At 68.9% G+C, this 57671-nt stretch carries 50 protein-coding genes (2 of these 50 only partly in view); 25 read left to right on the forward strand and 25 right to left on the reverse strand.

Translation table 11 applies throughout. The annotated features are described in order from the left end of the window. Both ACLARN_RS06165 and ACLARN_RS06170 read left to right on the forward strand, forming a co-directional pair. A protein-coding gene (locus ACLARN_RS06165; protein WP_409490303.1) for a chlorophyllase/cutinase-like alpha/beta fold protein crosses the window boundary here: on the forward strand, positions 1-814 show its 3' portion. Its footprint begins 11 nt before the window's first position; only the last 814 of its 825 coding nucleotides appear in the window; its start codon lies beyond the left edge, outside the window; its stop codon occupies positions 812-814. A gap of 68 nt (positions 815-882) precedes the next feature. Continuing rightward, positions 883-1437 carry an isochorismatase family protein gene (locus tag ACLARN_RS06170; RefSeq protein ID WP_409490304.1) on the forward strand — a complete coding sequence of 185 codons (555 nt, stop codon included), beginning with the start codon at positions 883-885 and terminating at the stop codon, positions 1435-1437. A 6-nt stretch (positions 1438-1443) separates the two neighbouring features. Here the strand turns inward: ACLARN_RS06170 and ACLARN_RS06175 are convergent, their stop codons facing one another. After that, the gene (locus tag ACLARN_RS06175) at positions 1444-2880 is read right to left on the reverse strand and encodes a PP2C family protein-serine/threonine phosphatase (protein WP_409490305.1); all 1437 of its coding nucleotides are present in this window, start codon (positions 2878-2880) and stop codon (positions 1444-1446) included. Between the two features lie 361 nt (positions 2881-3241). On the opposite strand from ACLARN_RS06175, the gene ACLARN_RS06180 reads away from it, so the two are divergent. Together ACLARN_RS06180 and ACLARN_RS06185 are read left to right on the forward strand one after the other, a co-directional pair. Then, positions 3242-4066, forward strand: coding sequence for a GAF and ANTAR domain-containing protein (locus ACLARN_RS06180; protein WP_409490306.1), 825 nt, complete (start codon positions 3242-3244; stop codon positions 4064-4066). Positions 4067-4094: 28 nt separating this feature from the next. Beyond that, positions 4095-4967, forward strand: coding sequence for an alpha/beta fold hydrolase (locus tag ACLARN_RS06185; protein ID WP_409490307.1), 873 nt, complete (start codon positions 4095-4097; stop codon positions 4965-4967). 4 nt (positions 4968-4971) lie between these two features. On the opposite strand, the gene ACLARN_RS06190 is transcribed toward ACLARN_RS06185, so the two are convergent. The 5 genes from ACLARN_RS06190 to ACLARN_RS06210 form a co-directional block, all read right to left on the reverse strand. After that, positions 4972-5313 carry a hypothetical protein gene (locus tag ACLARN_RS06190; RefSeq protein ID WP_409490308.1) on the reverse strand — a complete coding sequence of 114 codons (342 nt, stop codon included), beginning with the start codon at positions 5311-5313 and terminating at the stop codon, positions 4972-4974. A 163-nt stretch (positions 5314-5476) separates the two neighbouring features. Further along, positions 5477-7015 (reverse strand): alkaline phosphatase D family protein, encoded by a 1539-nt coding sequence (locus ACLARN_RS06195; RefSeq protein WP_409490309.1) that lies wholly within the window; start codon positions 7013-7015, stop codon positions 5477-5479. A 99-nt stretch (positions 7016-7114) separates the two neighbouring features. Continuing rightward, positions 7115-8077 carry an NAD(P)-dependent alcohol dehydrogenase gene (locus ACLARN_RS06200; protein WP_409490310.1) on the reverse strand — a complete coding sequence of 321 codons (963 nt, stop codon included), beginning with the start codon at positions 8075-8077 and terminating at the stop codon, positions 7115-7117. A gap of 13 nt (positions 8078-8090) precedes the next feature. Further along, a complete protein-coding gene (locus ACLARN_RS06205) occupies positions 8091-8306 on the reverse strand; it encodes a helix-turn-helix transcriptional regulator (protein WP_101609616.1) in 216 nt (71 codons plus the stop codon). Then, positions 8300-8728 carry a hypothetical protein gene (locus ACLARN_RS06210; RefSeq protein WP_409490311.1) on the reverse strand — a complete coding sequence of 143 codons (429 nt, stop codon included), beginning with the start codon at positions 8726-8728 and terminating at the stop codon, positions 8300-8302. Before ACLARN_RS06210 ends, ACLARN_RS06205 begins: the two co-directional genes overlap by 7 nt. A 467-nt stretch (positions 8729-9195) precedes the next feature. Between ACLARN_RS06210 and ACLARN_RS06215 the strand changes: the two genes are divergently transcribed. Continuing rightward, a complete protein-coding gene (locus ACLARN_RS06215; protein ID WP_409490312.1) occupies positions 9196-9591 on the forward strand; it encodes a PASTA domain-containing protein in 396 nt (131 codons plus the stop codon). A 3-nt stretch (positions 9592-9594) separates the two neighbouring features. Here the strand turns inward: ACLARN_RS06215 and ACLARN_RS06220 are convergent, their stop codons facing one another. Further along, positions 9595-9981, reverse strand: a complete 387-nt coding sequence (locus ACLARN_RS06220; RefSeq protein ID WP_076155277.1) for a MarR family winged helix-turn-helix transcriptional regulator — start codon at positions 9979-9981, stop codon at positions 9595-9597. 86 nt (positions 9982-10067) lie between these two features. On the opposite strand from ACLARN_RS06220, the gene ACLARN_RS06225 reads away from it, so the two are divergent. After that, complete coding sequence (locus tag ACLARN_RS06225) at positions 10068-11525, forward strand: MFS transporter (RefSeq protein WP_409490313.1); 1458 nt, start codon at positions 10068-10070, stop codon at positions 11523-11525. 46 nt (positions 11526-11571) lie between these two features. Here the strand turns inward: ACLARN_RS06225 and ACLARN_RS06230 are convergent, their stop codons facing one another. After that, positions 11572-12831 (reverse strand): cytochrome P450, encoded by a 1260-nt coding sequence (locus ACLARN_RS06230; RefSeq protein WP_409490314.1) that lies wholly within the window; start codon positions 12829-12831, stop codon positions 11572-11574. 49 nt (positions 12832-12880) lie between these two features. Here ACLARN_RS06230 and ACLARN_RS06235 point away from each other — a divergent pair, with 49 nt between their 5' ends. After that, positions 12881-13609, forward strand: coding sequence for an alpha/beta fold hydrolase (locus ACLARN_RS06235; RefSeq protein WP_409490315.1), 729 nt, complete (start codon positions 12881-12883; stop codon positions 13607-13609). Between the two features lie 53 nt (positions 13610-13662). Here ACLARN_RS06235 and ACLARN_RS06240 read toward each other — a convergent pair whose 3' ends face one another. From ACLARN_RS06240 to ACLARN_RS06250, 3 genes are all read right to left on the reverse strand, one after another. Further along, positions 13663-15099, reverse strand: a complete 1437-nt coding sequence (locus tag ACLARN_RS06240; RefSeq protein WP_409490316.1) for a PLP-dependent aminotransferase family protein — start codon at positions 15097-15099, stop codon at positions 13663-13665. 12 nt (positions 15100-15111) lie between these two features. After that, positions 15112-18720, reverse strand: coding sequence for a methionine synthase (metH, locus tag ACLARN_RS06245; protein WP_409490317.1), 3609 nt, complete (start codon positions 18718-18720; stop codon positions 15112-15114). 244 nt (positions 18721-18964) lie between these two features. Beyond that, positions 18965-19639, reverse strand: coding sequence for a peptidylprolyl isomerase (locus tag ACLARN_RS06250; protein ID WP_409490318.1), 675 nt, complete (start codon positions 19637-19639; stop codon positions 18965-18967). A gap of 333 nt (positions 19640-19972) precedes the next feature. Between ACLARN_RS06250 and ACLARN_RS06255 the strand changes: the two genes are divergently transcribed. Then, complete coding sequence (locus tag ACLARN_RS06255) at positions 19973-20575, forward strand: hypothetical protein (RefSeq protein ID WP_409490319.1); 603 nt, start codon at positions 19973-19975, stop codon at positions 20573-20575. Positions 20576-20588: 13 nt separating this feature from the next. On the opposite strand, the gene ACLARN_RS06260 is transcribed toward ACLARN_RS06255, so the two are convergent. After that, positions 20589-20858 (reverse strand): DUF2631 domain-containing protein, encoded by a 270-nt coding sequence (locus ACLARN_RS06260; protein ID WP_409490320.1) that lies wholly within the window; start codon positions 20856-20858, stop codon positions 20589-20591. Positions 20859-20953: 95 nt separating this feature from the next. Here ACLARN_RS06260 and dxr point away from each other — a divergent pair, with 95 nt between their 5' ends. From dxr to map, 6 genes are all read left to right on the forward strand, one after another. Then, positions 20954-22159: a 1-deoxy-D-xylulose-5-phosphate reductoisomerase gene (dxr, locus tag ACLARN_RS06265; RefSeq protein ID WP_409490321.1), complete on the forward strand. Its 1206-nt coding sequence runs from the start codon at positions 20954-20956 to the stop codon at positions 22157-22159. Between the two features lie 3 nt (positions 22160-22162). Next, complete coding sequence (locus ACLARN_RS06270; RefSeq protein ID WP_409490322.1) at positions 22163-23407, forward strand: M50 family metallopeptidase; 1245 nt, start codon at positions 22163-22165, stop codon at positions 23405-23407. 118 nt (positions 23408-23525) lie between these two features. Then, a complete protein-coding gene (ispG, locus tag ACLARN_RS06275; protein WP_409490323.1) occupies positions 23526-24677 on the forward strand; it encodes a flavodoxin-dependent (E)-4-hydroxy-3-methylbut-2-enyl-diphosphate synthase in 1152 nt (383 codons plus the stop codon). A gap of 155 nt (positions 24678-24832) precedes the next feature. Further along, entirely contained in the window at positions 24833-25687 is an 855-nt protein-coding gene (locus tag ACLARN_RS06280) for a GNAT family N-acetyltransferase (protein WP_409490324.1), read from the forward strand. 297 nt (positions 25688-25984) lie between these two features. Continuing rightward, positions 25985-27790, forward strand: a complete 1806-nt coding sequence (locus ACLARN_RS06285; protein WP_409490325.1) for a penicillin-binding transpeptidase domain-containing protein — start codon at positions 25985-25987, stop codon at positions 27788-27790. A 23-nt stretch (positions 27791-27813) separates the two neighbouring features. Next, the gene (map, locus tag ACLARN_RS06290) at positions 27814-28671 is read left to right on the forward strand and encodes a type I methionyl aminopeptidase (RefSeq protein ID WP_409490326.1); all 858 of its coding nucleotides are present in this window, start codon (positions 27814-27816) and stop codon (positions 28669-28671) included. 57 nt (positions 28672-28728) lie between these two features. Here the strand turns inward: map and ACLARN_RS06295 are convergent, their stop codons facing one another. After that, positions 28729-29418, reverse strand: a complete 690-nt coding sequence (locus tag ACLARN_RS06295; RefSeq protein WP_409490327.1) for a FadR/GntR family transcriptional regulator — start codon at positions 29416-29418, stop codon at positions 28729-28731. 48 nt (positions 29419-29466) lie between these two features. On the opposite strand from ACLARN_RS06295, the gene ACLARN_RS06300 reads away from it, so the two are divergent. Together ACLARN_RS06300 and ACLARN_RS06305 are read left to right on the forward strand one after the other, a co-directional pair. After that, positions 29467-30714: a CynX/NimT family MFS transporter gene (locus tag ACLARN_RS06300; RefSeq protein WP_409490328.1), complete on the forward strand. Its 1248-nt coding sequence runs from the start codon at positions 29467-29469 to the stop codon at positions 30712-30714. A 92-nt stretch (positions 30715-30806) separates the two neighbouring features. Further along, positions 30807-31283, forward strand: coding sequence for a hypothetical protein (locus ACLARN_RS06305; protein ID WP_409490329.1), 477 nt, complete (start codon positions 30807-30809; stop codon positions 31281-31283). A gap of 116 nt (positions 31284-31399) precedes the next feature. On the opposite strand, the gene ACLARN_RS06310 is transcribed toward ACLARN_RS06305, so the two are convergent. The 3 genes from ACLARN_RS06310 to ACLARN_RS06320 form a co-directional block, all read right to left on the reverse strand. Next, complete coding sequence (locus tag ACLARN_RS06310) at positions 31400-32794, reverse strand: mycothione reductase (protein WP_409490330.1); 1395 nt, start codon at positions 32792-32794, stop codon at positions 31400-31402. Between the two features lie 73 nt (positions 32795-32867). After that, positions 32868-33593 (reverse strand): M15 family metallopeptidase, encoded by a 726-nt coding sequence (locus ACLARN_RS06315; RefSeq protein WP_409490383.1) that lies wholly within the window; start codon positions 33591-33593, stop codon positions 32868-32870. Further along, positions 33520-33780: a hypothetical protein gene (locus tag ACLARN_RS06320; RefSeq protein WP_409490387.1), complete on the reverse strand. Its 261-nt coding sequence runs from the start codon at positions 33778-33780 to the stop codon at positions 33520-33522. The genes ACLARN_RS06315 and ACLARN_RS06320 overlap by 74 nt, the downstream gene beginning before the upstream one ends. 132 nt (positions 33781-33912) lie before the next feature. On the opposite strand from ACLARN_RS06320, the gene ACLARN_RS06325 reads away from it, so the two are divergent. Next, positions 33913-34746: a S1 family peptidase gene (locus ACLARN_RS06325; protein ID WP_409490331.1), complete on the forward strand. Its 834-nt coding sequence runs from the start codon at positions 33913-33915 to the stop codon at positions 34744-34746. A 33-nt stretch (positions 34747-34779) separates the two neighbouring features. Then, positions 34780-35262, forward strand: coding sequence for a GNAT family N-acetyltransferase (locus tag ACLARN_RS06330; RefSeq protein ID WP_409490332.1), 483 nt, complete (start codon positions 34780-34782; stop codon positions 35260-35262). Here ACLARN_RS06330 and ACLARN_RS06335 read toward each other — a convergent pair. From ACLARN_RS06335 to ACLARN_RS06350, 4 genes are all read right to left on the reverse strand, one after another. Continuing rightward, on the reverse strand, positions 35228-36415 hold the full coding sequence (locus tag ACLARN_RS06335; protein WP_409490384.1) for an 8-amino-7-oxononanoate synthase: 1188 nt from the start codon (positions 36413-36415) through the stop codon (positions 35228-35230). The two genes, ACLARN_RS06330 and ACLARN_RS06335, sit on opposite strands and share 35 nt — an antisense overlap. A 150-nt stretch (positions 36416-36565) precedes the next feature. Continuing rightward, positions 36566-38056: a DEAD/DEAH box helicase gene (locus ACLARN_RS06340; RefSeq protein ID WP_409490333.1), complete on the reverse strand. Its 1491-nt coding sequence runs from the start codon at positions 38054-38056 to the stop codon at positions 36566-36568. A 366-nt stretch (positions 38057-38422) separates the two neighbouring features. Continuing rightward, on the reverse strand, positions 38423-39364 hold the full coding sequence (locus ACLARN_RS06345; RefSeq protein WP_409490334.1) for a serine protein kinase RIO: 942 nt from the start codon (positions 39362-39364) through the stop codon (positions 38423-38425). A gap of 425 nt (positions 39365-39789) precedes the next feature. After that, on the reverse strand, positions 39790-42615 hold the full coding sequence (locus ACLARN_RS06350) for an ATP-binding protein (protein ID WP_409490335.1): 2826 nt from the start codon (positions 42613-42615) through the stop codon (positions 39790-39792). Between the two features lie 309 nt (positions 42616-42924). Here ACLARN_RS06350 and ACLARN_RS06355 point away from each other — a divergent pair, with 309 nt between their 5' ends. From ACLARN_RS06355 to ACLARN_RS06365, 3 genes are all read left to right on the forward strand, one after another. Beyond that, the gene (locus ACLARN_RS06355; RefSeq protein WP_409490336.1) at positions 42925-44088 is read left to right on the forward strand and encodes a S8 family peptidase; all 1164 of its coding nucleotides are present in this window, start codon (positions 42925-42927) and stop codon (positions 44086-44088) included. Then, the gene (locus tag ACLARN_RS06360) at positions 44088-45635 is read left to right on the forward strand and encodes a S8 family serine peptidase (protein WP_409490337.1); all 1548 of its coding nucleotides are present in this window, start codon (positions 44088-44090) and stop codon (positions 45633-45635) included. The genes ACLARN_RS06355 and ACLARN_RS06360 overlap by 1 nt, the downstream gene beginning before the upstream one ends. 71 nt (positions 45636-45706) lie before the next feature. Beyond that, complete coding sequence (locus ACLARN_RS06365; protein ID WP_409490338.1) at positions 45707-47230, forward strand: phytoene desaturase family protein; 1524 nt, start codon at positions 45707-45709, stop codon at positions 47228-47230. 63 nt (positions 47231-47293) lie between these two features. Here the strand turns inward: ACLARN_RS06365 and ACLARN_RS06370 are convergent, their stop codons facing one another. Both ACLARN_RS06370 and yaaA read right to left on the reverse strand, forming a co-directional pair. Further along, complete coding sequence (locus ACLARN_RS06370; protein ID WP_409490339.1) at positions 47294-48745, reverse strand: trypsin-like serine protease; 1452 nt, start codon at positions 48743-48745, stop codon at positions 47294-47296. Positions 48746-48832: 87 nt separating this feature from the next. Next, positions 48833-49588: a peroxide stress protein YaaA gene (yaaA, locus tag ACLARN_RS06375; RefSeq protein ID WP_409490340.1), complete on the reverse strand. Its 756-nt coding sequence runs from the start codon at positions 49586-49588 to the stop codon at positions 48833-48835. A 58-nt stretch (positions 49589-49646) separates the two neighbouring features. On the opposite strand from yaaA, the gene ACLARN_RS06380 reads away from it, so the two are divergent. Together ACLARN_RS06380 and ACLARN_RS06385 are read left to right on the forward strand one after the other, a co-directional pair. After that, on the forward strand, positions 49647-50615 hold the full coding sequence (locus ACLARN_RS06380) for a GNAT family N-acetyltransferase (RefSeq protein ID WP_409490341.1): 969 nt from the start codon (positions 49647-49649) through the stop codon (positions 50613-50615). Positions 50616-50688: 73 nt separating this feature from the next. Continuing rightward, the gene (locus ACLARN_RS06385; RefSeq protein ID WP_409490342.1) at positions 50689-51624 is read left to right on the forward strand and encodes an aminoglycoside phosphotransferase; all 936 of its coding nucleotides are present in this window, start codon (positions 50689-50691) and stop codon (positions 51622-51624) included. Positions 51625-51649: 25 nt separating this feature from the next. On the opposite strand, the gene ACLARN_RS06390 is transcribed toward ACLARN_RS06385, so the two are convergent. After that, positions 51650-52552 carry a 2-hydroxyacid dehydrogenase gene (locus tag ACLARN_RS06390; RefSeq protein WP_409490343.1) on the reverse strand — a complete coding sequence of 301 codons (903 nt, stop codon included), beginning with the start codon at positions 52550-52552 and terminating at the stop codon, positions 51650-51652. Positions 52553-52580: 28 nt separating this feature from the next. Then, positions 52581-52937 (reverse strand): VOC family protein, encoded by a 357-nt coding sequence (locus ACLARN_RS06395; RefSeq protein ID WP_409490344.1) that lies wholly within the window; start codon positions 52935-52937, stop codon positions 52581-52583. Positions 52938-53063: 126 nt separating this feature from the next. Between ACLARN_RS06395 and ACLARN_RS06400 the strand changes: the two genes are divergently transcribed. Further along, complete coding sequence (locus tag ACLARN_RS06400) at positions 53064-54812, forward strand: proline--tRNA ligase (RefSeq protein WP_409490345.1); 1749 nt, start codon at positions 53064-53066, stop codon at positions 54810-54812. Further along, positions 54812-55741: a hypothetical protein gene (locus ACLARN_RS06405; protein WP_409490346.1), complete on the forward strand. Its 930-nt coding sequence runs from the start codon at positions 54812-54814 to the stop codon at positions 55739-55741. The genes ACLARN_RS06400 and ACLARN_RS06405 overlap by 1 nt, the downstream gene beginning before the upstream one ends. On the opposite strand, the gene ACLARN_RS06410 is transcribed toward ACLARN_RS06405, so the two are convergent. After that, positions 55678-57671, reverse strand: partial view of a bifunctional lysylphosphatidylglycerol flippase/synthetase MprF gene (locus tag ACLARN_RS06410; RefSeq protein ID WP_409490347.1) — the 3' portion only. It continues 196 nt past the right edge of the window; 1994 of the gene's 2190 nt are visible here — the last part of the coding sequence; its start codon lies beyond the right edge, outside the window — the gene reads right to left on this strand; the stop codon is at positions 55678-55680. The two genes, ACLARN_RS06405 and ACLARN_RS06410, sit on opposite strands and share 64 nt — an antisense overlap.

The raw sequence follows: 57671 nt of genomic DNA on the forward strand, positions 1-57671 counted from the left end.
TCGCGCACGGACACTGATCGCCGGGATGGTCGTGCTCGCGACCGTGGGCATCACGCCCGCCGCGACGGCCACGACCGGGATCGCGGACCAGTGGAGCAAACCCGGTCCTTACGCGGTGACCGTCGAAGCCCTCGACAGTACGCACACCGTGTACCGGCCGTCGCGGCTGGAGAAGCACCCGGTGATCCTGTGGGGCAACGGGACCGGCGCGAACCCGAAGACCTACGACGGCCTGTTGCGTCATCTGGCCTCACACGGTTTCGTGGTCGCGGCCGCCGACACGCCGAACGCGGGCTCAGGCAAGGAGATGCTGGCCGGAGCCACGACCTTGATCGCCGAGAACTCCCGCCCCGGCAGCCGCTACGAAGGGAAGATCGACACCGCGCGCATCGGTGCGACAGGCCACTCCCAGGGCGGCGGCGGGGCGATCGTCGCCGGTGCGGATCCCCGCGTCACCACCACGATCCCGATCGAGCCGGGGCCGCAGGGCTCCGCGACGGCGCTGAAGGGGCCTTCGTTCTTCCTCGGGGGCCAGTTCGACACCATCGTCATTCCCGCGCTGCTGGTCATCCCGCGGTACCGCCTCGCGGACCAGGTGCCCGCGATCTACGGCGAACTCGCCGGCGCGACCCACTTCACGCCCGTCGGTGACGGAGGCGGGTTCCGCGGCGCGATCACGGCGTGGTTCCGGTTCTGGCTCTCCGGTGACGAGCGGGCCCGCACGGAGTTCTTCGGTCCGTCCTGCGGATTGTGCCGGGACGGGGCGTGGTCCGACGTCCAGCGGAACGCGAAGGCCTTGGCCGTTCCGGCTTGATCGCCGATTCTTGTCGGTGGGTCGGTCTAGGGTCTTCCCAGCAGCCAGACCAGGAGGGACACCCCGTCATGACCACACTCGACAACCGGCCGAACACCGCGCTCTTGGTCGTCGACGTCCAGAACGGCGTCGTCGACGAGGGCCACGAGCGCGACGCGGTGGTCGCGAACATCGGCGCTCTCATCGGCAGGGCACGGCGGGAAGCCGTCCCGGTCGTATGGGTGCAGCATTCCGATGAGGAACTCGTGCGCGAAAGCGAAGAATGGAACCTCGTCGGTGAGCTGACCCGGGCCGACGCCGAGCCGGTCGTCCACAAGTCCTATGGCGACTCGTTCGAGGACACCGACCTGGAGAAGGTGCTGGCGGAACGCGGCGTCGGGCGGCTGGTGGTCGTCGGCGCGGAGACCGACGCCTGCATCCGCTCGACACTGCACGGTGCCCTGGTCCGCGGGTATGACGCGACGCTGGTCGGCGACGCGCATACGACCGTGGACAAATCTGAATGGGGCGCGCCGAAGCCGGAGCAGGTCATCGCGCATACGAATCTGTACTGGCGCTACCAGGTGGCGCCGGGCCGGAAGGGAGGGACGGTCGAGACCGCGGACGTCGATTTCAGCGGCTGAGCCGCCTCACGGCAGGCCGGACCAGCGCGCGATCAGCAGCCCGGCGTCACCGGTGAAGTCGTTGCCGCAGTGGGATTTCGCCGCCTGAAGCACCCGCCGGGTGGTTTCGGGCGGCACGTGCCCGGCGTTGTCGGCCAGGCAGGTGGCGAACGCGAACCGTTCGCCGTCGGTGTCACGCGCGTCCGAGAGGCCTTCGGTGTGCAGGACCAGGAGATCTCCCGGCCGTAGCCAGGCGGTCGCGATCCGGCCGGGCGGCCCGGCGCCGAACGGTGGTCGCCGACCACTGTCCAATGTGGTCTGTTCGTGCTCGCCGCCGAGCACGAACGGCGGTTCGCGCCCCGCGTCGAGGTAGCGGAGCCCGCCGTCGGTGAGGTCCACTTCGGCCAGTGCGCCGCGGACCGTGGCGCCGTCGCCGAACTGCGTCGACAGCGCTTTGTCGACAGCGGTTTCCTGGCCGCGCAGATCCAGGCCCTCGCGACGAGCGGACCGGGAGGCCGCGAGCGCCGCCGCGACCATCAGGCCCGCGGAGGTGGTGTCCCGGCCGGCGTCGAAGATCGCCAGCCATGCCTTCGTTTCGGAGAGGGCGTAGTCGAACGCGACGCCGCGAACGTCGTAGGTGGGATCGACTCCGCCCGCCACCACGACGGTGTGCGTCGCGGCGGTCGCCGGGGGCAGGTTCTGCCAGAGCAGCTCCGCGGCGGGGCTGCGCCGTCGTTGTCGCCTCAGCGTGCCGAGACCGTCGCCGTACCTCGACGCGGCGGCGAGGAGATGCCCGGACAGTGCCGCGAGCCACTGGCACTGGGTTCGCAAGGCGGGGTCGTGGAGGTCGGCGTCCGTACCGGCTTCGACCTCGAGTACGCCCATGCGCTCGTCGCCGTCCAGCAGCGTGGCCCACAGACGAGGTCCCTCCGGTTCCTCGATCAGCAGGGTGCCGGCGTGCCGGTACGCCTGGCCCGCGGTGCTGGCCTCGATGGCCAGCGGTACCCGACCGGGTGCCGACTCGCCGGGGACCGGCACGAGCTGCCGCTGGTCGTCGTCGACGAGGTAGACGGCGATCTCGAGGCCCAGCGCCCGGCCTGCCGAGGCGATGATCTCGGGCAGGCGTTCCGGCGCGGCTCGGTGGGCGCCGTCGAGAAGCCCCACCAGTGCGGCCAACGGACCGCGGGGACGGGTGTCCTCACCGGTTCCGCGGCTGTACGGCGCCCGGCGCACGCCGTCGACCTCGTCGAGCCGCTCGTTGACCGCGTGGGCCACCATGTCCCGCTGGATCCTGGGCAGGGGAACCAGTCCCTGAAGGAATCCGTCCAGCTCGACTTCGCTGACATCGCCGCCCATCGCGAAGTACCTCAGCCACAGCTGTTCCAGGGTGAGCCCGGTGCGTGCGAAACACGCCGCGACGATGCGGCGCTGCTCCTCTGCCTGGAGCGAGGCCACGGTGATCACCCCCGGGAACTCGACTACCTGGGAGCCGGATACCAACCGGAACCCGGTGCGAAACATGACTCGGTGCTCGAACCACGGCTCGTTCGGCGAGAGGCGAGTTACGCCAGGTGGCGGAACGGTTCGCCGACGGTGTGACCTGACGGGGAGTGCCGGGACAGGCCGAACGTGGGTCGCGGTAGGCGGGGTGATCGCATTCGGCTAAGGTCGGTTTCCGAAAGCGGTTCTGAGCGTTGAGAAGTTAGCGCCGATCCGCCGGTAACCGGGTTGGTTGCGGCGGTTGATGGTGCGCGCTCGGCGCCGGTTCCCGCCGGTGACTCCCGTGGTGCATCACGCCGATGTGCAGAAGTGGGAGAGGCGGGCTTTGGCCGATGAAATCGACTGGCAGCAGGACAAGAACCGATTCGTCGAGGATGTCGGCGACGGCGAACTGCCGGTGACCTCGGAAAACGGCGCCCGGCTCATCGCCGGGCCACTGGTTTCGCAGTTCGTGTCCCTGACCAGGGCGCTGCTGGACTCCGGCTCGGTCGCGGCGGTACTCGAACGAGTGGTGTTCGCGACTCGCGACCTGGTGCCGGGCGCGGATCTGGTGAGCGTCACCCTCCTCGATCCCGACGGCGGGTTCCACACGCCGGTGCGGACCGACGAGATCGCCGGCGAACTGGACCAGTTGCAGTACCAGTACGGCGAGGGGGCCTGCGTCGAAGCCGCGCGGGCTTCGGGACCGGCGGCGGCCTTCAGCGACAACCTCGCCGAAGACGCCCGCTGGCCCCGGTTCGGGCCCGCCGCCGCGGCGCTCGGTTTTCACTCGCTGGTCTCGACGGCCTTATTGCCGGAAGCGTCGAGTTCGCAGCTTTCGGGCGCGCTGAACGTCTACTCGCGAAGTCCGCACGGCATCGCCAAGGCCGACAGGGACGTGTTGTTGCTGCTGGCGACGCACGCGTCGCTGGCGCTGGCGACCACGCACGCGGTCACGCGCGGTCAGCTCCAGGAGGAACAGCTCCAGCAGGCGCTGGACAGCAGGGACGCGATCGGGCAGGCCAAGGGCATCCTGATGGCGCGGCGCGGGATCGACGCGGCGGAGGCGTTCGAGGTCCTGCGGCATACGTCGCAGAACATGAACATCAAACTCCGGGAGCTGGCGGAGATGCTGTCCAAACGGCATACGGAACTGCATCTGCCCGACTGAGACGGTGGGCGCCGCTACGATCGCGATCATGGGTTTCGACGAACTGGAGCTGTCGCGGACGTATCAATGGCGTGGTCGTTCGGTGGCGTGGGAACGCCTCGGCGAGGGCGCCCCGGTGGTGCTGTGTCACGGGACACCGTGGTCGGCGCAGCTGTGGGCGCCTTTCGCGCGGGCGCTCAGCAAGGAGTTCACCGTCTATGTCTGGGACATGCCGGGGTACGGCCGCTCGTCGAAGGAGCCCGGTCACGCCGTCGATCTCGGGACGCAGGGTGAGCTTTTCGCCGACCTGCTCGGGCATTGGGGGCTGACGGCCCCGCACGTGATCGCCCACGACTACGGCGGGGCGGTTTCCCTGCGCGCGAAGCTGCTGCACGGTGCCGAGTACGCCTCACTCGCCTTGGTGGACGTCGTCGCGCTGCGGCCGTGGGGTTCGGAGTTCTTCCGGCTCGTGGCGGAGAACGCGGAGGTCTTCCAGGCACAACCCCCGACGGTGCACCGAGGCGCGCTCGAGTCCTACATCGGGACGGCCTCCCATCGTGGTCTCACCGCCACCCAGCTGGCCACGCTGACCGGGCCTTGGCTGGACACCGAGGGGCAACGCGCCTTCTACCGGCAAATCGCCGAGGCGGACGTCCGGTACACCGACGAGATCCAGGATCGCTATCCCGAACTCGCGTTGCCGGTGAAGGTGATCTGGGGCGCGGACGACACGTGGATCCCGGTGGACAGGGCGGAACAACTCGCGAACGCGATTCCCGGCGCCCTCCTGGACGTCATTCCGGACGCCGGGCATCTGATCCAGTACGACGCGCCGGTCGAACTGGCCCTTTCCCTGCATCGGTGGCTCACCGCGGAAGTGGACCGGTGGGGACCCGGGCCAAGATCCACATCGCGTTCTTGAAATATTAGAATTCGTCTACGTGATATCCGGCGACGTAGGCGCTCGAAAGCAGGCCGCCGTGACATTCCGTCGTCGACGGTCCGAAACCGAGCGGAACCCAATGTCCGACGGTGTACCAATAGGACGATCCCGAAGCGCAGTGAGCGACCACTCGGTAGTTTTCCGAGTGCCTCGGCAGGGAGAAGCAGGTCAGGGAAATCCCCTCGCCGAAGAGGATCCCGTAGCGGGTGCTGTCGCAGCCGTAGGGTGGGAACTTGCTGTCCGTCGCCGCGGAGGCCGGTGAACCGACCAGGATTCCGGCCGCCGAGAGGGCGGCCAAGACTAAAGCGGCGATTTTCTTCTTCATTGCTTTCTCCCGGGTATCGTTCCCAATGGAAAGCTCAGATTAGCCGCACGGAAGAATTGTCGTGAATTCATCGGCCAGGTGAAACGAGAACGCGTGCGGTGAACCGCGCTGCTCCGAAAGAGCGTCCCCGCCCCCCTTCTGAGTTCGCGCTTCCCCTTTTGGCCTAGCGGCGCCGGTATTGCGCCGGAGACGTGATCGTCGCCCGGTCCTCATAGGACCCCGGCCTGCCGCGGTCGACGTGGAACGTCGTCAGGGTGCTCACCGGCGAACGCGGGTCGCGCCGATCCCCGATCACCCGCATGTGCGTGCTCCAGCGGCGTGGGGTGACCTCGTAGACGTCGTAGCCGTACCTGTTGCCCTCGAAGTACTTGAGGTGCGGGTTCGCCGCGCCCATCTTCGGCCCGTTCGTGGCGTTCCACTCGGGGGAGTAGGCGCCGGAGGAGACCGAGTGCGCGGTGAACTCCGTCCCGATCACCGGGGTGGCCGGGTCCGCGAAGTCCGGGCGGATGTCGTCGACGAACGCCGAATGCCAGTCGCCGGTGATCACCACGAGGTCTTCGAGGCCGCTCTGGGCCACGTGGGTTAGCACCTCCTTGCGTTCGGCGAGGAAGCCGTCCCATTGATCGGTGAACATGTAGCCGCCGCCACCCGGCTTCGCCAGCTGGCTCAGCATGATCGAGTTCACCCAGCAGTGCCACGCCTCGCCGGCACCGGTGACCTGGTCCTTGAGCCACCCCTTCTGGTCCGCGCCGAGGATCGTGCCGTCGGGCAGGTTCTGCGCCGACCGGTACTGGCGGAGGTCCAAAATGGACAGGTCGAGCAGGTCGCCCCAGCTGCGCTGCCGGTGGATCCTCGGCGTCTCGGGATGGTCCGGCCGCACCGGCATGTGCTCGTACCAGGCCTGATACGCCGCCGACCGCCGCGCCCGCAGTGACGGGGTGGTGCCGCTGTAGTCGTTGACGACCTCATGGTCGTCCCAGGTGATGAACCAGGGGTGGGCCGCGTGAGCGTCCCGCAGCGACGGGTCGGACTTGTAGAGCGCGTGCCGCCGCCGGTACGCGGGCAGGGTCAGCACCTCGGGGCCTTCGTGGTCGCGCAGCGGGTTGCCGCCGACCTGGCCGTGCTCGTAGACGTAGTCGCCGAGGTGGACGACGAAATCGAGGTCCTCCCGCGCGATCCCGGCGTGCGCCGCGTAGAACCCGTCGTGGAACGCCTGGCAGTTCGCCGAGGCGAACCGCGCTCGCCGGACCGGCCCGACCGGGGCGGTGCGGGTGCGCCCGATCCGGCTGACCTTGCCGAGGGCGTGGAAGCGGTAGAAGTACTGCTCGCCCGGTTCGAGCCCGGCCACCGGAACGTGCAAGCTGTGCCCGAGCCCGGCGGTGGCCGCCGCCGTCCCGCGCGCCACGCGGCGGCGGAACCCGCGGTCGGTGGCGACCTCCCAGCCGACCTCGACGGTGTCCGGCAGCGGCTGCTCGAACTCCATCGGCTTCGGCGCGAGCCTGGTCCAGAGCGCGACGCCGTGCGGGACCGGGTCGCCGGACGCGACGCCGAGGGTGAACGGCGCCTCGTCCCAGCTCGCCCCCAGCGCCGCCGCGGCCTCCTCCGCCTGCGCGACGGTCATCCGCGAGCTCAACGGCCAGGCCAGCCCCAGCGCACCGGCGGTGGCGGCGCCTCGTAACAGGTCCCGGCGGTTGACGGACATCGGTGGTCTCCCTGGCTGTTGTGGTGGGTCGCTCCACGACACCGAACACGCCCAAGATGGCCGGGGGTGAACGCGCGGGGAAACTCTTGTCGGGGGAGTTCAGACGGTGATGACGACCTTGCCGCGCACATGACCCTCGTTCGCGTAGCGGATGGCTTCGGGGACCTCGGCCAGCGAGTAGATTCGGTCGATGACCGGCGTCAGTTTCTCTTCTTCGATGAGCGCGCGCAGGATCTCGAGATCTTCGCGGTTCTCCGTCGAGAAAAGACCGCGGAGCTTGTGCTTCACGAACGGCCCGAGGAGCAGTGCCCGCAGGTTCCGGCCCACCGGGCCGATCCACTTCCCGTCGCCTTCGCCGCCGACGATCACGAGAGTTCCTTGCGGGGTAAGGCATTTCCGTAGCGAGGTCAACGACCGGTTGCCCGCGGTGTCGAGGATGACGTCGTAGCCGCCGGTGAAATCCTCGCGGGTGTAGTCGAAGACGGTGTCCGCGCCGAGCGAGCGGACCAGGTCCACTTTGCCGGTACTGCACACGCCGTCGACCTCCGCGCCGAACGCCTTGGCGATCTGCACCGCGTAGCTGCCGACGCCGCCGCCCGCCCCGATGACGAGGACCTTCTGCCGGGGCGTGATCCCGCCTTTGTCCCGAAGTGCTTGGAGCGCCGTGAAAGCGGAGATCGGGACAGCGGCCGCTTCGTGGAAGCCGAGCCGCCCGGGCTTCCGCGCGATCTTGTCCACTGTGGTCAGTGCGTACTCGGCGAAGGAACCCTGACAGGTGCCGAAAACCTCGTCACCGGGCCGGAATTCCGTCACGTTCTCGCCGACCGCGTGCACGATCCCGGCGAAGTCCAGCCCACGCACGCGGGCCTTCGGTCTGCGGACTCCGAACCCCATCAGCCGCACGAGGTACGGCGTTCCCTCCATGAGATGCCAGACGCCGGGATCGACGCCCGCAGCGCGCACCTGGACGACCACGCCGTCCGGCCCCGCTCCGGGTTCCGGCAGGTCCATCAGCCGGAGAACATCAGTCGTGCCGTATTCGTTCTGGACGATCGCCTTCACGGCGGCCTCTTTCCTAGTCCGGATACTGGAAAACGTCGTCGAGCCCGACGCCGAACACCCTGGCGATCTGGAAGGCCATCTCCAGGGATGGTGAGTAGCGGCCCTGTTCGATGGCGATGACCGTCTGGCGCGTGACGCCGATCCGGTCCGCGAGTTGCGCCTGCGTCATCTCGCCGGCGGCGAAGCGCAGGGCGCGGATCGAGTTCATCACTTTGGTCGGTTTCACCATGTCTGGAATCCCCAGCGGTACGCGGCGATCTTCGCGATCGAACCGAGCAGGGACGAGAGGACGAAGGCGAGGTACACCGTGTTGGCGATCCAGAAGTGGTCCAGTTCGGCCATCGCCATGACGAGCGCCGCGACGCCGCCGATCACGACGAACGACTGCCCGACATGCTCGCCGAACCGGCCGATCTCACGGTCACGCTGGTCCTTGCGGCCCGCGTCCTTCGGCGAGATCAGCGCGGCGGCGATGTGCAGCACGATCGAGGCCACGATGGCCGCCCCGATCGTCCACAACAACGGTGCCACGTAAGGGACTTCGACCAGCGTGCCGGAACTCGCCCGGCCGAGGACGACGATCAGGTAGACCGCGTAGGCGCAAACCGTGACCACGAGCATGATCCACACGCGTTTCTCTTCCAGTGCCACGCTGCCCAACGTAAAGAATTTCAGACACCATGTCAAACATTCTTTACCTGAGGATGCGAGGAGGAGTGAGGTGCTGAGGTGGGTCGCGGTGGCCGTGTGTGGCGATTCGGGTCCGAGCGTGCCGGACTCGGACCTTGATCAACGGAGGATCAGGGACGTCCCCAAGGCGTCGCGTGTTCTCCATCCAGTCACGCGTGACCGCCGTCGAGTCACGCGAGTTCTCCGTCCAAACACACGTGATCGCCGTCCAGTCACGCGTGTGGTCCCCAGTAACACGCCAGGAGAGCTTCGCGTGGCTCCACGCTCGACCTTTGCCCGCCGTGAGACCCGCCAAAGAAGGCATCAGGGAGACGCCGCGATCAGTGCCAGGCAAAGGCATGGCTCGCGGTGTCGCCCGGTCGGGTGTTAACGCCCCGCCGCTCGGCCGCGACTCTTCTCGGTCTCGCCATCTCAGACTGGAGTCCCGCATGACTGGAACCGCCGGCCGGATCGTCCTGTTGCTGGCGGTCGGCGCGCTCGGCCTCGCCGGGTGCGGTGCCCCGAACCCGCGACCTGGGGCACCGGCGACCGTCACCGAGACTTCGGTGAGCGTGCAGCCGCCCGCCGAGGCGAGCACTCCCACCTCGACGGTCGCGCGGCTCGTCACTGTCCCGGATGTCTCCGGGATGAACCATCAGGCCGCGCAGGACGCGATGCAGGCGGCCGGGTTGTACAACCTGCGCGAGGTCGACGGGACGGGCAAAGGCCGGATGCTCGTCGCGGACCGGAACTGGGTCCAGACCGGGCAGGATCCCGCGCCGGGGACGAAAGTGGCCGCGGACGCGGTGATCACGCTGACCGCCGTCAAGATCGGCGAGAAGTGAACTTCAGGCCTTGACGGTGAGGGTTTCTTCGAGTGTCGCCCGGTGCGTGGGCTTCGCCTCTTCGTAGCGACGACGGCCTTCGTCGGTCACGACGACGAAGATCCCGCGCCGGTCCGCCTCGCAGAGTGCGCGCTGGACGAGTCCTTCGCGCTCGAGGCGGGCGACGAGCCGTGACGTGGCACTCTGACTCAGGTGGACGACTTCGGTCAGGTCCGCGGCGCGGCATTTGCCGACGGCGCAGTTCACCAGTCGTTCCAGGGCTTCGAATTCGGTGACGCCGAGGCCGTGACGCTCCTGCAACCGGCACTCGAGCCTGCCGAAGACCGCCGCGTGTCGGGCGGACAGGTTGTGCCACTCCAGCAGCAGGTCTTGCTCGGCGACGTCGCTCACGCGGCCCAATATAGCATGCACGTGAATTTTATGCAAAGTCATTAAATGCTCTTGCATTAGATGCGTGTGCATGTACTGTACGGATCATGAGTTCTTCCGTGCAGCTGTCCACCAGCTCGACAAGGTGGGACGCGCGCCTCTGGGGTGTCCTGCTCACTGTGTCCGTCGTCGTGGGCCTCGACGCGCTCGACGTGTCGATGGTCGCCGTCGCCCTCCCGTCCATCCAGGCCGAACTCGGCCTCTCCACCGGTGCTCTGCAGTGGATCATCAGCGCCTACGTGCTCGGCTACGGTGGCCTGCTGCTCCTCGGCGGCCGCACGGCCGACTTGCTTGGCAGGCGACGGGTCTTCCTCATCGCCGTCGCGGTCTTCGCGCTCGCTTCCCTGCTAGGCGGCCTCGTCGACGACGGCGCGCTGCTGATCGCCACCCGCTTCATCAAGGGTCTCGCGGCCGCGTTCACCGCGCCGGCGGCCCTGTCCATCATCACCACGACCTTCCACGAGGGCCCCGCCCGCAACCGGGCGATCAGCATTTTCGCCGTGTTCGGTGCCAGCGGGTACTCCGCGGGCCTCGTCTTCTCAGGTCTGCTCACCGAGGTGGGCTGGCGCTGGACGTTCCTGCTGCCGGTGCCGATCGCGCTCGCCGCGTTGGTCGCCGCGATCAAACTGATCCCGTCCTACCAACCGCAGACCGGTCGCGGCTATGACTTCCCGGGCGCGATCACCGGTGCCGCCGGTTCGCTCCTGCTGGTCTTCGCCGTGGTCGAGGCACCGGAGATCGGCTGGGCCGCCCCGCGGACGCTGATCTCGTTCGCCCTCGCGCTCGCCCTGCTCGTCACGTTCGTGTTCATCGAGAAGCGCAGCAAGCACCCGCTGCTGCGGCTCGGCATCCTGCGTTCCGGTCCGCTGGCCCGCGCCAACCTCGGCGGCGCGACGTTCTTCGGTGCCTACATCGGTTTCCAGTTCGTGGTCATGCTCTACCTGCAGAACGTGCTGGGCTGGTCCGCGTTGCAGACCGCGCTCGGGTTCCTGCCCGCCGCGCTGATCGTGGCCTTCGGTTCGCCGAGGATCGAGCCGCTGATCGACAGGCTAGGCACGCCGCGCACGATTCTCGCGGGCGTCGTCGCCCACGTCATCGGGTACGCGTTGTTCCTGCGGATCGACGAGAGCTCCAGCTACGCCGGTTCGGTGCTGCCGAGCATGGTCCTGCTGGGTGTCGGCTTCATGCTGGCGTTCTCCTCGCTGAACATCCAGGCGACCAACGGCATCTCCGACGACGAGCAGGGTCTCGCCGGCGGTCTGCTGAACACGTCGATCCAGGTCGGCGGTGCGATCGGCCTCGCCGTGGTGACCGCGGTCCTGACCGGCAACGCGGGTGGCGCCACCGGCCCGGCCGCGCTGCTGAACGGTTTGGCGCCCGCGCTGACCGTCGTCACCGGCATCGCCGTGATCAGTGTCCTGGTGGCGCTGTCCGGAGTGGTCGGCCTGCGCAAGGCCGAAGCCCGCTCCGCCGTGGCGGAACCGGAGTTCGCCGCGGCCGAATGACCCGGGGGTGAGTGGCCCCTTCCCGCGCTCGGGGGCGGGAAGGGGCTCATCCCTGCCAGCGGATCGGCAGGGATTTCAGCCCGTTCTGGAAGTTCGACCGCAACCGCACCGGCTCCCCGGCGAGTTCGACCTCGCCGAGCAGGTCGAGGACCGCTTCGAACATCGCCCACAGCTGCACCCTGGCGAGCTGGGCGCCGAGGCAGAAATGCGGGCCGTGCCCGAAGGTCACGTGATCGTTGGGCGTACGGCCGATGTCGAAGCGGTCCGGGTCCCCGAACACGGACTCGTCGCGATTCGCCGCCGAGAACCAGACGACGACCTTGTCTCCCGCCCGGATGTCCACATCGGACAGAACGAGGTCCTCGGTCGCGGTCCGGCGGAAGTGCATGACCGGCGTCCACCAGCGCAACATCTCTTCCACCGCACCGGGAAGCAGTGATCGGTCGGCCAGCAGCCGACGGTACTGATCCGGATGCGACAACAGCGCCAGCATTCCGCCGGGGATTCCGTTGCGCAAGGTTTCGTTGCCCGCCACGGAAAACAGCCAGAACAGGTTCTCGAACTCCGCGATCGAGACGCGCCCGTCCACATCGTCGACGTGCCCCATCAGGTTGCTCATCACGTCGTCGCCGGGATTCTCTCGTTTGTACTCGCCGAGCGCGGTGGCGTACGCGTAGAGGTCCGGCATCCCGGCGCGCGTGCGCGGATCGGGCATCGCGCCGTCCGGTCCCGGAACCGGCCGCACGGCCAGCGCCGCCCGCGCGAGATCGGTGACCTCGTCCGCCTCGACGGTCGCGCTCACCGCGTAGTCGGCGTCCTGGTAGCCGATCACGCGATTGCTCCAGTCGTACATCAACCGCCGGTCCTGCTCGGGAATCCCGAAGACCTCGGCGAGCGTCAGCAGCGGGAGATCGGCGGCGACGGCGGCGAAGTCGCATCGGCCGTCCGCCGCGACCTCGGTGATCAGATCCCTTGCCCAGCCGTGGATCCGCTCGGTCAACCTGCCGACGGCGCGCGGCGTGAACGCCTTGGTGAGCAGGCCTCGCAGCCGGGCGTGCTCGGGCGGATCCATGTTGAGCATCATCTGGCGGACGTAACCGAGGTCCTGCTCGGTGGCCGGGTCCCGGATCTGCGTCCCGCCGAGGCGCGACGAGAACAGCTTCGGGTTCTTCAGCACGTGCTTGACGTCCGAATGCCCCAGCACGGCCCAGAAATCGTCCACCCGCACGACCGGCGACTCCCGGCGCAGCGCCGCGAGACGCTCGTACGGCACGCCCCGGGTATAGGTGTCCGGATCGGTGATCACGGCTCCGAACACTAGCCCGAGGACGGGGGACTGGGGAAAGATCCGTCCGGTGGAAACACTGAAGATGCGCACCGCTGGAACCGAAGGCCCCACCGTGGTGCTGCTGCACGGACTCGGCGCGACGGGCGCGGTCTGGGACGGCCTCATGGCGGAGCCGGGATATCGCTGGCTGGCGCCCGACCTGCCGGGACACGGGGGATCGGGCAGGTTGCCGCACTACTCGTTCGGCGGTCTGGCCGCGGCGGTCGCCGACGCGCTCCCGGAACGCGGACCGGTGCTGGTGATCGGCCATTCCCTGGGCGGCGTGGTCGGGCTGGCGCTGGCCAGCGGCTGGTTCGGGGTGAAGGTCGCTGGGCTGTTCACGGTCGGCGTCAAGGTCGAATGGAGCGAGGACGACCTCGCGAGGGCGGCCGCCATGGCGGCCAAACCGCCGAGGGTGTTCCCGACCCGTGAGGACGCCGAACGCGGCTTCCTCAAGATCGCCGGTCTGGTCGGGATCGCCGACGCGGATCCCGACGGCGTGGCCGAAACCGAAGGCGGCTGGCGGCTGGCGCTGGATCCCCGCGCGTTCGGCGTCGGCGCGCCCGACATGCGCGGCCTGCTCGGTGCCGCGCGTTGCCCGGTCGTCCTCGCGGCCGGGGAACACGACCCCATGTGCCGCCCCGAACAGCTTCGCGCCCTCAGCCCACACTCGGCCGTACTCCGGGGACTCGGCCACAACGCCCACGTCGAAGACCCGTCCTCGCTTCTGCCCTTCCCCCGGCAATTCGTCCTCTAGTCGCGGTAGTTCGACCGCGAATTACCGCAACCAGGTGCCGAATTGCGGGGGTGTCAGCGCCGGATCCGGCCCAGGACGGCGATGCCTTCGGCGATGTCGGTCGCTGGGCTCGCCCCGTAGCCGAGGACGAGCCCCGGATTCATCGGCCGCTGGCAATGCCACGACAGCGGCTGCACCTTCACGCCCTGCTCCAGCGCGGCGGCGGCGAAGTCGAGGTCGGAGAACTCGGCGTCGAAGGTGATCGTCAGATGCAGCCCGGCGGCCGCGCCGTGCACCACGGCATCCGGGAGATGCGTCCGGAGCGCGTCGATCATCGCGTCCCGCCGACGGCGGTGCCGTTTGCGCACGAACCGCAGTTGCCGCTCCATCTCACCGGACTCCATGAGATGCGCGAGCACCAGCTGCGGCAGGACGGCGTTGCCGAGGTCGGCGAACCGTTTGGCCGCGACCACCTCGTCCCGGTACCGCGGCGGCACCAGCATCCAGCCCACCCGTAGCGCGGGCGCGAGCCACTTCGACACGCTGCCCGCGTAGCAGACCTGTTCGGCGAGCATCGAGCGCAGCGCGGGGACCGGAGGACGGTCGTAGCGGTGTTCGGCGTCGTAGTCGTCCTCGATGATCAGCCCGCCGTCCGCGGCCCAGCGCATCAGTTCGCGACGGCGTTCCCCGCCGAGGACGACACCGGTCGGGAACTGGTGCGCGGGCGTCAACAGCACGGCGGGCGCACCGCTGCGGACCAGTTCGCCGACGTCGATGCCTTCGTCGTCGACGCGGATCGGCGGGGTCGCGAGCCGCCGGTCGTGCAGATGCTGCCGCGCGCCCAGCGAACTCGGATCCTCGACCGCGATCTCGGAGATCCCGTTGTCGCACAGCACTTGGGCCAGCAACCCGAGGCCCTGCGCGACACCGGCGACGATCAGGACGTCGTCGGCGTCGGCGGTGATGCCACGAGTGCGCGCGATCCAGTGCGCGATCGCCAGCCGCAGCGCGGGCGCGCCCCGAGGGTCGCCGTAGCCGAAGGCCGCCGCCGAAAGGTCGTTGAGCACGGTTCGTTCGGCGCGTAACCAGGCCGTTCGCGGGAAGGCCGTCAGATCCGGCACGCCGGGGGACAGGTCGATCTTCGCCGGGGTCGACCGCAGCGAGTCGAAGACGCCGATCCCGGGGGCGGGCTGGAAGATCGTGCCCGCGGACGGCGGCCCAGGTGTCGTTTGCTCCTTCGTCCTCGCCGGTGCCGCGACGACCACCGTGCCCGCGCGGCCGCGTCCGGCGACGTGGCCGTCCTCGACCAGCCGCTGGTAGGCCTCGGTGACCACGCCGCGGGAGACCTGGAGATCCGCGGCCAGCGCCCTGGTCGCGGGCAGCTTGCTGCCGACCGGCAGGCGGCCGTCAGAGATGGCGTGCCGCAACCGCGACGCCAGCCAGTCCGACCGGCGCCCCGGTGGTGCGTCCCCGATGTCCAGCTGCAGGAAGTCCGAGCCCTCGGCAGTCACCCGATCATTGTGTCATTCGGGTTCGTAGGCGAGGTTCGGGCGCAGCCATTGCTCCATAGTGGACAGTTCGAGACCGCGACGGGCGGCGTAGTCCTCGACCTGGTCCTTGCCGAGCCGTCCGACGGTGAAGTACCGCGAATCGGGGTGGGCGAAGATCAGCCCGCTGACACTCGCCGCCGGCGTCATCGCGAAGGATTCGGTCAGTGCCATCCCGAGGCGGTCCGAGTCGAGCAGGTCGAACAGCTCCTGCTTCTCGCTGTGGTCCGGGCTCGCCGGATAGCCGAGCGCCGGGCGGATACCGCGGAACCTTTCGGCGTGCAGGTCCTCCAGCTTCGGATCGGCGTCCGGCTCGAACCAGTCCCGCCGCGCCTTGAGGTGGATGTACTCCGCGAACGCTTCGGCGAGCCTGTCCGCGAGCGCCTTCACCATGATGGCGCGATAGTCGTCCTGCTTCGCCTCGAACTCGGCGGCGAAGTCCTCGGCGCCGAGGATGGTGACCGCGAACCCGCCGAGGTGGTCGCCCGCGCCCGCCGGCGCGATGTAGTCCGCCAGGCAGCGGTTGGGCCGCGACAGCGGTTTCTTGGTCTGCTGGCGCAGCATCGGGAACGTGACGCCCGACTCGAGGATGATGTCGTCACCCTCGGAGTGCGCGGGCCAGAACGCGTACGCGCCCTTCGCTTGGAACCGCTCCTCGGCGATGATCTGGTCCATCAGGGTGTTCGCGTCGTCGAACAGTTCCTGCGCGACCGGATTCGAGAGGATCGCCGGGTACTTGCCCTTCAGCTCCCAAGCCAGGAACAGGAAGGTCCAGTCGACCATCTCGCGCAGTTCGGTGAGCGTCGGCGACACGTACCGGACGCCGGTGAACGCGGGCGTCGGGACCTCGTCGAAGGAGACCTTCTCCGGGTTGGCCCTGGCCTGCTCGACCGTCAGCAACGGGGTCCGCTGCTTGTTCGCGTGCTGGATACGCAGCTGTTCCTGATCCTCGCGGTTCTTCTTGTCGAGTATTTCGGCGCGGTCCGCGTCGAGCAGGTCACCGACGACGCCGACGACGCGGGAGGCGTCGAGGACGTGCACTGTCGTGTTCTCGTACGCGGGCGCGATGCGGACCGCGGTGTGCTGGCGTGACGTGGTCGCGCCGCCGATCAGCAGCGGCAGTTTCAGCCCGCGCCGCTCCATTTCGGTGGCGACGTTGACCATCTCGTCCAGCGACGGCGTGATCAGGCCGGAAAGCCCGATGGCGTCGGCACCCTCGGAGACGGCGGTGTCCAGGATGACCGAGGCCTGGACCATCACGCCGAGGTCGATCACCTCGTAGTTGTTGCAGCCGAGGACGACGCCGACGATGTTCTTGCCGATGTCGTGCACGTCACCCTTGACCGTCGCCAGGACGACTTTTCCGTTGCCCTGGCGGGTTTCGACCCGGCCTTCGAGGCGCGCCTTCTCCTTCTCGGCCTCCATGAACGGTTCGAGGTAGGCCACCGACCGCTTCATCACGCGAGCGCTCTTGACCACCTGCGGCAGGAACATCTTCCCGGACCCGAACAGGTCGCCGACGATCTTCATGCCGTCCATCAGAGGACCCTCGATGACCTCGAGCGGCTTCGGCAGCTTCTGCCGGGCTTCCTCGGTGTCGTCTTCGATGTAGTCGACGATGCCGTGCACCAGCGCGTGGCTGAGGCGTGCCTCGACCGTACCTTCGCGCCAGGACAGGTCGATGACGCGCTGTGTTCCCTTGCCATTGACCGTTTCCGCGAAGGTGACCAGCCTGTCGGTGGCGTCCTCGCGACGGTCGAAGAGCACGTCCTCGACCAGTTCCAGCAGATCCTTGGGAATGTCCTCGTAGACCGCGAGCTGGCCGGCGTTGACGATGCCCATGTCCAGTCCCGCGCGCACCGCGTACAGCAGGAAGGCCGAGTGCATCGCCTCGCGCACGACGTTGTTGCCGCGGAAGGAGAACGAGAGGTTCGAGATACCGCCGCTGATGCGCACACCGGGGCAGCGTTCCTTGATCCGCGGCAGCGCGTCGATGAACGCCTTGGCATACCCGTTGTGCTCGGAGATACCGGTCGCGACGGCGAGCACGTTCGGGTCGAAGATGATGTCCTCGGCGACGAAACCGGCCTTCTGCGTCAGCAGGTCGTAGGCGCGGCCACAGATCGCGACCTTGCGGTCGGCGGTGTCGGCCTGGCCCTGCTCGTCGAAGGCCATCACGACCACGCCCGCGCCGTAGTCGCGGATGCGCCGGGCCTGCTGGAGGAACTGCTCCTCGCCTTCCTTGAGGCTGATGGAGTTGACGACTCCCTTGCCCTGCACGCACTTCAGCCCTGCTTCGAGGACCGTCCAGCGCGAGCTGTCGATCATGATCGGCAGCCGGGCGACCTCGGGTTCGGTGGCGATGAGGTTGAGGAAGGTGGTCATCGCTTTTTCGCTGTCGAGCAGGTCGGCGTCCATGTTGACGTCCAGCAGGTTCGCCCCGCCGCGGACCTGCTCCAGCGCGACGTCGACGGCGGCCTGGTGGTCGTCGGCCTCGATCAGCTTGCGGAACTTGGCGGATCCGGTGACGTTGGTCCGCTCACCGATCATGACGAACCCGGTGTCCTTGCCGATCTCGAACGGCTCGAGCCCGCTGAACCGGGTGCTCGCCTTCCGAGCCGGGACGTTCCGCGGCTCCATCCCGCGAACGGCGTCGGCGATCTCCTTGATGTGCGCGGGAGTCGTGCCGCAGCAGCCGCCGACGACGTTGACCATCCCGGAGGTGGCGAAATCGCCGAGCAGCCCGCCGGTCTCCTCAGGCGTCTGGTCGTACCCGCCGAACGCGTTCGGCAGGCCGGCGTTGGGGTGACAGGCGGTGTACGTACCCGCGAGGCGGGACAGTTCGGCGATGTGCGGGCGCATTTCCTCGGCGCCGAGCGAACAGTTGACCCCGACCAGCAGTGGTTCCGCGTGCTCGATGGAACTCCAGAAGGCCTCGACCGTCTGCCCGGACAGCGTCCGGCCGCTCAGGTCGACGATCGTGACCGAGATCCACAGCGGCAGATGCGGCGCGACGTCGCGGGCGGCGGAGATCGCGGCCTTGCAGTTGAGGGTGTCGAAGATCGTCTCGATCAGCAGCAAATCGACGCCGCCCTCGGCGAGCGCCTTGATCTGGTCCGCGTACGCCGCGTAGACCTCGTCGAAGGTCACCGCGCGGAACGCCGGGTCCTCGACCTTGGGCGACAGCGACAGCGTGACGTTCAGCGGCCCGACCGACCCGGCGACGAACTTCCCGCCCGCCGCGTCCGCCGCCTCACGCGCGATCTGGGCGCCGCGGAGGTTCATCTCGTACGCGAGATCCTCGAGCCCGTAATCCGCCTGGCCGATGGTGGTGGCGGTGAACGTGTTCGTCGTCGTGATGTCCGCGCCGGCGTCGAGATACTGGCGGTGGATGTCACGCACGACGTCCGGCCTGGTGATGTTCAGCAGGTCGGGGTCGCCGGTGATGTCACGGGGGTGTTCCTGGAACCGCTCGGTGCGGTAGTCCTCTGGCTTGAGGCCGGCGTTCTGGAGCATCGACCCCCAAGCGCCGTCGAGCACGACGATGCGCTCATCCAGCAGCTTCCGCAGGGTGGTCGTTTTCATCCAGAGCTCCTCCCATGTCGTGGGAGGCGCCCTTGCGGTGAGGTACGGGGCCGAGCGTGGCGGACCCATCGGTCCGTTGCAGCGCCTCTCGACCTTCGGAGAGCTTACCGGATCGACCCGCTCTCGGACTCGGCTCGCGCTCAGAGGTCACTCGAGAACGAGCCCGAGGCTCGCCTGGGCAGCGAAAAGGCGCGACCCCCGTCCTCTCAGATACTGAGACCGCGCCGGCATTGGACGCTTCGCCTTAGAAACCGACGGTCGCCTTCTGGATCTTCACCGGCTTCGCGGGCAGCCCATCGGCGGGACCGTTCGGATCCGTCGGGATGATGCCGTTCGCGACGATCCGGTCCAGGACCTCCATGCCGCGCACGACCTTGCCCATCACCGAGTAGTTCTTCGGGATGTTCGCGAACGAGTGCACGATGAAGAACTCGCTGCCGTTGGTGCCGGGGCCCTGGTTGCCCATGGCGATGGTGCCGCGTTCGTAGGTCTCGGTGCCGTCGACCTCGTCCGGGAACTTGTAGCCAGGACCGCCCTTCTCGGCTTCGTAGATGTCGCCGCACTGCAGGACACCGAGGCGCGAGGAGTTCGTCAGGCGCCAGCACTGGCTGTGGTCGTAGAAGCGCTGCAGGGCCAAGCTCGCCAGGTTGTGCGCGGCGCACGGGGCGGCGCCCGCGCGGTTCAGGCGCACGGTCACGGGGCCGTAGTTGAACCGGAACGTGACGTCGATGGTGCCGCGGGTCAGCGCGAAGGGGAGCGGACGCAGCACCGGCCGGGCGGCGGGGTTCTCCGGCGTCGGCGTGAACTCGCAACGCACGATCGGCAAGGAGGCCGAAGCCGGTGCGGCCGAGGCGACACCCGGCAGCAGGACGGCGGCGAGAGCGGAAACGACAGCGGTGACACCCCAGCGCAGCTTCATGAGGGGGAACCTAACTCAAACGGGTGGTCGTCGGGTAGCGGTTCACGCGGGTCGCGCTGCACCTGCTGCGGTCGAGTGGTTGTGAGTGGCGATTCTGGCTGCGGTTGATCGCGGGTTCGGTCCGTGAAGGCCTCCTTACCTACCCTGAAGGTAGTGAAGGAGGCCTTCACTACCCTGGTTGATCGCCACGTCCGCCCCAGGTGCATCAGCAGTCACAGAGGGGCCTTCATGTACATCGGGCGGGTGAGGGTGGCTGTGAGGCATGGGTCCGGGTGGTCGTGAGCGGCGATTCGGGTTAGAACACCAGTCGCCACTCACGACTAACGGAGCCGCATGTTCACCGCCGCGTACCTCGCCCTCGCCCTCGTCTTGATTCCGCCCACCGAAATCCGCCCGGACCAGGTCGACCACATCGCCCTGCCCTGCGTCCAAGCCGGCGCGTCGGCCGACGACGCTGACACGGCGGGAGCCCTCAACCAGCAACTCGGCACCAAGATGCGCGGCTACATGAATCCCTACAACACCTCGTGCGCGAGAGTCGTGGTCGAAACCGTCCAGAGATCGGGCCTCACCGAACGCGCCGCGGCCATCGCGATCGCCACGGTGATCGTCGAGTCGAGCATCGCCAACCTCGACGGCGGCCTCGGCGATTCGGTCGGGCTCTTCCAGCAACGCGCCAGCTGGGGATCCTTCGAGCAGCGGACCGACCCGGTCTGGGCGACCGGCCGGTTCCTCGCGGTGATGCGGCAGTTCTTTCCCAACGGCACGTGGAACAACGTCGCCATCGGGGACGTCGCCGCGGCGATCCAGCGGCCGGCGGCGAAGTACCGGCATCGCTACGGGGTCGAGGCCGACGACGCGGTCAAGATCGTCAACGAACTCTGGGCCCAGGACGGCAAATGGCCCCTGCCCTCGACGGAGAACAGGGGCCGGTAAGGCCGTGAAGGAACTACTTGCGCCAGGCCGTGCGCTGCTTGCGCATGTCGAGCACCAGCCCGAACACCATCAGCAGGGACAGGCCGATCAGCCACAGGTTCTCGGTCCAGCCGTGGTGGTTGCCGTACAGCATCACCAGCAGGATGATCGCGCTCAGCCAGCCCGCGATCCGCGTCGCCTTCGGGAAGGAGCCGTGCCAGCCCCATTCGGCCGACGGCTCGTCGCGGGGATCGACGGTGTCGACGCCCACCCGGCCACGCTTTTCGACCGCCTTGCTCGCCACGATCAACTCCTCAAGACCCGGTGGTTCACTTGCCAGCGAATGATCCCACACCTGGCTGCACGCGCCGGATGGGCCCCAAGCGACAATGAGCCCCGATGACTACCTCGCGAAGTGTGCTCGTGCTCGGTTCGACCGGCTCGGTCGGCGCCCAGGCCCTCGACGTCGCGGCCCGTAACCCGGACCTGTTCCGGGTCGCCGGGATCGCCGCGGGCGGCTCCGACCCCGCCGCGCTGGCCGCGCAGGCCCTGGCGCACCAGGTCGACGCCGTCGCCGTCAGCAGGCCGACAGCCGTGGAAGACCTGCAGCTCGCGCTGTACGCCGAGGCACAGAAGCGCGGCTACTCCAGCGGCGACTTCAAGCTCCCGCGCATCTTCGCCGGGGCCGACGCCGTCATCGAGATGATCGACACCACCCCGGTCGACGTCGTCCTCAACGCGCTCCCCGGTTCCCAGGGGCTCCCGCCGACGCTGCGCGCGCTGGCCACCGGCGCCACACTCGCGCTCGCGAACAAGGAGTCGCTGATCGCGGGCGGCCCCCTGGTACTGGCCGCGGCCAAGCCCGGCCAGATCGTCCCGGTCGACTCCGAGCACTCCGCGATCGCCCAGGCCCTGCGCGCCGGCCGGGAGGCCGAGGTCGCGAGGCTCGTCCTCACCGCATCGGGTGGCCCGTTCCGCGGCCGCAAACGTGAGGAGCTTGCCGACGTCACCGTCGAGCAAGCGATGGCGCATCCGACCTGGTCGATGGGCCCGCTCATCACGATCAACTCGTCCACTTTGGTCAACAAGGGGCTGGAGCTGATCGAGGCGAAGCTCCTGTTCGACATCGAGACCGACCGCATCGACGTGGTCGTCCACCCGCAGTCGATCATCCACTCGATGGTGACGTTCGTGGACGGCTCGACGATCGCCCAGGCCAGCCCGCCCGACATGCGGCTGCCCATCGCGCTGGCCCTGCACTGGCCGGACCGCGTTCCGGAAGCTGCTGCCGCGTGCGTCTGGGACAAGCCCGCGAGCTGGACCTTCGAACCGCTGGACAACGACGCGTTCCCCGCTGTCGAGCTGGCCAGGCACGCTGGGACCGTTGGCGGCTGCGTCCCGGCGGTCTACAACGCCGCGAACGAGGAATTGGTCGCCGCTTTCCTGGCACAGAACACCGGCTTCACCTCGATTGTGGACACTATTGCCCAGGTGGTGGAAGCCGCCGACGAATGGCGTCGCGAACCTCGCGACGTTGATGACGTACTTGCTGCCGAGCGCTGGGCTCGCGCGCGTGCCGGTGCGCTGATCGGTAAGGGGAAGTAGCGCGTGCTCTGGTTCATTCTCGGGATCGTGCTGTTCGCGCTGGGCATCTGCCTGTCCGTCGCCCTGCACGAGGCCGGCCACATGTGGGCGGCCAAGGCCTTCGGCATGAAGGTCCGGCGCTACTTCATCGGCTTCGGGCCGACGATCTTCTCCTTCCGGCGCGGCGAGACCGAGTACGGCGTCAAGTGGATCCCGCTCGGCGGCTTCTGCGACATCGCGGGCATGACCGCGCTCGACGAGGTCACGCCGGAGGAGTCGAAGCGCGCGATGTGGCGCTTCAAGACCTGGAAGCGCACCGTCGTCATGTCGGCGGGCTCGGCGATGCACTTCATCCTCGGTTTCATCATTCTCTACCTGATGGCCGTCACCATGGGCCTGCCGAACCCGGCCGCGCAGGCCGCCCCCACCGAGGCGGTGATCAGCGCCACGTCGTGCGCCCGTGCGGCCACCACGATGGAGCAGCTGAACGACACGACCTGCCCGCCCGGCGCTCCGACCCCCGCGAAGACCGCCGGCCTCCAGGCGGGCGACAAGGTCCTGTCCGTCGCGGGCAAGCCGGTGAAGACCTGGCGCGACATGCTCGCCGCCGTCCAGGTCGCAGGCGGCCCGACGCCGTTCGTGGTCGAGCGGAACGGACAGCAGGTGAACCTGACCGTCGACGTGCCGCGGGTGCAGCGGCTGGTCGCCGACGGTTCCAACAACACCACGGTCAAGGACGTCGGCATGATCGGCGCCTCGCCGATCCAGAACACCGCGCCGCCGATGCTGACCTACGGCCCGGTCGACGCGGTCGGGGCGACGTTCAGCTTCACCGGCACGATGTTCTCCGAGACCGCCAAACGGCTGATCGAGTTCCCGTCGCGGATCCCCGCGGTGGTGGATTCCATCTTCGGCGGCGAGCGCGACCCGAACACCCCGGTCAGCGTGGTCGGCGCCAGCCGCATCGGCGGTGAGGCCGCCGAGCGCGGTCTGTGGGAGATCTTCGTTCTCCTGCTGGCGAGCCTGAACTTCTTCATCGGCGTGTTCAACCTGCTGCCGCTGCTCCCGCTCGACGGCGGGCATATCGCGGTCGTCTGGTACGAGCGGGTCCGGGACTGGTTCCGGAAAATGCGGGGCAAGGCGGCGGGCGGTCCGGTCGACTACACGAAGCTTTCCGCCGTCACGATGGTGCTCGTTTTCCTCGGCGGCGCGGTGACTCTGCTCACTGTCACCGCCGACATCGTGAACCCGGTCAAGCTGTTCCAGTGACGGGGAGCCCCGATTACGGAGCGCGCTGTCAGTACCGTTGGGCTGCCCAGGTAATGCTGCTCACCGTGACGGCTGACGTCGTGTATGTCCGCCGATCGGGGTAGGTACGCTTGAAGGCGTGACTGTCGCTCTAGGTATGCCAGCGCTTCCTCCTCCCGTCCTCTCCGAGCGTCGTAAGACCCGACAGCTGCAGGTCGGGCCGGTCGGCGTCGGGAGCGAGCACCCGATTTCGGTGCAGTCGATGACCACCACACTCACCTCCGACGTCAACGCGACCCTGCAGCAGATCGCCGAACTGACCGCTGCGGGCTGTGACATCGTGCGGGTCGCGTGCCCGTCCGCGGACGACGCCGAGGCGCTGTCCGCGATCGCCAGGAAGTCGCAGATCCCGGTGATCGCCGACATCCACTTCCAGCCGAAGTACGTCTTCGCCGCGATCGAGGCCGGCTGCGCGGCCGTCCGGGTGAACCCGGGCAACATCCGCAAGTTCGACGACCAGGTCAAGGAGATCGCGCGGGCCGCGAAGGACCACGGCACCCCGATCCGGATCGGCGTCAACGCGGGTTCGCTGGACAAGCGGATCATGGACAAATACGGCAAGGCGACCCCGGAGGCGCTGGCCGAGTCGGCGCTGTGGGAGGCGTCGCTGTTCGCCGAACACGACTTCTACGACGTCAAGATCTCCGTGAAGCACAACGACCCGGTCGTCATGGTGCGCGCGTACGAGATCCTGGCCGAGCAGTGCGACTACCCGCTGCACCTCGGCGTGACCGAGGCGGGACCGGCGTTCCAGGGCACCATCAAGTCGGCCGTGGCCTTCGGTGCGCTGCTGCGGCAGGGCATCGGCGACACCATCCGCGTCTCGCTGTCGGCGCCGCCGGTGGAAGAGGTCAAGGTCGGGATCCAGATCCTGCAGTCGCTGAACCTCAAGGAGCGCAAGCTCGAGATCGTCTCGTGCCCGTCTTGCGGCCGCGCGCAGGTGGACGTCTACACGCTCGCCGAGCAGGTGACCGCCGGGCTCGAGGGCATGGAGATCCCGCTGCGCGTCGCGGTCATGGGCTGCGTCGTCAACGGTCCGGGTGAGGCACGCGAGGCCGACCTCGGCGTCGCTTCGGGTAATGGCAAGGGCCAGATCTTCGTCAAGGGCGAGGTCATCAAGACCGTGCCCGAGCACGCGATCGTCGAGACGCTGATCGAAGAGGCCATGCGGATCGCCGAGGAGTCGGGCCAGACGATCGGCGAGGGAGAGCCCACCGTCACGGTCGGCTGAGTGGTCGAGACCACGTTATGAACGGTCCGTTCATTACAGAAATCTGTGATGAACGGACCGTTCATAACACTTGGGCGCCCCCACCAGCCAAGGTTCTCTCAGCGTGTCGTAAAGCTTGCGTTCCGTTTACGCCGTCGATCTGGCACCCTGGAGTGGTGTTGCGGCTTGCAGGTGCACGGCTGCTCGATGATCGGGACTATCCGGCGGTCCGTGCCGCGCTCGCCGCGGACCCGGTCGGCAGCTGCATGGTGAGTGCCAGGGTGGAGACCGCGGGTCTCGACCCCTGGCGGCTCGGTGGTGAGCTTTGGGCCGCCGACTCCCGTCCCGTGCGGGCGGGCAGGCTCCAGGGGTTGTGCTTCTCCGGGCCGAACCTGATTCCCTTGCGCGGCAATGCCTCCGCCTTGCGTTCCTTCGCCGACCGAGCCCTGCGCCGCCAGCGGAGCTGTTCTTCGCTCGTCGGCCACGCGGAGCAGGTCATCGGGCTGTGGGACGAACTCGAGCCCGAATGGGGCCCCGCCCGCGAAGTACGGCAAGACCAGCCGCTGATGGCGCTGGACGGGGTCCCGCACGTGGCCGCCGATCCGCTGGTCCGCGCGGTACGCCCGGAGGAACTCGACAGGTATCTTCCGGCCGCGATCGCGATGTTCATCGAAGAGGTCGGTGTCGATCCCCGCAACGGCGACGGCGGCGCCGGGTATCGCGCCCGCGTCGCGGAACTGATCGCGGGCGGCCGCGCGTTCGCGCGGTTCGAAGACGGCGAGGTCGTCTTCAAGGCCGAGATCGGCGCGATGTCGTCCACGGTCGGCCAGATCCAGGGAGTCTGGGTGCATCCGGAACGCCGCGGCGGCGGCCTCGGCACCGCCGGGACGGCGTCCGTGGTGACCAGGCTCGTCCGCGGCCTTGGCCGCACCGCGAGCCTGTACGTCAACGCCTACAACAGCCCGGCGCTCGCCGCCTATCGCAGGATCGGCTTCCAGCAGGTCGGGCAGTATGCGACGGTTCTTTTTTAGAGGACACAGCTAGTGTCCTGAGTCCGAAGTCCGTGTCGTAAGTACGCGGGCAAGCACGGTGACCCTGTTCGCCGAACTCACGTGCTCAGAAACGTGACTCACGTGCTTGTAGCCGTAACTCGCGTGTGCGGTCTCCAAGCACGCGAGATCCGCCTCTGAGCACGTGAAATACGGCTCTGATCACGTGAGTGCGGGGTTTGATCCAGGTTCCCGATGGACGCACGAACCTCCGGCGCAGGACACTAGACCGGCGTTGCGTTCGGTCGGAAAGCCGCCGGGGCTGGCAGGATCCGTTGCATGCCAGCAGGTCGTCGTGTCGCCGTCGTCGTGCTCGCGGGGGTGGTGGCCCTTTCGGCCGCCGGTTGCGGACTCTTCGCCGATTCCGGTCCCGATGACGCCGTCTCGGGCTTCCTCGACGGGCTCTCCTCCGGCGACGTCGCCGCCGCGGCCTTCTTCACCGATTCGCCGGACGCCGCGCGCGCGTCCTTGGAGATGGTGCGGAAGGCGCTTTCCCCCGAGTCGATCAAGGTCGCGGACACGAAGGTTCAGCATTCGTCCGGGGCGGACAACGGGACGGCGACCTATCAGCTCACCTGGAACCTCCCGCGCGGCCGTGTCTGGACGTACAAGGCCGACGCTCAGGTCCATTCCACTCAGGACGGCTGGAAGGTGCGGTGGCTGCCGACGGCGCTCCATCCGCAACTGGCCGTGCAGCAGACCATCACGCTGAAGTCCGAACCACCGGACCTCGCGCCGGTGCTCGACCGTGACGGGATGCCGTTGCTGCGCCCGCAGACCGTCGTCGGCGTGGTGCTCGACCCGGCGAAGGCGGGGGACCTGGTGGCGGTCTCCGACAAACTCGGCGCGGTGCTCGGCCGGTTCGACGCCTCGGTGACCGGCCAGTCGATCCGCGACGGGGTGAAGACGCTCAAGCCAGGTTCCGGCTATCCGGTGATCAGCCTGCGCGCGAACGACTACCAACAGGTGAAACCCGAGATCTACGACCTGCCCGGCGTCCGGTTCGGCCAGCAGGACCGGTTGCTGCCCGACGACAAGAACTTCGGCAAGCAGGTACTGCCCGCCGTCCGCTCGCTCGTCGAGGACCAGGTGGAGGGCTCGGCGGGCTGGCGGGTCGTCACGCTCGACACGGGCGGTGGCGAGATCATCGACCTGCACACCGAACACCCCAAACCGGCTCCGGCGGTCGTCAGCACGCTCAGCGTGAAGGCCCAGGGGTCCGCGGAGCGGGCGCTCGCCTCGCTGCCGACGGCTTCCGCGCTGGTCGCGATCCAGCCGTCGACCGGCGAACTCCTGGCCGTGGGGCAGAACGCCCCGGCCGACACGCAGGGCGCGATCGCGCTCAGCGGCCGGTTCCCGCCGGGCTCCACGTTCAAGATGGCCACCGCCGTCGCGGCGCTGACCGCGGGCACGGTGCAGGCGAGCAGCCCCGTCGACTGCCCCGGCACGGCCACCTTCGAGAACCGGACGGTGCCGAACGAGGGCAAATTCGCGCTCGGCGTCGTCCCGCTGTCGACCGCGTTCGCCAAATCCTGCAACACGACGTTCGCGAAGCTCTCGACCGACCTGCCGCCTGCCGCGCTGACGGACGCCGCGCGCGACCTCGGCATCGGCGCCGACTTCGTGATCCCGGGACTGACCACGATCACCGGTTCGGTGCCGCCGTCGAACACCGTCGCGCAGCGGGCGGAGAGCGGCTTCGGTCAGGGGACCGTCGTGGCGAGCCCGTTCGGGCTGGCGGTCGCCGCCGCGACGGTTCAGGCGGGGAAGGTCCCAGTGCCGACGCTGGTGCGGGGGATGACCACGACGTCGTCCGGGCTCGGGAAGCCGATCCGGCCGGAGGTGCTCGACGCCGTCCGCGGGATGATGCGCGAGGTCGTCACCGACGGCACGGCGACCCTGCTCAAGCCCCTGCCCGAGGTTCGGGGCAAGACCGGGACCGCCCAGTTCGGCGACGGGACGCGTTCGCACGGCTGGTTCGTCGGCTACACCGGCGACCTGGCCTTCGCGGTGCTGGTCACCGACGGGGGGACGTCCAAACCCGCGGTCGAGGCCGCCCAGCGCTTCCTGGCGGGACTCGGTTAGCGACCAGGTCGTAGGCTGGACTCATGTCCGTTCGTTCCCCCTTGAAGCCCGGCGTCCAGACGCCGAGGCGAGTCGTCCCCGCCAGCATCGCCCGCCCCGAGTACGTCGACCGGCCGGCGCCGAAACGCGACACGGGCAACGGGGTCCGCACGCCCGAGGTGATCGAGGCGATGCGCGTCGCGAGCCGGATCGCGGCGCAGGCGCTCGAGGAAGGCGGCAAGGCCGTCAAACCCGGCGCGACCACCGACGACATCGACAAGGTGATCCACGAGTTCCTGCTGGACAACCACGCGTATCCGTCCACCCTCGGCTACCGCGCGTTCCCGAAGTCGTGCTGCACCTCGCTCAACGAGGTGATCTGCCACGGCATCCCGGACTCGACGGTGATCGAGGACGGCGACATCTGCAACATCGACGTCACCGCGTTCATCGGCGGCGTCCACGGCGACACCAACGCCACGTTCCTCGCGGGTGACGTCTCCGAGGAGGCGCGGCTGCTGGTCGAGCGCACGCGCGAAGCGACCATGCGCGCGATCAAAGCCGTCCGCCCCGGCAGGCAGCTCAACGTGATCGGCCGCGTCATCGAGGCGTACGCGAAGCGGTTCGACTACGGCGTCGTGCGGGACTTCACCGGCCACGGCGTCGGGCCGGCGTTCCACACCGCGCCGACCGTCCTGCACTACGAGGAGCCGTCGGTCGACACGGTCATCGAGCAGGGCATGACCTTCACGATCGAGCCGATGATCACCCTCGGCACCATCGACTACGACATCTGGGCCGACGACTGGACCGTCACGACCAAGGACAAGAAGTGGACCGCCCAATTCGAGCACACCCTCGTGGTGACCGAAGACGGCGCCGAGATCCTCACGCTGCCCTGACGTGAGCCGAAAGGGCCCTTCACCGCATGCGATGCGGTGAAGGGCCCTTTTGTACTTTCAGCTCTCTTCCCGCTCCACCCTGGCGAGCAGCTCGTCGAGGAAACCGCACGCCTCGGAGGCGGCCCGGTCGGCGTCGCCGTCGGCGATGGCCTCGGCGAGTCCCTCGTGGCCGATCTCCGGCAGGTATTCGCCTCCCGGTGTCACGTTCGACGTCGCGGCCACGCTGGCCGTGATCACCTCGGTGAGCCCTCGGTACATCTCGGTCAGCAGGGTGTTATGTCCACTTTGGACGACGGCGAAGTGGAATTCAGCGTCGAGACGGGCGAAATCCTCCCAGTGGCGCTCCCGCAGTTCGAGATTGCGGCGTTCTAGCAGTGAGCGGAGCTCGGTGACCTCCTCGTCGGTCCGCGACAGGGCCGCGAGCCGGGCACCTTCGACCTCGAGGATGCGTCGTACCTGCAGCACCTCGCGCAGCTCCGAACCGCACAACCGCCGGATCGCGCCCGAGACCTCGCTCGTCGCCCGCACGTAGGTGCCGTCGCCTTGCCGGACCTCGAGCAGACCCGTGTGGGCGAGCGCACGAACGGCTTCCCGGACGGTGTTGCGGCCGACACCGAGCTGTCCCGCCAGCTCCGGCTCGGTCGGAATCCGCTGCCCGATGGGCCATTCTCCCTGCGTGACGGCGTCACGCAGCTGCTCTATGACCTGATCGACCAGGCCGGCACGGCGCGTGGTGGCCAATGGCACAGCGTTGTCCCTTCATCCAATCATCCTATGTATGTGATACTAGCCGACGTGCGTGTCGACTCCCGAGAACCCGTTTCCCCGTTCGACGATCGTCTTGAACTCGAAGGCTCGATCGAGACGGAGTGGCGGCCGGGAGTGATCTCCGGCGGCGTCCTGCTCGGCGTCGCGGTCATCCTGGTCGCCCTCAACCTGCGCCCGGCGATCACCAGCGTCGGCCCGATCCTCGGTGAGATGCGCGACGACCTCGGCGCCACGGCGACCTGGGCCGGCGTGCTCACCACACTCCCTGGCCTGTGTTTCGCCGCCGCCGGGCTCACCGCTCCCGCGCTGGCCCGCCGGTTCGGTGTCGGCGTGGCCATCGCGTCCGCGCTGTCGGTGCTGGCCGTCGGACTGGTGCTGAGGGTGCTCGACGGCCCGTACGTCGTGCTCGGGGGAACCCTGGTGGCCACGGCGGGAATCGCACTGGCGAACGTGCTGATCCCAGTCGTCATCAAGGACTCCTTCCCTGCGCGTGTTGGCATGATGACCGGCGTGTACACCGCCGCTCTTCAGGGCGGAGGCGCCCTGGGGTCCGCGCTCACCCCTCCCCTGGAGAGCGCGTTCGGCGGCTGGCGTCAAGGTCTCGGCGCCTGGTCGGTGCTGGCGGTGCTCGCACTCCTCGTCTGGATTCTCGCAGCCCGCGGTACCGGGCGTGCGCCCGTTGCCGAGGCAGGCAAGCAGGGTAGCGGGCCATCGCTCCTGCGGAGCCCCCTTGCGTGGATGGTCACCCTTTTCTTCGGCACTCAGGCCTTTTTGGCCTACGTCGTGATGGGCTGGCTGCCGGAAGTGATGATCGACGCCGGAGTAAGCAAGGGTGATTCCGGACTGTTGCTCGGGCTGATCTCGCTCATCGCCGTCCCGATCAGCCTCGTGGTGGCGCCGATGGCGGCGCGGCACAACAGTCAGAGCCCGTGGATCGTCGGGCTCGGCGTCTTCGGCTTCGCGGGCATGGTCGGCATGATGGTCGCCCCGGCCGCCTCACCGCTGCTCTGGTGCCTCCTCATCGGGCTCGGGATGAGCGTCTTCTCGCTCGCGCTGACGGTGATCGCGCTGCGGGCGCGCACCGGCGCGGACACCGCGCGACTCTCGGGGATGGCGCAGGGCATCGGCTACCTGATGGCTGCTGTCGGGCCGTTCCTCTTCGGTCTGCTCCACGACCTCACCCACGGCTGGACCGTGCCGTGGATCATGATGCTCGTCGTCTTCGTCGCACAGATGACCTTCGGCGCCTTCGCCGGTCGCCGCCGCTTCGTCTGAACGCGTTCAAAAAACTTCTTGACCCCGTACCGGGCGGAGCCATAGCCTGAGCGAGTTGAACCTGTTCAAAAACTCGGTTCCTGGGGGTCGGAGTGGTGGAGGAACTGGCGTTCGGGACGGCCTTGGCCTGCTTCGCCGCGGTGTGTGTCGCCGTGGCACCGGAGCGGCTCGCGGTCGCGGCCTCGCCGGACGAGTTCTACCGCGCCGTGGACCGCGTCTGCGTACAGGTGGAGTCGGACAGCAGCGCGGCGATCCAGCGCTACTGGCCGGATCCGAAGGGGGACGTCGCGACGGAGCTGCGCAAGTGGCAGCACTACGTCGCGACGAAGGTGGACGACGCCAAGGACGTCCTCAAGGGGGCGACGGGGGTCCGCACGGTGCCGGGAGGGGCGGCATCGGCGCGGGAGGAGTTCTTGGCGGCCGTCCGCCGGTACGTCGAGGCGGGCGAGCGGTTCTCGGGGGACGGGGCCCGCTCGGCCACTTTGATGGGTGCCTCGGACACCCAGATGAACGCGGTGAGCGAGCTCGCGGTGCGGAACGGGGCCCGCAACTGCGAACACGTCGTCTGAGGCACCCGGCGTGCAATGAAGGACGCTTTCATAGCAAAATTTGCTATGAAAGCGTCCTTCATTGCACAGGCAGGCTCCAAAAGCGGCCGCAACTAGAGGACTAATTGCGGCGGAGATCAGTCCAGCGGCAGGTTCAGCAGCGCGTTCTCGACCAGTTCCGGCATCGCCGGGTGGATCCAGTACTGCCCGCGCGCCATGCTCTGCGCGTCGAGACCGAAGCTCATCGCCTGGATCAGCGGCTGGATCACCGACGACGCCTGCGGGCCGATGATGTGCGCGCCCAGCAGCTGCCCGGTGGCCGGGTCGGCGAGCAGCTTCGCGAAGCCGGTGGTGTCCTCCATCGCCCAGCCGTAGGCGATACCGGCGTAGTCCTGGTGCGAAGTCACGTACGAAACGCCGCGCTCGCGGGCCTCGCGTTCGGTCAGCCCGACCGAAGCGACCTGCGGCGAGGTGAACACCGCGTGCGGGACGAACCGGTGGTCGGCTTCGATCCGCTCGTCCGGGTGCAGCAGGTTGTGCTGCACGACGCGTTGCTCGTGGTTCGCGACATGCTTCAGCTCGAAGACCGACGAGAGGTCGCCGAGCGCGTAGATCCCCTCGACCACGGTCTGCTGGTACTCGTCGACCACGACGTGCCCGCGCTCGCCCGTGGTCACGCCGGTGGCGGCGACGTCGAGGAGGTCGGAGTTCGGTGTGCGGCCGGTCGCGACCAGCAGGACGTCGGCCTCGACGGTCTCGGCACCCTGCGGGCCTTCGAGGTCCAGCGCGACACCCGACGAGGTCTTGCGCGCGCGGACGGTCTTCCGGTCGAGCCGGACGTCGAACCGCTGCGCGGCCAGGTCGGTGAACCGGGCGCTGACGTCGTCGTCCTCGGTACGCAGCAGTGCGCCGGACCGGTTGACCACGGTCACGTTCACCCCGAACGAGGCGAAGACGTGCGCGAACTCGGCCGCGATGTACCCCCCGCCGAGGATCACGATGCTCGCGGGCAGTTCGTCGAGCCGCATCACGGTGTCGGAGGTGTGGTACCCGGTTTCGGCGAGGCCGGGGACGTCCGGGATCACCGGGCGCCCACCCGCGGCGAGGACGAACCGGTCGGCCGTGATCGTCTCGGCCGGGCGGCCGTCGGGGTAGCTGACCTGGAGTTCCTTGTGCCCGGTGAAGCGGCCTTCGCCCTCGTACACGGTGACGTTCTTGTTGTCCTCGTGCTTGACGCGGTACTCGCGTCCGCCCGAGGCGATCGGGTCGATGCGCCCGAAGATCCGGTCGCGGACATCGCGCCAGCGGACGCCGAGCAGTTCCTCGTCGACGCCGAACTTCGCCGACGACGCGGGGGTGGCCGCGACGTTGGCGGCGTGCACGAACATCTTCGTCGGGATGCAGCCCACGTTCAGGCAGGTGCCGCCGAACGTGCCCTTCTCCACGATCGCCGTGTTCCAGTCCGCGAAACGCGGGTCGAGGATCGAGTTACCCGATCCGGTACCGACGATCACGAGGTCGTAGTGGGGCACGCTGACTTCCTTTGCGGCTGGAGCGGGTGGTTCCGACTCTAGCCAACTTGTCACGGCGACCGGTTGTTCCCGGTCAGTGCCCGTTCGAACTGAAGTGCATCCGGTCCTTCGGGGTCGTCCAGGTGCCGCCCCAGGTCCAGCCGATCGCGGAGAAGGCGGCCACGGTCGGATCGCCCGGCGTGATCATCCCCGGCCGCCGGTTCCCCCGGTCGAGGTACGCGGAGGCCAGCTCCGGCAGGACGAGGTCGCCCTTGGTGTACGGGTTGCAGAAGGGGTTGACGTCGACCGCGAGTCCGTAGGCGTGCGCGGACCAGTTCGTCTGACCGCGGGCCGGACGGCAGACGAAGGCGTTGGTGTTGTTCCCGTCACCCGTCGGGGGAGCGGTGAGTTCCGCGGGAGCGGTCACGCGCATTTCCTCGATCGGGAATTTCGCGGCGAACAACCGCCCGAAAACGGTGACGACGGCGTTCGACACGGAAGCGTTCACGAGCATTTCACCCGTATGCGCGCGGCCGTCGAAACCCCAGAACGACAACGTGAGATAGCGCAGCTCGGTCGACTTGACCGGACAACCGGCCTGCCAAGTACTGCGCGCGAGTACGTCGGCGGGAATGGCGTCCACCGTGCCGGCGAACCGGTTCCCGGCGGGCGGTGGCAACAGGTCCGCGGTCGGCAGGGATCTGGTGGCCAGCACCGGAGGAGTCGGGAGGATCTGCCCGAAACCGTCACGGCGCAAGGGAAGCGGCTTCGCGCCGACCTGCCAGACCGGTGCGGGAGGCGGGATCGGCGTGCTCGGTATCGGTGCTGGTGAAGAGGTTTGCGCCGGACTGCTCGTAGCGGCCGATGTGGACGGCGTGGACGACGGGGATGGCGCCGGAACAGGCGGGGCGGGACTGGAACACGACAGCAGGAGAAAGGCCGTAGCCGCCAGAATCGTCGCCGTCGCCCGCACGAGGTCCAGCGTGACAGATGCGTTCGGTGAGCACAGGTCCACCCGTTTCAGTGACACCACATCGGGCTTTCTCCGATTAGGGTATTCGCGATCGCTTGTGTACGCGCTGGAGTCGAATGACTTCCCAGGGTTTGACCGTACGTACGCCCCGGTGAAGGGACCGAACATGCCCAAGAAGTCACGTCGCACCCTGCTGCTCGCCGTCGGAGCAGTCCTCGCGACGGCCGTGATGGTGCCGGTCGCGGTCAACAGCGCGTCGGCGGACGACAGCGCGGTGGGCGGACCGGAAAAGGCCGTCGAGCCGAGGATCGTGGGCGGCGGCAAGGCCTCGGTCTCGCAATACCCCTACGCGGTCTACTTGGCCGATCGCGGCGGCAACCAGTTCTGTGGCGCGGTGATCGTCAGTTCCACGACGGTCGCGACGGCGGCGCACTGCGCGGACGCGGTCAAACGCGCCGACGTCCGGGTGGTCGCGGGCCGGGAGGACAAGCGCTCGCGGGACGGCGTGGAACTGCGCGTTTCGAAGGTCTGGGTCAGCCCCGACTACAGCGGTGACCCCGGCAAGGGTGACGACATCGCGGTGATGACGGTCAGCGGTCAGCTGCCGTACCGGCCCGCGAAGGTCGCGGACAACGGCAACGCCGACCTGTACAGCGAAGGGACGAAGGCGACGGTGCTCGGCTGGGGCCGCGTCGCCGACGGCGGCGCTCGGTCGGACTACCTGCGCAGCGCGGTCGTCCCGGTGGTCAGCGACAAGACCTGCCGCGCCGCGTACTCGGGCTACGACCCGAGTGACATGGTGTGCGCCGGTTACCCCGAAGGCGGGGTCGACGCCTGCCAGGGCGATTCCGGTGGTCCGCTGATGGTGGACGACACGCTGATCGGCATCGTTTCGTTCGGCGAAGGCTGTGCGAAGGCGGGTAAACCGGGCGTCTACACCCGCGTCTCCCACTACGCGAACGAGATCTCCCAGCAAAACAGCCGCAAACTGATCGGCTGATCGATGCCGTCTTCACGTCCGATGTGCTAACAAGTGGGCGTGAGCACCGACACCCCGATCATCGAGACCTCGTCGTTCCCGCTGTCCGTCGCCGGTGACGAGATCACCGCCGCACAGCTGCACGGCATCCTCCGCCTGCGCGTCGACGTGTTCGTCGTCGAGCAGGAGTGCGCCTATCACGAGATCGACGGGCGTGATCTCCTGCCAGGCACCCGGCACCTCTGGGTCGGCGGTTCCGTCGCCGTCGACTCGTACCTGCGGGTGCTGCAGGACGCCGGCGGCACCTTCCGTATCGGCAGGGTGTGCACGGCGGTCCGCTCACGTGGCAAGGGACTGGCGGGACGGCTGATGGAGACCGCGCTCGCGGGCATCGGGGACGCGCCGTGTGTCCTCGACGCGCAGACGTACGCGAAGGACTTCTACGCCAAGTACGGCTTCGTGGTCGAAGGCGACGAGTTCATGGAAGACGGGATCCCGCACTTCACGATGTGGCGCCGGGAGGCGCCGCAGCCGTGATCACCCCGACCGCGCGGTCCACGTCGGCCTCGGTGAGGTCGGCGCGCGCGGTCAGGCGCAGACGGGAGATGCCGTCCGGCACGGACGGCGGGCGGAAGCAGCCGACACGGATGCCCTGATCCGCGCACGAGGCCGCCCACGCGACGGCCGCTTCGGGTGACGGCGCCTGCACCGAGATCACCGCGGCGTCCGGGAGACTGACCCGGAACCCCGCCGCTTTCAGTTGCATCGCAAGGTTTCCGGCCGCGTCGGTCACCTTGGTGGCCAGCTCCGGCTCGGCTTTCAGCGCGGTGAGAGCGGCCAGCGCGGCGGCGGCACTGGCCGGCGCGAGCCCGGTGTCGAAGATGAAACTGCGTGCGGTGTCCACGAGGTGCTTGATCACCCGGCGCGGCCCGAGCACCGCTCCGCCTTGCGCGCCAAGGGATTTCGACAACGTGATCGTGGTGACGACGTCCGGCGCCCCGGAGAGTCCCGCCGCGTGGACCGCGCCTCGGCCGCCCTCGCCGAGGACGCCGAAGCCGTGGGCGTCGTCGACGAGCAGCGACGCGCCGTGCTCCCGGCAGACACCGGCGAGTTGCTCCAGCGGGGCGATGTCGCCGTCGACGGAGAACACGGAATCGGTGACGACGAGCGCGCGTGGTTTGCGGCGGGTCGCGAGCGCGTGCTTGAAAGCGGCCGGTTCGCTGTGCGCGACAGCGGCGATGTCCGAACGGGACAGACGGCAGCCTTCGATCAGCGAGGCGTGGATGTACTTGTCCGTGACGATCGCGGAATCCGCGCCGGACAAGGCCGTGACGGCGCCGAGGTTCGCGGTGAAGCCGGACGAGAAGACCAGCGCGGCCTGAGTGCCGCAGAAGCGGGCGAGTTCGTGCTCGAGTTCCGCGTGGACCTCGGTGGTGCCGGAGACGAGGCGGGAGCCGGTCGCCCCGGCGCCCCAGCGCAACGCGGCCGCGGCGGCCGCACCGGCGACGCGTTTGTCCCTGGCGAGCCCGAGGTAGTCGTTGCCCGCGAGGTCCAGCTCCGGTTCCTGCGCCTGCCGGATACGCAGCTTGCGCACCAGCCCGGCTTCGGCCCGCTTCTCCGCCTCTACGTCGAGCCAGTCGAAAACCTGCTCGGGCGGGAGGTTCTGGGGAGTGGGGCCGGGAGAAGTCACGTCCCGCAGTCTCCCACCCGCGTTCCGGCGGCCGGTGCGGTGGTCCCGCTGTGGACCCGGCCGGAACGAGATGAACGGGGCTTTCATCGCAAAATTTGCGATGAAAGCCCCGTTCATCTCACGCTGGGGACCGGGGTGAACCGGCTCCGATCAGCTGTCGTAGCTGCGACGCGGGCGTCCGGCGCCCGGACGCTGCGGGCGGCCGCTGCCGCCACCGGACTCGCCACGACGCTGCGGGCGGCCGCGGAAGCCGCCGGGACGGCCACCTTCGCGGGAACCCTGGTAGCCACCGCGGTCGCCGCCACCGTAGCCGCGGCCACCGCCGCGACGCGGGGACTCACGACGACGCTCGATGACCGGCTCACCGCTGGGCTGCTGCGCACCGGTGATGCGAGCGAGCTCGGCGTCGCCCGGGCGGACCGTGGTCTGCTCGGCGCGGACACCGGCGCGGTCGGTCATCCGGCGCACCATGCGACGCTGGTCGTGGGTGACCAGCGTGACCACGACACCGGACGCCCCGGCGCGCGCGGTGCGGCCGGCGCGGTGCAGGTAGTCCTTGTGGTCGGCGGCCGGGTCCACGTGCAGCACCAGCGAGATGTCGTCGACGTGGATACCGCGCGCGGCGACGTCCGTGGCGACGAGCACCGGGGCGAAGCCCTCCTTGAAGTCCGAGAGGACGCGGTTGCGCTGCCCCTGGGTCTTGCCGCCGTGCAGAGCGGCCGCGTGGACGCCCTTCTCACGCAGGCGCTCGGTGAGACGGTCCACGTGGTGCTTGGTGCGGACGAACATGATCGTGCGGCCCTCGCGGGCACCGATCTCGGTGATGATGTCCTGCTTGTCCTGGTGCGACACCTGGAGCACGTGGTGGTCCATGGTGGTGACGCTGGCGGTCGACGGGGCCACCGAGTGCGTGACCGGGTTCGTCAGGTACGCCCGGACCAGGCGGTCGACGTCACCGTCGAGGGTGGCGGAGAACAGCAGGCGCTGGCCGTCACGCGGGGTCAGGTCGAGGATCTCGCGGACCTGCGGCATGAAGCCCATGTCGGCCATCTGGTCGGCTTCGTCGAGCGCGATGAAGGTGCACTCCGACAGCGACGCGGTGCCCTGGCGGACGTGGTCCGACAGACGGCCGGGGGTGGCGATCAGCAGGTCGACGCCGCGGGAAAGCGCATCGGCCTGGCGGGTGAAGGCCATGCCGCCGACGGCGGTGCGGCACCACAGGCCGAGGGACTTGGCCAGCGGGGTCAGCGAGTCGGCGACCTGCATGGCCAGCTCACGGGTCGGGACGAGGATCAGCGCGCGGGGGTGCTTCGGACGGGCGCGGCCGCCGTTGAGCCGGGTCAGCATCGCGAGGCCGAAGGCCAGGGTCTTGCCGGAACCGGTCTGGGCGCGGCCCAGTACGTCGCGGCCGGCGAGCGCGTCGGGGATGGTCGCCGACTGGATCGGGAACGGGGTGGTGATTCCGCCCTCGGCCAGTGCCCGCAGCAGCGGCTCGGGAAGACCGAGCTCCGCCCAGGTCGTGGCCTTGACACTCTCGACGGCGTCGTTGTGCAGCATCGCGTCACCCGCGGGGCGGGTGCGCGGCTTGCGGTGCTGCCGGGCCGACGGTGAGGTGTGGCCGGAGTTGAACGTGACTGTCACAAATGCCTCTCGGACGTGGCACGTCGCAAGGAGGCCCGGGCTGCCCGCACGCAGGCAGGGCAAGATGGTGTGCACAGATGGGCGTTCACAGGGACGAACCCGGCACACCGCGTCTGTATGACACCGCGCGCCAATTGGTTGATACGGATACCGCGAGCCATTCGGTTGGCTTTGGAGGCGACGGACACCACTCATCCACGCCGCCGGTTGCGGTCTAGCACTACTGTACCGGACCGTTATCCGGCCTCCCAATCGGAGGGACCAATTGTGGGCAGGGTCTCCACCGCCGCTTCTCCCGGCGTGTCCTGAAAGGGTCTTTCCGGACGCATCACGTCAGGAAAGACCCTTTCAGGACACTGTGGACGGTCAGCGCAACCCGGCGATCTCTTGCAGTTCCCCGATCAGCTCAGGGACCGCCGTCAGCTGCTCCGGCAGTCCCCGTGAGTGGAACCACGTGGCGATGTTCCGCACGTCCCGCGTGAGGAACTCGAGCCCGCCGGGGTTGGCCACGATGTCGACCACCTGCGGCAGGTCGATCACCATGATCTGCCCGCGGTGGACGAGCAGGTTGTACGCCGAGAGGTCGCCGTGCGCGAGACCTTGTGTCGCCAGCAGTTCCAGCATCGCCGAGGTCTGGAACCACAGTTCCCGCAACTGACCGGGTTCCGGCCGGACCTGTGCCAGCCGCGGTGCGGCGGTCTCCCCGTCGCCGAGGAATTCCAGCAGGATCTCGGTGCCGTCGCGCTGCACCGGGTACGGCACGGGCGCGCCGACCGTCCAGAGCCTGCTCAGCGCGCTGAATTCGGCCACCGCCCACTGTTCGGCGATGAGGTTGCGGCCGAAGCTGCTGCGTGACTCCATGGCCCGCATCTCCCGCGAACGCCGCATCCGCCTGCCTTCGAGATAGCCGGCGTCGCGGTGGAACAACCGGTGCTCGCCACTGCGATACCGCTTGGCCGCGAGCACCGTGCCCTCGGTGCCGGGCAGGTTGCGCCGGACGAGGTGGACGTCGGCCTCCTTGCCGGTTTTGAGGACGCCGAGTTCGGTGTCGACCGCCGCCAGTTCGGTGATCACCCAGTCCGGCCGCGGCTGCGGTCCGTGCTCGGCGTCTCCCCAGGTGCTCCACCGGTCGGCGCCGTCGGGGATGGCGGTTTCGGTGTAGGCGTCTTCGCGCAGCCGGGCGAGCCGGACGCGTTCGGCTTCGGTGAGTCGTCCGCCGCGGGCGGGTTCGGGCTCGTCGTCGAACCGGGCGCGACGGGTGCGGCGTGGACGTTGTTCGTAGGACTCTTCGAGATCGTGCTTGCGCACTGGTGGGTTCTCCTAGTCAGGGATGCCCCACCGGGCGAGCGTCGTGGCTCAGCCGCGAGGGGCGAGTGGATGGGGGCGGCCAACGCCCCGGACAGTCATCTGCACGACGCACCTCCCTGTCGCATCCACCGGCTCCTGCCGGATCGCGCACGATCATCTCGGACACCGCCGGGCGTCCGCAACCGAATTGACGAGGAGTAAGGCAAACGTGCCGTTCTTCGGTGTCGGTCGCGGGGTGGGGTGTCGCGAAAGCCACTTTCGCGACGTCTGATGTCCCGAAAGTGGCTTTCGCGACACGGCCGTTGGGTCTTCACGGACCGAACCCGCGATACGACTCCGTGTCTGACCAGGACCGAGGGCGTCCTTCGTGGCATCGGACGCGGCGAAGGGAGCCTTCACCCCGCCACCGGCCTCGCTCACGATTCCTAAGCCGACCGCAGCCCGGCCAGCTCACCCCGGGACCGCACCTTCAGCTTGCGCAACACGCTCGCGACGTGCTGTTCCACCGTCCGCCGGGACAGGAACAGCACCTCGGCGATCTCCCGGTTGGTGTGCCCGGCGGCGAGCAGCCGGGCGACGTCGCGCTCGCGAGGGGACAGTTCGTCGCCGTAGCCCCGGCGGCCGCGCCGCGAGGGGGCGACCGCGCCGGTGGACCGGAAGGCGTGGCGGCAGCGCGCGGCGTCGCGGGTGGCGCCGAGGTGGTCGAACGTTTCGGCGAGCGCGGCGAACGTCTCGGCGACGTCCTCGTTCCCGGCCAGACGGCAGCGCGTGGCGCGTTCGGCGATCAGCGCCGCGTGATATGGCGCAGGGAGGGCGTCGTAGCGTGTCCGCGCCTGCTCGAAGGCCTTGATCGCCGCCGCGTGGTCGCCCCGGGACGCGGCGATGAGGCCGCGGTTCGCGGCCAGCGCGGCATGGGTGGACGGCGCGTCGAGGTCGCCGATCTCGCGTTCGAACTCGTCGGTCAGCGCTTGTGCCTCGGCGTCGCGCCCGATGGCGCAGTACGCGTCGACGGCGGTCACGAGCAGGTCGGCGCTCCAAGCCCAGACACCCTTGGCGCGCAAGAGTTCCAGCCCCTTCTCGGCCTGCGCGACGGCGGCCTCCCCGAGGTCCTGCGCGAGCAGCATGCCCGCCATCCCGGCGTGCGCGGCGATCGCGACCGGCGTGAACGCGTTCTCCGGCTGGTCCGCCGCGGTCCCGGCGAACCGGGCCGCGGCTTCGTCCCATTCGCCGCGGGCGGCGGCGAGCAGGCCGAGCACCAGGCACAGTTCGCTGGTGACCGGCAGGAGGTCGCGGTATTCGTCGATCAGCGCGTCGGCCCGTTCGGCGAGGCCGTCCCAGTTCCCGGTGAGCCAGTCGGTGTGGACCAAGGTCGCGCGGGCGGCGCTGACGACGTACGGCGCCCCGCAGTCGGCGGCCAGCTGCATCCCGCTGCGCAGCAGGCTCCTGGCGCGGCGGTGGTGGCCGATCCAGGCACAGGCGTCGGCGCTGTTGCAGTGCAGCCGCGCCAGATGCCGCTGCTCGTCGGCCGAAGCGACGCTGGTGGGCGCCCGGTCCAGCATGGCCCACCCGCGCGCGTCCCCGATGTGCAGCCGCGACGCCACGTTGTTGGCCATCAGGATGATCTTCAGCCGTTGGTCGGTGGCCAGGTCGATGAGCCCGTCCACGCGATCCATCCACCGCCGGTGTTCCCGCAGCGGGGTCGCGCCGACCCACGGCTGGGCGAGGACGCCCATCCCGCGTCCGGCGAGGTCGGGCCGGTCGGGGAGGTCGTTGACGGCGAGCTCGATCTCCGTCCTCGCCGCTTCGAGCCCGCCCGCCTGGCGGACCAGCAGCAGCCCCAGCCCCAGCCGGACCTCGCCGCTCAGCCGTCCGGACAGCCTGCCGTCGGTGAGCAGCCGCTCCAGCGCCGGGATGACTTCGGTCTGGCCGAGGCCGTTGCACGCCACCGCGCTGAACTTGACCGCCAGTCTGTCCACATCGGACGGTTGCAGGCCCGGTTCATCGAGCAGAGTGCGGAGCAGATCCGTCGCGGTGGCGAGATCGCCGACCGTCGACGCCTGATCGGCGGCCGCTTCGCCGTACTTCAGGGCACCGGCCCGGTCGCCCGCCTTGCGGCAGTGTTCGGCGAGCCGTACCAACGACTGCGGGAGGCGGTCGCGCAGCAGCCGCGCGGCGCGCCGGTGCAGTTCCTGGCGGTCGGGGCCGGGGATGGTGCGGTAGGCGGCCTGCTGGGCGAGCGCGTGCCGGAAGCCGTATTCGCCCTCGCCGGTCTCCACCAGGACGTTGCGTTCGAGCGCGAGGACCAGTGCGGGGTGGGCACGCTCGGGAGTCAGGGCCGCCGCGGCGGCCAGCAGGTCCGAAGTGGACGGTGTGCCGAGGACGGCGGCGGCCTCGGTGATCCGCCGGGCGGCCGGTGGCAGCGTGGCGAGGCGTTCGACCGTCGCCTCACGCAGCAGCGCCGGTACCTCGACGGCATCGAGCAGGCGCCGCGCGGTGGCGCCGTCGGCGTGCACCGCGCCCTCGATGCCACCGATCGCGTGCACGATCTCCTCGACCACGAACGGGATCCCCGCGGTCCGCTCGTGCAGCCGCGCGGCGAACTCGGCCGAAACGTTCGCCCCGCCGAGCAGGGCCGACACCAGCGCCTGGACGCCGTCGCGGTCCAGCGGACGGAGGGTGACGAGTACGTGCTCGGTCCCGGGTGCGGGCCGGTAAGCGCTGCCGAGCGGGATGCCGCCGGGGGTCTCCTCCCGCCGGTAGGTGAGCAGAAGGGTCAGACCGGCGGGCGGGTCGGTCATCAGGAAACGCAGCAGGCGGCGGGAACCGTCGTCCGCCCAGTGGAGGTCCTCGATGAGGAGGACGTGCGGTCCCACCGAGCCGAGCAGTTCCCGGACGGCGCGGAAGAGCCGGTGCCGTTCGGCCCTCGGGTCACCGAGCCGGGGTGGCGGATCAGGCAGGACGGCAGCGAGTTCCGGCAGGTAGGGACCGAGGACGCCGGTCACGGGGTTGAGTTCGCGTGCCGGGCGGGCGTCTTTCAGCGCGTCGAAGACCACGCCGTACGGGAAGGGCTCGCGCAGCGGCTGGCAGCTTCCGGTGAGGACCGGCCTCCCGGCCAGTTCGGGGCAGGCCAGCAGTTCGGTGGCGAGCCGGGTCTTGCCCACGCCCGCTTCGCCTTCGAGCATGATCACCGCCGGCGAGCGCATCGCGCCGTCGAGGATCTCGCGTAGTTCCGCATCACGGCCGACGAGCACGGGAGAACTCGTCCTGCGTCGGCAGCCACCGATCACCATGCCGGGTCACCCCCGCTTCACGAACAACACCGTTCGAGTGAACGCAGCTTAAGCACCTGTTCGGCGATCACGGAACCCGCTCGGACGGTCACACAACTTTCGTAGGGATGGTGATTTTCCCTAATAGATACGTAGTCCTACGGACCGTTGCCTCGCTTGTTCGTGCAGGTCCCACCACCCGAAAGTGAGACAAGCGTGACTGCTCGTCACGGCGTCGGCCCGGATTCCCGCCGACGCGAACCACCTGTTCGAGTGAACGGAGCTCAGGAAATGCGTGGAGAACTTCGACGTCACCGGATCGCGGGTGCGGTGCTCACCGGAGCCTGTGTAGCGGCCTCGCTGGCCTTCGCCGGATCTGCCACGGCCGCCGAGGGGCAGATCCGCGGCGCCGGTGTGCCGGGAGCCGTCACGGACGGGTACATCGTCTCGTTGAAGAGCGGCGACGCCGGTCTCGCGGCGAAGTACGGCGGCCAGGTGAAGGCGACCTACAGCGCCGCGCTGAACGGCTTCTCGGCGAAGATGACCGAGGCACAGGCCAAGCGGCTCGCCGCCGACCCCAATGTCGACTTCGTCCAGCAGGACGCCGTCGCCTACATGACCGGCACCCAGACCAACCCGACCTGGGGCCTGGACCGGGTCGACCAGAAGAACTTGCCGCTGGACAAGAAGTACACGTATCCCAACGACGGTGCCGGGGCGACGGTCTACGTCCTCGACACCGGTGTCGACTACCGCCAGTCCGAGTTCGGCGGCCGCGCGACCAGCGGATACGACTTCATCGACAACGACAGCGACGCCCGCGACTGCCAGGGTCACGGCACGCATGTCGCCGGCACGGTCGGCAGCGCCACCTACGGCGTGGCCAAGGGCGCCAAGATCGTCTCGGTCCGCGTGCTGAACTGCCAAGGCAGCGGCCAGTACTCGCAGATCATCAGCGGGATCGACTGGGTCGTGAAGAACGCCAAGGGCCCGTCGGTGCTCACCATGAGCCTCGGTGGACCGGCCGACTCCGGGGTGGACTCCGCCGTGCGCCGCGCGGTTTCGGCGGGCATCACCAACACGGTGGCCTCCGGGAATTCCAACACGGACGCCTGCTCCACCAGCCCGGCCCGCGTGCGTGAGGCCATCACCGTCAACGCCACGCAGAACGACGACCGCCGGTCCACGTTCTCGAACTACGGCAGCTGCACCGACATCTTCGCGCCCGGCACCAGCATCACCTCGACCCGTAACGGTGGCGGCACCCAGCAGATGAGCGGCACCTCGATGGCGACCCCGCACGTCGCCGGCGCGGCCGCGATCTACCTGACCTCCAACCCGTCGGCGAACCCCGCCGCCGTGGCCTCCGGGCTGGCCAACGCCGCCACCAGCGGTGTCGTGAAGAGCCCTGGCACCGGTTCGACCAACAAGCTGCTGAACGTGGCGGGTCTCTGATGCGCCGCGGCGTGCGGATCGGACTGGTCGCCGTCGCGGCCACCGCACTGGCCGCGTCGGTCACCCCGAACGCGGCCGCCGCACAGGCGGAAGGCGTTGTCGTGCAGGCGAATCAGCACTACGGGGACCAGTACATCGTGGTACTCCACGAGGTCGGCACCACGGCGGTCGAGCAGTCTTCGGCCGCACTGACCGGCCGTTACGGTGGCGAGGTCCGCTCGGCGTACAAGAACGTGCTTCGCGGCTTCTCGGTCAAGGGAATGTCCGAGCAGCAGGCCCGGCGGCTCGCGGCCGACCCGGCGGTCAAGGCGGTTTACCAGGACGGCACCGCGCGTGCCGTCGGCACCCAGACCAACCCCACCTGGGGCCTCGACCGGATCGACCAGAAGAACCTGCCGCGTGACAAGAGCTTCACCTACCCGAACACGGGTGAGGGCGTCACCGCGTACGACATGGACACCGGGATCAACCCGGAGAACCCCGAGTACGAGGGGCGCGCGTCCATCGGCAAGGACTTCGTGGGCGGCAACGGGAAGGACTGCAACGGGCACGGCAGTCACACCGCGGGCACCATCGGCAGCAAGACCTACGGCGTGGCCAAGAAGGTCAAGCTCGTCGGGCTGAAGGTGCTGGGCAACGACTGTTCGGGCAACGGTCCCGACTCCGCCATCGTCGACGCGGCCGAATGGCTGACCGCGAACGGCACCAAACCGGCGGTGGCGAACCTGAGCCTGCGGATGGACCAGGTCGGGCTCGGCGACGACGTCATCAAGAAGTCCATCGCGGCGGGCTTCGTCTACGCGGTGGCGGCCGGCAACGAGAACCAGAACGCCTGCAACGTCAGCCCCGCGCGGATCCCCGAGGCGATCACGGTCGGCGCCTCGGACGAGAACGACAACAAGTCCTCGTTCTCCAACCACAGTTCGTGCGTGGACATCTTCGCCCCCGGTAGCAACATCACGTCGCTGTCCACGTCCAACGGTGGTTCGGCGAACATGAGCGGGACCTCGATGGCCACGCCGCATGTGGCGGGCGCGGCGGCGCTGTACCTGTCCGCCAATTCCGGTGCCACCGCACAGCAGACGCGGGACGCGCTGGTGAACAACGCTTCGGACGGTGTGCTCAAGGGCCTGCCGGGCGGAACGGTGAACAAGCTGCTGAACGTGTCGTTCATCGGCGGTGGCGGCCCCGGCCCGACGTGCGGGGCCAAGTCCAACACGACACCGGTGTCCATTCCGGACGCGGGTGACGCGGTGACCAGTTCGGTGACGCAGGAAGGCTGCGACGGCAAGGCGTCGGCGACGCTGCCGGTCAAGGTCGACATCGCGCACACCTACACCGGTGACCTGGCGATCGACCTGATCGGGCCGAGCGGCGCGGTGTTCGCGCTCAAGCCGGCGGGAGGGATCGGCGAGGCGAGCGGCGTGCACACGTCGTACTCGGTGAACGCCTCGTCCGAACCGGCGAACGGGACCTGGAAGCTGCGGGTCCGTGACGTTCACCGGTTCGACAGCGGGACGATCGAAGGCTTCTCCATCACCTTCTGAGTCCTTGCGAACGGCGGTGCGCCGCGGTCACGATGACCGCGGCGCACTGTCGTTTTCGCTGGGAGGCTTTGATGGAGTCCTACGACGCCGTGATCGTCGGTGGCGGGCACAACGGCCTGGTCGCGGCGGCCTACCTGGCCAGGGCGGGTCGTTCGGTGCTGGTGCTGGAAAGCCGTGACGAGGTCGGCGGGGCGGCGGTGTCCTTCCGTGCCTTTCCCGGCGTCGACGTCCGGCTTTCGCGGTACTCGTACCTGGTGAGTCTGCTGCCGCGAAAGATCGTCGCGGACCTCGGGCTCGGACTCGATCTCCGGCGACGGCGGATGTCGTCGTACACCCCGGTGGGGGACGGCGGTCTCCTTGTCGACACGGGTGACGACGGCCGGACGGCGGCGTCGTTCTCCGCGCTCACCGGGTCCACAAAGGACTACGAGGCGTGGCAACGGTTCTACGCGATGACGTCCCGCGTCGCGCAGCGGACGTTCCCCACGCTGACCGAACCGTTGCTCTCGAAGGAGGAGCTGCGTTCGGGCATCGAGCCGGAGGCCTGGGAGGCGCTGTTCGAACGGCCGATCTCCGAAACGCTCACCGGGCTGTTCGGCGACGACACCGTCCGCGGTGTCGTGCTGACCGACGCGCTGATCGGGACTTTCGCCGACGCCGGCGATTTCCGGCAGAACCTTTGCCTGCTGTACCACGTGATCGGCAACGAGACCGGAGACTGGGACGTCCCGGTGGGCGGTATGGGCGCGGTGACCGGCGCGCTCGCTTCGGCCGCGCGGTCGGCCGGGGCCCGGCTGGTGACCGGTGCCGAGGTGCTGTCCATCGATCCGGATGGCTCAGTGCGTTATCGCCTTGGTGACGACGGAGTCGCCGTGCGCGGCGGCCACGTGCTGGCCAACGTCGCGCCGCGTGTCCTCGCCCGATTGCTGGGGGAGGAGCCGCCGCAGGCGCCGGAAGGCGCGCAGCTCAAGGTGAACATGGTGCTGTCACGGCTGCCGCGGCTGCGCGATGCGCGCGTCGATCCACGCGAGGCGTTCGGGGGTACGTTCCATGTCAACGAGGGTTACGGGCAGCTGGCGACGGCCTACGCCGAGGCCGCCGCGGGCAGGATCCCGTCGCTGCCGCCGTGCGAGATCTACTGTCATTCGCTGACCGACCCGTCGATCCTCGGCCCGGCCGAACAAGCCGCCGGTGTGCAGACGCTGACGTTGTTCGGGCTGCACATGCCCGCGCGGCTTTTCGAGGGACGCAACGACGCCGCGCGCGAGGAGGCGCTGCGGGCGACGTTGTCCTCTTTGGACAGTGTACTGGCCGAGCCGATCGAAGACTGTGTGCTGCGTTCACCGGACGGTCGGCTGTGCGTCGAGGCCAAGACGCCGCTGGATCTCGAAGCCGAGCTGGGGTTGCCCGCCGGGCACATCTTCCATCGCGATTTGTCTTGGCCTTACGCGGCCGATGCGGCTCAGGTGGGGCAGTGGGGCGTCGAGACGGCGCACGACCGAGTGCTGCTCTGTGGTGCCGGAGCGGTGCGGGGCGGCGGCGTCTCCGGCATCCCCGGCCACAATGCCGCGATGGCGGTGCTTTCCCGGTCCTGAACGCGCGTGAAGGCCCCCTTCACGCGGCTCAGCCGAGGGAAGGGGGCCTTCACGCGGGTTGGATTACTGCACGGTCAGGGTGTAGGTGGCGGTGGAGGTCTTGCCAGCAGAGTCCGTCGCGGTGACGGTCACCGGGTAGGTGCCGCGCTGGAACGGCGCGACCACCTGCATGGTCGAGCTGCCGCCGCTCGAGATCGTCTTCGGGTTGAAGAACGGGGCGAACGGCAGGCCCTGCCCGGACGCCGACAGCGTGATCGTGCCGGTCCCGCCGGTGGCGGAAACCGTGACGTTGCTGAAGAACCCGGGCTGCGTGGTCCCGCTGCCGGGGCTCACGCTCACCTGGAGGTTGCCGGGCTGCGGCCCGCCGTCGCCGACGGTCAGCGTCAGGTTCGTGGTCGCCGTGTCGGTGGTCCCCTTGCCGGAGATCGTGACCGCGTAGTCCTTTTCGGCCGTCCCGGCGGGAACCTCGATGGTGACCTTGGCCGACTCACCCGAGTTGATGGACGCGGGCTGGAACGTGGCCTTCGCGCCGTCCGGGAGTCCGGCCGCGCTCAGGTCGACCTTCTCCGCGCCGTTCTTGCCCGGCTTGCTGGTCACCGTGGCCGAGACGTACTTGCCCGGCTCGACCTTGAGCGACGACGGCGTCACGCCGAGGGAGAACGTCTCCGGGTTCTGCGGCGCACCGATCTTCTCCTTGACCCAGTCGCCCATGTCGTTGTTGAGCCTGCCGTACACGCTGTACCACTTGAAGTCGCTGCGGCTCCACGACGCGACACCGACGACCTTGCCGTCCACGATCAGCGGTCCGCCGCTGTCACCCGGCAGGATCGTGACGTGGCCGTCGCTGTAGCCACTGCACACCATCGTGGCTTCCTTGAAGCCCGCGCCGACACCGTTGCAGTTGCTGCCCTGCACGATCGGCAGGGTGAACTTGTGCAGTTCGACGTTCGCGGGACTGTCGTTGTGGTTCTTCTTGCCGTAGCCCAGTCCGAGGCCGGACTTGCCCGGCTTGTTCAGCTCCGTGTCGGCCGACGTCGCGACCTTCGCGTACTGGCCGCCCGGCACCGGGATGTCGGCGTCCGTGGTGACCACCGCGACGTCGTAACCCTGGTCGAAGTTGACGTACTTCGGGTGGATGTCATAGCTGACGACGCCGATCCGCGTCCCTCCGCCCGCGTTGAGATCGTCCAGCCCGTAAAGGAAACTCTTCTCGCCGTCGGCCGCCTTGCAGTGTGCGGCGATCAGGATCTTGCGCGGGGCGACGACCGAGCCGGTGCAGGTCTGGCCCTGCGGTCGCGTCCCGCCTTGGCGCAGACCGGCGATGATGAACGGGTGGTCCTTGACCGAGGCGGGGGTGCCGCCGATGGAGTTCGTGTGCGGTCCACCGGGGACGATCGCTTGATCCGTCGGCGTGACGGCGGGCAGGTTCGCCGCGGCCGCGGGCGCGGGCAGGAGGACCGAGAGGCAACCGAGGGTGGCGGTGGCGATCCCCAGTAGCCGTTGTCTTCTGTTCACGGTGGTTCCTTTCCAGGTGGCTGGAAATCACTTTCCGCATGTGCACCTGGCGGAACAACCGAGGAAGAAGCCCGTAGGGGTACGGAACTAATGCGCGCCGTCTCCAGTGAGCAGCTCCAGGCTGTGGTCGCCGGTGCGCTCGACGTCGAGACCGGCCTTCGACAGCACCCGCAGCAGCTGTTCCACAGTGGACGGTTCACTGCGGGACTTCACCAGCTCCGAGGCCAGCCGTCCCTTGTACGCCTTGTTGAAGTGGCTCACCGTCGTCCGGTTGCCCTTGGCGTCCTCGGTCACGACGCGCACGGTCACCGCGTCCGGCCGGAGTTTCGCGAGCGCCGAGTAGGTGCCGGAGCGCAGGTCGACGACGAGCCCCTCGATGCCCTGGAGCACCGGTTCCAGCGTCGGCTTCCACACGCTGCGGACGGTTCCGAGTGACGGCAGCGCGTTCCCACCCGACAGCCGGTACGCGGGGATCGGGTCGGTCGCCGCGACCACACCGAACAGTGCGGAAGCGACGGCGAGGCGCTTCTCGGCCTTCGCCAGCGTCGCCTTGGTGAACGACTTGACGTCGAGCGCGTCGTAAAGCACCCCGGTGTAGCGGCGCAGCGCCGGCATCGTGGGCGAGGTCCACAGTTCGGCGTTGCGGGCGACCTCGTCGGCCTGCCGCGGCGTGATGCCGAGCGCGGCGACACTGGCCGGGACGTCGCCCGCCAGTTCGGCCAGCGCGTCGGCCAGCTTCGCCCTGGTCGGGTTCAGTTCCGGGAACGACAGGGCGCCGAGGTCCAGCGGCGCGCCGGTGCCGCCGGCGGCCTTGGTTTCGGAAGGGGGGAGCAGCACGAGCACCACGGAAGCGTAACTAAATGGAGTGCGTCACCCGAGGCGCGGGCTTAGCCTCGACCGCATGAGCCTGACCTGGCGCCCGCTGACCTTGGACGACATGCCGCGACTGGCCGAGACCTTCGCCGCGGCGGAGCGTGTCGAGCCGATCGAGGAGCACTACAGCGCGGAGGATCTCGCCGAAGAGATCAGCACGCCGACCGTCGACCTGCCGACGGCGTCCACCAGTGCCTGGGATGGCGACAAGCTGGTCGCCTACGGTCTGCTCCGGCGACGTGACGCGGCGGATCCGGTGCACATGATGCGGGTCGAGACGCTCGTCCACCCCGAGTACCGCGACGACGCGATCGCCGCGCACCTCACCGGCTGGTTCGAGGAGGCGGGAAAGCGCCTCCACGCGAAGTCCCATCCGGACGTGCCACTGGAACTGCACGCCGCGGCCAACACGAAGCAGCGCTGGCTCTCCGAAGTCCTCGTCGACTCCGGGTACGAGCACGCCCGATGGTTCGTCGACATGCGCGCCGACCTCGACTCGATCCCGCCGGTCAAGCCGCTGCCCGAAGAGTTCCCGCTTGTCACGTACGAGGACAAGTACGAAGCCTTCACTCTTCGGTCCCGCAATGAGACGTTCGCGGATCACTGGGGGAGCACGGAGCAGTCTCCGGAGGCTTGGCGGCATCTGGTGGTCGGTGCGAAGGACTTCCAGCCGGAGTTGTCATTCCTGCTGCTGAGTCCGGAGCGTGACCGAGTGGTCGCGATGGTGCTGAGCACCTTTTTCGCCTCCGACGAGGCCGCCACGGGTGTGAAGGACCTCTATGTCAGTCACGTCGCGACGGACGCGGCCCTGCGCGGGCGCGGCATCGCGGGGGCGCTGCTCGGGCACGCGATCATCCAGGCCAAGGCGAAGGGCTTCCAGCGGGCTTCGCTCAACGTGGATCAGGACAACAGCCACCGCGCCCTCGGTGTCTACGAACGTGTCGGCTTCAGCGAGCATCAGCGCTGGGCCGGGTACGTGAAGCCCGTTCCGACCTGACCGGTTGCCACCCGAAAGGGTGGATTTGGGTACAGTCGATCTTCTCGGAGAGATCGCTGGGGGTGGTAGGGCGTTGCCGGTTTCCGCACGCCTCGGCTGGCATGACCTGCCTTCGGCGACGCGTGACACCGTGGAGCGTGAGCTCGGGTCGGTGGTCCGCCGTTCGCTGTGGCAGACCCCGGAATTCGACGGCGGTATCGCCGCGAGGCTCGAGCTCGACCGCGGTCATCGCTGGGTCTTCCTGAAGGCGATCCCCGCGTACAGTCCGCGAGCGGGCGGCTACCGGACGGAGGCCGCCATCGCCCGGCGGCTGCCCCCGGAGGCGCCGGCGCCGAAGCTGCTGTCCTTTGTGGACGGAGAATGGCTGGTGCTCGCCTTCGCCGACTTCGACGGCACCAGGCCGAACCTGCGCCCCGGGTCGCCGGACCTCTCCGCGGTCCTGGCCACTTTCGGCGCGCTCGGGCGCACGCTCACGCCGTGCCCGCTGCCCGACGTCCCGGACGCGCTCGACGATCTCGGCCCGCTCCTGCGGGGCTGGCACGAACTGGCGAAGGAGCCACCGGACGACCTCGACGGCTGGGCCGTCCGCAACCTCGACAGGCTCGTCCAGCTGGAGACGTCCTGGCATCCCTGGTCGGCCGGGGACACGTTGCTGCACAACGACATCCAGCCCGAGTACCTGGTGCGGACCGGACCAGGCCGGGTGCTCGTCACCAACTGGCGTTACCCGGCGCGAGGTGCGGGCTGGCTCGATCTGGTCGCGCTCGTCCCGTATCTGCTCGACGCCGGACACGAGCCCGCCGACGTCGACCGTCTGCTGCGGCGGCGTCCCGTGCTCACCGGCGTCCCGGTCTGGGCGGTCACCGCGTTCGGCGTCGCCTTGGCCGGGCACGCCGAACGAGCGTGCCGGCTACCGGAACCACCCGCGACGACCGGGGTCCGCGCGGCGCAGCGCCGTCTCGCCGCGGCCATGCGCGAGTGGCTCGCCTACCGCACGCACTGGCAGTGACAGCAACCAGAGGACTAAACGCGAGTCAGCCGACCACGTTCAGCGGCTCTTCCCCGGCGGCGTACCGGCGTAGCTGTTCGGCGACCAGCCGCTTCGCGCGCGGGTAGAACGACGCGGACCCGCCCGCGATGTGCGGCGTGACGATCACGCCCGGTGCTGTCCACAGTGGATGGTCCGAAGGCAGCGGCTCGGGATCGACGACGTCCAGTGCCGCCCGCAACCGTCCGGCGACGGTTTCGGCCGTGAGCGCCGCGGTGTCGATCGCCGAGCCTCGCCCGACGTTCACCACCAGGGCGCCGTCCGGCAGCGCGGCGAGTTCCGCGGCGCCGATCAGGCCCGTGGTCGCGGGTGTCTCGGGCAGGATCAGGACCACGATGTCGGCGGACGGCAGCAGTGCCGCCAGCTCGCCGACGCCGTGTACCCGCTCCGCGGGACGGGCCGTACTCGCCACCCTGGTCACGACGGCTTCGGCCGCGACCAGTTGCCGGTCGATGGCCTGGCCGATCGAGCCGTGACCGACCAGCAGGACACGGCTGTCGGCCAGCGAGCGCGTGTGCTCGCGCTCCCACGAACCTGTCGCCTGCTGCGCGAACCAGCGCGGCAGATCCCGCTGCGAAGCGTGGATCAGCGCCAGCGCGTGCTCGGCCACGCTGAGGTCGTGCAGGCCACGGCCATTGGCCAGCTTCACCCCCGCCGGCACCAGCGGGACCAGCTTCTCCACCCCGGCCGAAAGCGACTGCACGAGCTTCAGCGACGGAAGCCGGTCGATCAGCTTCACCGGCTCCATGCCGCTGTCGTACGGCAGCACGTAGACCTCGACGTCATCGAGGTCGCCGTCCGGAAACGGGCCGGTGCCGTCGTAGAGCCGCGCGCTCAGGCCGTCCGGCAGTTCGATGTCGGCCCAGGGCAGGATGGCTCGCTCCGTCATACCGCCATTCTGACCATCGCGACCGGCGTCAGCCCTCGTGGGTCGCGACGCAGAACTCGTTGCCGACGGGATCGGCCAGCACCGTCCAGGCGAAGCCCGGCATCTCGTGCCTGTCCACCTTCTTCGCGCCCAGTCCGATCAAACGTTCCACCTCCTTCTCCATATCGTCGGTACCGAAGTCCATGTGGACCCGGTTCTTGCCCACGCGCGCCTCCGGCACGCGCTGGAACGCGAACACGGGCCCGTTCTCCGCCTTGGCGTGCAGGATCAGGAACTCTCCGTCGTGGTCCTGGTCCACTTCCACCCCGAGCGCCTTCGTCCAGAACGCCGCGAGCCCGCGCGGATCCGCGCAGTCGATCGTGATCATGCCCAGTTCGATACCCATGACGGCACGCTAGCGGCACCCACCGACAAAACCGGCCACCCGTGATAACCGGTTGAAGAGCCCCGGGGCGGGTTGACTACGCTGCGCAGACCGTCTAGGCGTGTAATTGCAGCGAGGAGCCCAGAAGTGATCACCAGGATGTCGTCGTTGTTCCTTCGCACTCTGCGTGAGGATCCGGCGGACGCCGAGGTACCGAGCCACCGGCTCCTGGTACGTGCCGGCTACGTCCGCCGGGTCGCCCCGGGCGGCTACTCCTGGCTGCCGCTGGGCCTGCGGGTGCTGCGCCGGATCGAGAAAGTCGTGCGCGAGGAGATGAACGCGTTCGGCGCGCAGGAGATCCAGTTCCCCGCGCTGCTGCCGAGGGAGCCTTACGAGGCCACCGGCCGCTGGACCGAGTACGGCCCCGCCCTGTTCCGCCTCAAGGACCGCAAGGGCGCCGACTACCTCCTCGGCCCGACGCACGAAGAACTCTTCGCGCTCACCGTGAAGGGTGAATACAACTCGTACAAGGACTATCCGGTCGTCCTGTACCAAATCCAGACCAAGTACCGCGACGAGGCGCGCCCCCGCGCGGGCATCCTGCGCGGCCGCGAGTTCGTCATGAAGGACTCCTACTCCTTCGACCTCGACGACGAGGGCCTGGCGAAGTCGTACGAGCTGCACCGTCAGGCCTACACGAAGCTGTTCGACCGCCTCGGTATCGAGTACGTCGTCGTCAAGGCCACCTCCGGCGCGATGGGCGGCTCGGCTTCCGAAGAGTTCCTCGCCGTCGCCGAGACGGGTGAGGACACCTACGTCCGTAGCACCGAATCGGGTTACGCGGCCAACGTCGAAGCGGTCACCACGCCCGCTCCCGAGGCCAAGCCGATCGAGGGCCTGCCCGAGGCGAAGACCCACCACACGCCGAACACGCCGACCATCGAGTCGCTGGTCACGTTCTTGAACGACGCCGGTCTCGGCCGCACCTTCACCGCCGCGGACACGCTCAAGAACGTCCTGGTCAAGACCCGCCAGCCGGGCTCGAAGGAGTGGGAGCTGCTGGCCATCGGCCTCCCCGGCGACCGCGAGGTCGACACGAAGCGCCTCGAAGTCTCGCTCGAGCCCGCCGAGTTCGAACTGCTCGAAGAGGCCGACTTCGCGAAGAACCCCTTCCTCGTCAAGGGTTACATCGGCCCGAAGGCGCTGAAGGACAACGGCGTCCGCTACCTGCTCGACCCGCGCGTCGTCGACGGCACCGCCTGGGTGACCGGCGCTGACGAGCGTGACCACCACGTGGTCGACCTGGTCGCGGGCCGCGACTTCACCGGTGACGGCACGATCGAGGCCGCCGAGGTCCGCGAAGGCGACGCTTCGCCCGACGGCAAGGGCACCCTCGTCGCCGCGCGCGGTATCGAGATCGGGCACATCTTCCAGCTGGGCCGCAAGTACGCGGACGCGTTCGAGCTGGACGCGCTGGGTCCGGACTCCAAGCCCATCCGCATCACCATGGGCTCCTACGGCGTCGGCGTCTCGCGGCTGGTCGGCGTGCTCGCCGAGCAGAACCACGACGACCTCGGCATCATCTGGCCGCGCGAGGTCGCGCCGTTCGACGTGCACGTCGTCATCGCGGGCAAGGACGAGACGGTCGCCGCGGGTGCCGAGAAGCTCGCCGCCGAACTGGACTCCGCCGGGATCGAGGTGGTCCTCGACGATCGCAAGGCCTCGCCTGGCGTGAAGTTCGCGGACGCCGAACTCGTCGGTGTGCCGACGATCCTGGTGGTCGGACGCGGGCTGGCGAACGGCGTCGTCGAGGTCAAGGACCGCCGCACCGGTGATCGTGAAGAGATCGCCGTCGACGCGGTCGTGGAGCACCTGGTCAAACTCGTCCGCTCGTAATGGGCCTGTTCGGCAAGAAGCGCGGGGATTCCCCGGGCTACGAGGACAACGCGGCGCTGGACGGATTCGGGGGCTATCAGCCCTCGGATTCGCCCGGCTATACGCCCGAACCCGCCGCCGAGCCAACGCCGGAGCCGCAACAGCCGGCGAAGCAGCCGATGTCCCGAAGCGGGCGAAGGGCCATGTACGGCTTCTTCGCCACGCTCGGCGTCATCGCGGTCGCCACGCTGGCGAACAACAGTGACAACTCGTCGGACAATAGCGCGCCGACGAGCCGGAAGCCGAGCGTCTACACGCCGTCGCCGCAGGTCGTGAGCCCGCCGTCCATCGAAGGCTGGCAATCGGTCACCGGAGGAGACGGCACGTACGCCTACGACGTCCCGCCCGGCTGGACGCCGAAACCTGGCACCGTGCACGGCTGGGAGAAGTCCGCCGCCGTACCCGGCAGCACCATGTCGACCAGCGCGTTCTTCGGCGACGGCTTCTGCCCGCAGGAGCGGTCCAGCAAACTGGCAGGCAGCGGTGTGCGGAGCGAGAAGACCGCGGACCCCGCCGCGGCCGCCCTGAAGGCCGCGTCGGACCTCGCCGTGAGTGCCTACAGCCCGGACGAGGGCCCGCTCGCGACGTTCACCGTCTCTCCGGCCCAGAAGACGGAGATCCCTCTCGCCAACGGCGAGAAGGTCCCCGCCAGCATCGTGCTTCTCGACGTCGTTCCGGTGCGGAGCAACGTCTGCATCTCCCAACGCGCGGTGGTCGGCGCGCTCGCTTTCGCGTCGGGGGACAAGTCGCTCACCATGCTGGTCTATTCGGACCAGGACCGTCCGGGGATCGCGGACCGCGAACAGATCCTGAAGATCCTCAAGACCTACCGGGGCGTCCCGGCGGCCGACCGCAAGACCATCACGCCGCCGCCGTCGACACTGCGCTGATCTTTTCCGGGCTGAGGCTTCTTGCCGGACCTGGCGAGTTTGGCCAGCCGCAGCAGCCCGGTGTTCGGCAGGTAGGCCCGGCCGAGCGCGATCCCGATCCTCGGCAGATCCGCCTCGTCGCGGAACGCCAGGTACAGCGGGACGTGCCGCGGCTGGAACTTCGCCTTGAACGCGTGCAGCGAACGGAATCCGTAGAACGGCTCCATCATCGTGCCGAGCGCGTCCAAGACGCGTTCGACGGCGTGCGCGGGTTCGGCCGAGCCCGCCAGCGGAGCGCCGGACAGCGACACGAACTTCGCGCCCTCCTCGCGGAAGGCGAGGCACGACGACGCGATCAGGAACTCCATCGAGGGACGGAAACCGTCGGCGCGCTTACGCATGACGTCGAGCGTCCAGCCTCCGACGGCCCCGGCACCGGTGTGGACCGGCAGCCACGACGTCACGCCGTGCACCACACCGTCGGCGTCCACCGCGAGACCCACGCGGGTCTCCGGATCCATCGCCTCGTCGACCCCGCCGAGCGTGAAGCCCATTTCCGGCATGCCCTTGTCGCTGATCCACTCCTCGGAGATCGCGCGGACCTGCGAGATCACCGAACGAGGCTGATCGGCGAGCCGGACCAGCCGGAACTCGATCCCGTCCTTCTTGGCGCGGTTGAGCGCGGTCCGCACGTCCTGCCAGCGCTTGCCGCGGAACTCCAGCGTTTCCAGCTCGATCAGGGTGTCCTCGGCGACCTGGACCTGCTTCCAGCCGAGTTCCGTGGTCTTGGCGGTGGTGCTCTCGGTGGCGGAGAACAGGCACGGCACGAGACCGGTGTTCTCGCACATCGCGATGAACTCGGCGATCGTCCGGTCACCGGCGCCATCCGGGGCGATCGGGTCGCCGAGGGCGATGGCGACACCGGCGTGCCGGCGGTAGGCGAGGTAGGACTTGCCGTCCGCGGCGACGAAGTACGAGTTCTGCGGCCACGTCGTCATCCACGAGAGCGTGCTTCCGCCGTGACGGCTGAGCAGCGTGCGGGCCAGCGCGGGGTTGCCCATCCGGCCGAGACGGCGGCGCTTCCGCCGTGACGGCACCCGGAAGGCACCCCGCGAAGAGATCAGGAGTGCGAATTCGACCGTCCACAGGAGATTGTCCACGAAGAACAGCGGCGGGTCCGAAAGCCCGGTGTCCTCACCGAGGACCTCGGCCAGCGCGAGCACCCCGCCGTAGGCCATCACCTGGAGGATGACGAACGAGGTCAGGATCATCGCGCACCACCAGGCGACCTGGCTGCCCTTGCGCAGGCCGTTCATGATCGGCAGCACGATCAGGCACAGGAGGACGACTTCCCAGGTGGACAGCGAAAGTTCCTCGGACGACCCGAAGGGACCGTTGCCCGGCACGAAGGACATCACCAGTTCGGCGACCGTCAGCACCAGCAGACCGGCCATGGCGTAGAACCGCCACTCGCGCAGACTCGGCCGCCGTTCGCGGGCGGAGTCCGTCGAACCGAGGAACCGGCGCCCGAACGGCAAGGCCAGTGCGAGTGCGAAGAAGTGCACGAGGTCGGCGAGCGTGCCGACGAAAACGATCGCGATCCCGGCGTAGACGCACAATCCGGCGCGCAACCGCAGGCGCCACGGCGGGCGCAGGGTGGCGCTGGCGACCGCGACCGCGGCGAGCGCGCCCCCGGAGAATCCGACGTCGAGACTGCCGCCGACGCGTTCCGCCCATTCCCAGCCGGAGTTGCGGCTCAGCGCGAGGAACTGGACCGCGACCAGCACGCTGACGAACTGTCCTCCGATCGCGACGGTCATCGCGCGGCGCGTACCGAGCCGCCATTCGGCGAAGCCTGCGAACAACGCGAAGCTGAGCACCATCGGCAGGTAGTACAGCGGGACGACCGCGAACAGCGGTCCGGTCAGCAAGGTCCACCACCGGCCTGCTT

The organism is Amycolatopsis sp. cmx-11-12, from assembly GCF_046269425.1.
Classification (GTDB): Bacteria; Actinomycetota; Actinomycetes; order Mycobacteriales; family Pseudonocardiaceae; genus Amycolatopsis.

Coding starts and splice junctions, on each gene's coding strand:
- ACLARN_RS06170 (WP_409490304.1), top strand. CDS start 883: ATGACCACACTCGACAACCGGCCGAACACCGCGCTCTTGGTCGTCGAC.
- ACLARN_RS06185 (WP_409490307.1), top strand. CDS start 4,095: ATGGGTTTCGACGAACTGGAGCTGTCGCGGACGTATCAATGGCGTGGT.
- ACLARN_RS06190 (WP_409490308.1), bottom strand. CDS start 5,313: ATGAAGAAGAAAATCGCCGCTTTAGTCTTGGCCGCCCTCTCGGCGGCC.
- ACLARN_RS06195 (WP_409490309.1), bottom strand. CDS start 7,015: ATGTCCGTCAACCGCCGGGACCTGTTACGAGGCGCCGCCACCGCCGGT.
- ACLARN_RS06205 (WP_101609616.1), bottom strand. CDS start 8,306: ATGGTGAAACCGACCAAAGTGATGAACTCGATCCGCGCCCTGCGCTTC.
- ACLARN_RS06215 (WP_409490312.1), top strand. CDS start 9,196: ATGACTGGAACCGCCGGCCGGATCGTCCTGTTGCTGGCGGTCGGCGCG.
- ACLARN_RS06225 (WP_409490313.1), top strand. CDS start 10,068: ATGAGTTCTTCCGTGCAGCTGTCCACCAGCTCGACAAGGTGGGACGCG.
- metH (WP_409490317.1), bottom strand. CDS start 18,720: ATGAAAACGACCACCCTGCGGAAGCTGCTGGATGAGCGCATCGTCGTG.
- ACLARN_RS06250 (WP_409490318.1), bottom strand. CDS start 19,639: ATGAAGCTGCGCTGGGGTGTCACCGCTGTCGTTTCCGCTCTCGCCGCC.
- ACLARN_RS06255 (WP_409490319.1), top strand. CDS start 19,973: ATGTTCACCGCCGCGTACCTCGCCCTCGCCCTCGTCTTGATTCCGCCC.
- dxr (WP_409490321.1), top strand. CDS start 20,954: ATGACTACCTCGCGAAGTGTGCTCGTGCTCGGTTCGACCGGCTCGGTC.
- ACLARN_RS06285 (WP_409490325.1), top strand. CDS start 25,985: ATGCCAGCAGGTCGTCGTGTCGCCGTCGTCGTGCTCGCGGGGGTGGTG.
- map (WP_409490326.1), top strand. CDS start 27,814: ATGTCCGTTCGTTCCCCCTTGAAGCCCGGCGTCCAGACGCCGAGGCGA.
- ACLARN_RS06325 (WP_409490331.1), top strand. CDS start 33,913: ATGCCCAAGAAGTCACGTCGCACCCTGCTGCTCGCCGTCGGAGCAGTC.
- ACLARN_RS06355 (WP_409490336.1), top strand. CDS start 42,925: ATGCGTGGAGAACTTCGACGTCACCGGATCGCGGGTGCGGTGCTCACC.
- ACLARN_RS06360 (WP_409490337.1), top strand. CDS start 44,088: ATGCGCCGCGGCGTGCGGATCGGACTGGTCGCCGTCGCGGCCACCGCA.
- ACLARN_RS06365 (WP_409490338.1), top strand. CDS start 45,707: ATGGAGTCCTACGACGCCGTGATCGTCGGTGGCGGGCACAACGGCCTG.
- ACLARN_RS06380 (WP_409490341.1), top strand. CDS start 49,647: ATGAGCCTGACCTGGCGCCCGCTGACCTTGGACGACATGCCGCGACTG.
- ACLARN_RS06390 (WP_409490343.1), bottom strand. CDS start 52,552: ATGACGGAGCGAGCCATCCTGCCCTGGGCCGACATCGAACTGCCGGAC.
- ACLARN_RS06395 (WP_409490344.1), bottom strand. CDS start 52,937: ATGGGTATCGAACTGGGCATGATCACGATCGACTGCGCGGATCCGCGC.
- ACLARN_RS06405 (WP_409490346.1), top strand. CDS start 54,812: ATGGGCCTGTTCGGCAAGAAGCGCGGGGATTCCCCGGGCTACGAGGAC.